Genomic DNA, 57,671 nt, shown 5'->3' with positions numbered 1-57,671 from the left:
AGTAAGGTAGGGTTATGATTTCAGGCATTTTAGCATCCCCGGGTATCGCTTTCGGCAAAGCACTGCTGCTGAAAGAAGACGAGATCGTCATCGACCGGAAAAAAATTTCTGCCGATAAGGTTGATCAGGAAGTTGAACGTTTTCTGAGCGGTCGTGCCAAGGCATCCTCGCAGCTCGAAACGATCAAAACCAAAGCTGGTGAAACCTTCGGTGAAGAAAAAGAAGCCATCTTCGAAGGCCACATCATGTTGCTGGAAGATGAGGAGCTGGAGCAGGAAATCATAGCCCTGATTAAAGATAAAAACATGACGGCTGATGCAGCTGCGCATGAAGTTATCGAAGGTCAGGCAACTGCCCTGGAAGAGCTGGACGACGAGTACCTGAAAGAGCGTGCGGCTGACGTACGCGACATCGGTAAACGCCTGCTGCGCAACATCCTCGGCCTGGCGATCATCGATCTGAGCGCTATTCAGGACGAAGTGATCCTGGTTGCAGCGGATTTGACCCCGTCGGAAACCGCACAGCTGAACCTGAACAAGGTGCTGGGCTTTATCACCGACGCTGGCGGACGCACCTCCCATACCTCCATCATGGCGCGCTCCCTTGAGCTGCCTGCCATTGTGGGTACCGGTAGCGTCACCGCCCAGGTGAAAAACGACGACTATCTGATCCTCGATGCGGTGAATAACAAAGTTTACGTTAATCCGACCAGCGATGAGATCGAAAACCTGCGTAACGTGCAGGAGCAGGTTGCTTCCGAGAAAGCCGAACTGGCGAAGCTGAAAGATCTGCCGGCGATCACCCTTGACGGCCATCAGGTCGAAGTGTGCGCCAACATTGGTACCGTGCGTGACGTAGACGGTGCCGAGCGCAACGGCGCAGAAGGCGTAGGCCTCTACCGTACCGAATTCCTGTTCATGGACCGTGACGCGCTGCCGACTGAAGAAGAGCAGTTTGCTGCCTATAAAGCGGTAGCAGAAGCCTGCGGCTCTCAGGCGGTTATCGTCCGTACTATGGACATCGGCGGCGATAAAGAGCTGCCGTACATGAACTTCCCGAAAGAAGAGAACCCGTTCCTCGGCTGGCGCGCCGTGCGTATCGCCATGGATCGTAAAGAGATCCTGCGTGACCAGGTCCGCGCTATCCTGCGTGCTTCCGCGTTCGGCAAGCTGCGCATCATGTTCCCGATGATCATCTCTGTTGAAGAAGTGCGCGTGCTGAAGAAAGCGATCGAAACCTTCAAGCAGGAGCTGCGTGACGAAGGTAAAGCCTTTGACGAGAGCATTGAAGTGGGCGTCATGGTGGAAACCCCTGCCGCTGCCACTATCGCCCGTCACCTGGCGAAAGAGGTCGATTTCTTCAGTATCGGCACCAACGACTTAACCCAGTACACCCTGGCCGTTGACCGCGGTAATGATATGATCTCCCATCTGTATCAGCCGATGTCGCCGTCTGTATTGACCTTAATTAAGCAAGTTATTGATGCTTCTCATGCTGAAGGTAAATGGACCGGCATGTGTGGAGAGCTTGCAGGCGACGAACGTGCTACACTTCTGTTGCTGGGGATGGGTCTGGATGAATTCAGTATGAGTGCCATTTCTATCCCGCGCATTAAGAAGATTATTCGTAACACGAACTTCGAAGATGCGAAGGTTTTAGCAGAGCAGGCTCTTGCTCAACCGACAACGGACGAGTTAATGACGCTGGTTAACAAGTTCATTGAAGAAAAAACAATCTGCTAATCCACGAGATGCGGCCCAAATTACTGCTTAGGAGAAGATCATGGGTTTGTTCGATAAACTGAAATCTCTGGTTTCTGACGATAAGAAAGATACCGGAACCATTGAGATTATTGCTCCGCTGTCTGGCGAGATCGTCAACATCGAAGATGTGCCGGATGTGGTGTTTGCTGAAAAAATCGTTGGTGATGGCATTGCTATCAAACCAACCGGCAACAAAATGGTTGCGCCTGTTGATGGCACCATTGGCAAGATTTTTGAAACCAACCATGCCTTCTCTATCGAATCCGATAGCGGCATCGAGCTGTTCGTTCACTTCGGTATCGATACCGTTGAACTGAAAGGCGAAGGTTTCAAACGTATCGCCGAAGAAGGCCAGCGCGTTAAGGTTGGTGATCCGGTGATCGAGTTCGATCTGCCGCTGCTGGAAGAGAAAGCCAAGTCTACCCTGACGCCGGTTGTTATCTCCAACATGGATGAGATCAAAGAGCTGAACAAGCTGTCCGGTAGCGTAACCGTGGGCGAGACTCCGGTGATCCGCATCAAGAAGTAATTGTTGCCGGAATGCAAAATGGCACCCATGCGGGTGCCATTTTTGTTTCCTATCTTGATTAAATCAGGTCTTGATTAAATCAGGCCGGTAATAGCAATTCATCGTAACCTGCCTGCTGGGTATAGCGCATTACCGCTGTTACCCGGTCGCCTGCACGACCAATCGCCTCTGCCACGCTCGTCCCCTGCACGATATGGCTCACTAGCTCAGAACAGAAGAGATCGCCCGTGCCTTTCAGATCGGTGGCTACCCGTGGGTGAGCGCTGATGGTTACCGCATCGTCGGTAACCAGCACAACGTGGATCGCATCCGGGTCACCGGCCACGGGCGCGCTGGTAATAGCCACCCATTTGAGCGTATCTGACAGCAGCCCTTTCGCCGCTGCAACTGCGCTTTCAGGATCCCGGCACGGCTGACCGCTCAATATCTCCAGTTCATAGACGTTGGGGGTGATGCCCTGGGCCAGCGGCAGCAGATGCTGACGATAGGCCTCAGGAATGTCAGGATGCACGTAGGTGCCGCTATCGATATCACCGATCACCGGGTCCACCAGGATCAGCAGATCCGGATGCGTCTCTTTTACCGTACGGAGCCACTGCGCCAGCAGCGTAATCTGGCTGGCGCTGCCCATATAGCCGGTGGTCACCGCCTTCAGCTCACGCAGGATCTCCCGCTCCTCCAGCGCTTTCAGGTAGCCGCTGAACCACTCATCGGGAATGACGCCGCCGTAGAAGGTGTCGTAGTGCGGCGTATTGCTAAACAGCACCGTCGGTACTGCCGTGACGGTCAGCTGATGCTGACGAATATTGGGCACGGCGATGCTGTTGCCCACGCTGCCGTAGACCACCTGAGACTGCACCGCCACGATATCCGTCTGCTGCGCTCGGGTCTTATCCCGAAATAAGATCATGTCCATAATAGTTAAATTCCCGCCCCCTGGGCATAGCTCTCCTCACCAAACACGCCGGTTGAAAGGTAGCGATCGCCACGGTCGCAGATTATCGCCACCACTACCGCCCCCGGATTTTCATTGGCCACGCGAATTGCACCTGCAACCGCGCCGCCGGAGCTCACGCCACAGAAGATCCCCTCCCGCACCGCCAGCGCCCGCATGGTGTTCTCAGCGTCGCGCTGGTGGATATCCAGCACCACATCGACCAGCGAGGCGTTGAAAATGCCCGGCATGTACTCCGCTGGCCAGCGACGGATCCCGGGAATGCTGCTCCCCTCTTCCGGCTGCAGGCCAACGATGGAGACAGGTTTCGCCTGTTCGCGCAGAAAACGCGATACGCCGGTAATGGTGCCGGTCGTGCCCATGCTGGAGACAAAATGGCTGATGCGGCCGCCGGTCTGCTGCCAGATCTCCGGCCCGGTGGTGGTGTAGTGGGCATAAGGGTTGTCAGGATTATTGAACTGGTCGAGAAGCTTACCCTCCCCGCGCTGGGCCATCGCCGCAGCCAGGTCCCGCGCACCCTCCATCCCCTGCTCACGGCTCACCAGAATCAGCTCCGCGCCGTAGGCGTGCATCGCTGCACGTCGCTCCTGGCTCATATTGTCCGGCATGAGTAGCTTCATGCGGTAGCCTTTGAGTGCGGCGATCATCGCCAGAGCGATACCGGTGTTGCCGCTGGTGGCCTCAATCAGGACGTCGCCGGGCTTTATCTCGCCTCGCTTCTCTGCCTGCACGATCATCGAGAGCGCGGCCCGGTCTTTCACCGAGCCGGCAGGATTATTTCCCTCCAGCTTGGCCCAGATTTCACTGCCGTTGTCGGGCGTCATACGCTGAAGTTTTACCAGGGGGGTATTGCCGATGGTGTGTTCGAGTGTGTTCACGGTTTTTACTCAATAAAAAAGCCGGGTGGCGCTATCGCTTACCCGGCCTACAAGACGCTGTGATAATTGTAGGCCCGGTAAGCGCAGCGCCACCGGGCGATAAACATACTCGTTAAACTATCAGGCAGAGTGCGCCAGAGCAAGATCCCCACGCTCGGCAAGACGCTCTGTGCCGTGGTAGAGGCGAGCATTTTGCAGGCCGATGAACAGACGCTCACCGCGCTGCGGCGCATCTTCGCCACGCAGCACCACCGACAGCGGTTCGTCATACCAGCCCTGAGGCTGCACCACCAGCTGGGTATAGTGCCCTTTCGGGCTGGCCTCAACCACCACCACCGGCAGCGGTGCGTCCAGGCTGGTACGGCGGCTGATATCCACTTCCCACGGACGCAGGAAGAGATCGACCTCGCCCTGGTGCGCCGGGGTGTAACCCAGCGGCCAGCGGTGTGCGCCGACGTGAAACTGGCTGCCGCGCACCACGCCGTGCAGACGGTTTACCTCACCCATAAACTCCAGCACGAAGCGGGTCGCGGGCTCACGCCAGACCTGCTCCGGGACGTCAACCTGCTCAATATTCCCCTGGCTCATGACCACCACGCGGTCGGCCACTTCCATCGCCTCTTCCTGATCGTGGGTCACGAAGACGCTGGTGAATTTCAGCTCTTCGTGCAGCTCACGCAGCCAGCGACGAAGCTCTTTACGCACCTGGGCATCCAGCGCGCCAAAAGGCTCATCCAGCAGCAGGATCTGCGGATCCGGGGCCAGGGCGCGTGCCAGAGCAACGCGCTGCTTCTGCCCGCCGGAGAGCTGGGCCGGATAGCGATCGGCCAGGTGCGCCAGCTGCACCATCTCCAGCAGCTTAGTCACCTTGGCTTTGATCGCCGCCGCGTTCGGCCGTTCGCGTCGCGGTAGCACCGTCAGGCCAAAGGCGATGTTGTCGAATACCGTCATATGGCGGAACAGCGCGTAGTGCTGGAACACGAAGCCGACCTTACGGTCACGGGCGTGCAGACGGCCCACGTCGGTGCCGTGAAAACGAATATGTCCGCTGGTCTGGTGCTCAAGCCCGGCAATAATACGCAGCAGCGTGGTTTTGCCCGAGCCGGACGGCCCCAGCAGCGCCACCATCTGCCCGGAAGGGATATCCAGAGAGATATCATTCAGCACCTGGGTGCGACCAAAAGACTTCTTAATATTGGCAATCTCAATGCTCATGATTTCCCTCCTGTTGCGCGCGTTTCTCTTGATTATGTAAACGCCACTGCAACCCACTCTTTAAGAACAGGGTCAAAATAGCCATTAACGTCAGCAGGGCCGCGGCGGTAAAGGATCCCACCGTGTTGTAGTCCTGCTGAAGTAACTCAATCTGTAGCGGCAGCGATAGGGTTTCGCCGCGAATAGAACCGGACACCACCGATACCGCACCGAATTCGCCAATGGCGCGGGCGTTGGTCAGCACCACGCCGTAGAGCAGCGCCCAGCGAATGTTCGGCAGCGTTACGCGACGGAACATCTGCCAGCCGGAGGCGCCCAGCAAAATCGCCGCCTCGTCCTCGTGGCTGCCCTGGCTGAGCATTACCGGCACCAGCTCGCGCACCACAAACGGACAGGTAACGAAAATGGTCACCAGCACCATGCCGGGCCAGGCGAACATAATCTGTAAATCATGCTCGTCGAGCCAGCCGCCAAGCGGGCCGTTGGAGCCATAAAACAGCAGATAGACGAGGCCTGCTACGACCGGCGAAACGGCAAACGGAATATCGAGCAGGGTCAGCAGCAGCTGACGACCGGGGAAATTAAAGCGGGTCACCAGCCAGGCGAGCAGCGTCCCGAATACCAGGTTAACCGGGACGGTGATCAGAGCAATCAGCACCGTCAGCCAGATCGCGTGGAGCATATCCGGGTTGGCGAGGTTCTCCAGCACCGGCATTAGCCCTTTACTGAAGGCCTGTACGAAAATGTAGACCGTCGGCACCACCAGAATAAATGTCGAGATCAGCATTCCGGAACCGATCAGGAACCATTTACCCCAGTTAATCCGGGAACGATCGTGTTTCAATTGGGAGACTTCCGCCATTAGTGACCTACCACCCGTCGACCAAAGCGACTTTGCAGAGTATTAATTGAGAACAGCAGCAGCAGTGAGGCAGCAAGGATCACCGAGGCAATGGCGCTCGCCGCCGGGTAGTCAAACTCCTGCAGGCGGACAAAGATCATCAGCGAGGTCACTTCAGTTTTCCAGGCAATGTTGCCGGCGATAAAGATCACCGCGCCGAACTCGCCAAGGCTGCGGGTAAACGACAGCGCCACGCCCGCCAGCAGCGCAGGGGAGAGCTCGGGCATTACGACCTTACGGAAGCTTTGCAGCCGCGTTGCACCCAGCGTCTGGGCCGCTTCCTCATATTCCGGCCCCAACTCCTCCAGCACCGGCTGCACCGTCCGCACTACAAAGGGGATGCTGGTAAAGGCCATCGCCACGGCAATGCCGAGCCAGGTATAAGTCACTTTAATATCAAACTGCGCCAGCCACTGGCCGTAGAAGCCGTTGACGGAAAAGAGCGAGGCGAGGGTCAGACCCGCTACCGCCGTCGGCAGGGCAAACGGCAGGTCCATCAGCGCATCCAGCAGGGTGCGCCCAGGAAAACGGTAGCGCGTCAGGATCCACGCCATCAGCAGGCCAAAGACGCCGTTGAAAATCGAGGCGACAAAGGCCGACAGCAGCGTGACCTTATAGGCGGCGACAACCTGCGGGTTGGTCACCACCTCCCAGTACTGCGCCCAGCTCATCTCCGAGAGTTGCATAACCAGCGCGCTGAGCGGCAGGAGCAGGATCAGGCAGACGAACAGCAGGCTGGTCCCGAGGCTAAGGGTAAAGCCGGGCAGCACGCGTTTTGAAGCCACTGCAAACATTAGCTACGCCCCGCCGCCAGCAGCTTGTCCAGCTCACCGCCGCTCGTAAAGTGGGTCTTCATCACCTCTGGCCATGAGCCAAAGCGATCTTCCACCTTAAACAGCTCGGTCTGCGGGAATTTGCCCTTCAGCTTGTTCATCACGTCAGGGTTATTCACCCGGTAGTAGTAGTCAGTAATAATGGTCTGCGCCTGCGGGCTATAGAGATAGTTCAGGTAGGCTTTCGCCGCCTTCTCCGTGCCGTTGGCCTTCACGTTTTTATCAACCCATGCCACCGGGAACTCCGCCAGGATGTTGACCTTCGGGACCACAACCTCAAGGCCCTGATCTTCGTACTGTTTACGAATGGTGTTCACTTCCGATTCAAAGGTGATCAGCACGTCACCGAGACCTCGCTCAACGAAGGTGGTGGTGGCCCCACGGCCGCCGGTATCAAACACCTCAACGTTTTTCAGGAACTGGGTCATGAACTGTTCGGTTTTTGCCTTATCGCCGCCGTCGGCTTTATCCGCCGCCCCCCATGCTGCCAGATAGGTATAGCGGGCGTTGCCGGAGGTTTTCGGATTCGGGAAGATCAGCTTGACGTCAGAGCGCACCAGGTCGCTCCAGTCGTGGATATTTTTCGGGTTGCCCTTGCGCACCAGGAACGCCATCGTGGAGTAGAACGGCGAGCTGTTGTTGGGCAGGCGGCTCTGCCAGTCCGCAGGGATCAGCTTGCCTTTGTCATGGAGGATCTGCACGTCGGTGATCTGGTTATAGGTCACCACGTCTGCCTTTAGCCCCTGCAAGATAGCCAGCGCCTGCTTGGAGGAGCCCGCGTGAGACTGCTTGATCGTCAGCTTATCGCCGCCGTTCTCTTTCGCCCACTGCTGCTCGAACGGCGGATTAAGGGCGGCAAACAGCTCGCGAGAGACGTCATAGGAGCTATTGAGCAGCTCCGTTGCCTGCGCCTGCGCTACCAGCAACACTGAAGCGGCAAGCGTCAGATATCCTTTTTTCAGTAAGTTAACGGCCATTGCGCACCCTTATATCTGTGATGACTATCAAAAACACAGTTTATTTATAAGCAGTACGAAAGGAGTAACGGTTTTATATACCGTTTGGTGATTTGCAAGCAGAAAAGAGCATAAGCGATGCTCGGGTTAACTGACTCCTGTCCGGGCATCGCTTACGGGGCTGTATCATCTGGCGCGATAGAGATAGCGGTTACTCGCGCCGCGCTTTTTGATCTCCCGGTAGACCATGCGCAGCCTGACCAGAATGGTTAAGATAAACCCAACCTGCTTTCTGTTAAGATCGGAGAACTCACACACGTCGGTCACCGAATAGAGAAGCCGCGGATTCTCGTGAAACAGAAAATAGACTTTTTTTATCAGGTCCAGATGTACCGTTTTTGAAAAATAATTTTTAATATCCATATGCACTATATTCAGTATGAATAAATTTATTATTTATAGTTAAAGCCTGAACCGATAAGTCACGCTCATCTCTCCGCAAAGAGAATTAGCGCGTTGCGAATGCCCATTATAGAGTTTTGGCGTAGTGTAATCCGACTCTTGCTCATGATGCCAACCGTAGCCGCCATTTAAATAGACAGACCAGTTTTTAGCCGGATCCCAGTTGCTGTAGATCCCCAGCTGCCCCTGACGTAATGTTTCGCCTTCATAATCGAATTCACTGTAGTTCGTCCGCACGCCCACCGAGAGATCGGGGGTAAATTTATACTCAGCGGCTAACGCCAGCATGGTTTCACCGTCGCGGACGTAATCGATATCCGCATAGGCTGGGGAATTAAAACGCCCGCGGGCATTACCGATGACGTTACGGGTAAATTGCCCCACGCCGTTTGTTTTCTTGGCCTCGGTATAGGTTAACCCACCCACTATTTTCCAGGGCGTTTGCGGAATGCGCCATTCGACAGTGGCCGAGTAGTGCCAGGCCCGCTTATCAAAATCCTGTTTTCCCCTCGCGGTGCTGGAGGTGGTTCTTTTCGCATCGCTACCATACTCCTGCTCATAAATTTGCGTCCCGAGGGTAATGTCGGGAAACGCATCCCACCAGCCCTCAAACCCCTGCTTAAAAAGCAGGTCATCGGCTACGCCATAGAAGTAGTAGGCTTTCAGGGGCTTACTCTTATAGTTGATGCCCCCGGTGATCACGTGATCGACATCGCGGCTCTCTCCGTTGCCGTCACGGATATACATCCTGTCGATATTAGGGCTATCACGCCGCATCACCTTCCCATCGAGAAATAGCGTATCAACGCTGACATTATCGATGGCCGTATTGGCATACCAGCCTGAGTGGGTGTTGAGGGACATGCGCTGTGAGTTAGAGAAGATGCCGGTATTCTTGATAGTAAACCAGCCGCCTTTGACGTTCACTTTAGCACGGAGAATATCCATTTTCAGCTTCGCGTAGCGCTGACCAATTTTGGTATAGCCTTTGGCTTCACCGTCATCATCATAGAGAATGGCACGGGAGGCGAAGTTATCACTGGCTCCTAATTTTGCGGCGGTGTAATAAGAGGCGTCAAAGCCGATTATGTCCGCGAAATACCCGGAGGTATAGTCAACGGTCAGCCCCTGCGCCCAGGCCTGCTGAACAGAGGTTGCATATCGCTCTTCCTCATTATCGTAACGGTTTTCCGTCTTTAAATACTTCCACATATTCCTGGCAGAAATATCAAAGGTGGAATCGGCAAAAAACGGATCGTCGGCAAGGCTCTTTTCCCAGTCGCTCGCATTGGCATCTGCTGCAAAAAAACAGCATGGCGAACAGGCTATTAATAATAGCTTTTTGATTGTCATCATAAATCCTTTTAAACATATTTTTGTAATAAATAATGCTTTTAGAAATTATTAAGAAATAAACGCTAATAATGCGGGCAGGGAAAATAATCTAATTTACGCAGTTAAAAAGGGAGAGCAGTCACATTTGAATGGTCGGAAAGCGTTTACCACACATCACACCCTCCTCTGCCTGCGGAAAGAGGCAGAGGAGGAGCGAGCGTCACAGCGCGAGCAGGCGGTCTAACGACGGGGCAAAATAGTAGCCGCCGGTAACCGGGCGGGTGAAGCGCAGCATAGCGTCGCGCTTGCCGTCGGTATCACCAAACATGCTCAGCAGCTGCTGTTCAATATTGTAGAGGCGGGCGCAGTAGGCGCAGAAATAGAGCCCGTGCTTGCCGCTTGCCGTACCGTAAGGCAGGCTCTGGCGGACGATTTTCAGCCCCTTGCCGTTCTCTTTCAGATCGACGCGGCTCAGGTGCGAGGTAATCGGCCGGGCGTCGCCGTCGATCTCTTCATTGGCCTCTTTGGTGCGGCCAATCATCATCTCCTGATCCGGCACGCTCATCCGGTTAAGCTGCTTGAGGTTATGCTCCCAACGCTGGACGAAGACGTAGCTGCCGCCTGCGTCGATGCCCTCCTGAATCACGGCCACCTCGGTGCGCTTGTCGCTGCCCGCTGGGTTTTCCGTGCCGTCAACAAAGCCGCTCAGGTCGCGATCCTCTACCCAACGGAAGCCGTGGGTCTCCTCTTTGACCTCCAGCGCATCGCCAAACGCCGCCAGCGCCGCCTGGGCGACAGAGAAGTTGACGTCGTGACGCAGAGAGAGAATGTGGATCATCACATCGTACTGGGTGGCCGGGGCCAGCCCTTTGCCGTAGGGAACAAATTCCTTCAGCTCTTTGGCCCCTTCCCCACCGCTCAGTTCGGGCCAGACGCGATGACCAAAGGCCACCACCGCCCCGAGATTCGCCTCAGCAAAGGCGAGCTGGAAGTTAGCCAGCTTATCGGCAAAAATTTTACTGCCTTCGCGCAGGGCGTTAACGTCGCCCTTTACGTTCGCTTCGATCCAAATCGCCGCCCGGCAGTGTTCTGGCAAAATGCCGCTTTGAACCTGAGACATCGCTACTCCTCTAAAAAAACATGCCGCGCAGCCGCGGCATTAATCGCGCTATTGTACGCGCTTTTTCAGAGAACCAGGATTGTTCCGATCAATTAACGACGCCAAATAATCTTACTCAGGGTCCATTTTTTAAGCTCGTCGTCCGGCGGCATTAAGCCCTCCGGGCCGTTCCAGCTGCCGGTAAAGACATAGCTGACGTGCTGGCTACCCTGAGCCTTACACTCCACGCCGCCGCTGTCGTCGCCGGTGGCTTTGGTGCAGTTGCCGTAGGCTTTGTCATACAGTTCGCTGAAGGGCATGCCGACCTTGGCCCCGGTGTCGCTCTCAATATTGCTGTCGAGGACGTCGATACGGCTCACTTTACCGTTCTCGCCGTTGACGATCAGGGCGACCTTATCCCCGTCCAGCGCCTCGTAAAAGCGGATCACATTGCCGCCCCGATCTGAGCGCATCCCGCTGCGCAGGCGATAGTCACCGTCCAGCGCATCGGCGATAGAGGCCTCATCCAGCGCGGTATCCGCCGTCAGCGCCCCGACGCCTTCATCGGTCACCTCTGATGAGGAACCAAACCAGTTCCAGGGGTTGGCTGCCGACCAGTTCACCGACCCGAGGGTCGAACAGCCGGTCAGGGCCAGCGGCAGGACGCAGAGAAGCATACGCAGCGATTTCATGGCTTAAATCCTTTCGTCTTGGTTGACTAAAACTCAATACTCTTCATCTTCAATCAGGCGCTTGCCGAGGTTGATGACGTCGGCATGCTCATAGCCGAGGCGCTCGTACATCCCCAGCACGAGGTCGTTCTCTTCCCGCACCTGAATGTTGATCTTCGGGCAGCCACGGGCGATCAGCTTCTTCTCCAGACGGTTAAGCAGCGCGTTGGCGATCCCCCGGCCCCGGAACTCCGGGTGTACCCCAAGGTAGTAGGCCGAGCCGCGATGGCCGTCGTAGCCGCCCATTACCGTGCCGACCACTTCCCCCCCGACCTCGGCCACCAGAAACAGGCTAACGTCATGATTCAGCTTGCGTTCGATGTCCATCTCCGGATCGTTCCATGGCCGCAGCAGGTCGCAGCGCTCCCACAGGGTGATCACCTCTTCGAAGTCGGCCTGGCGAAAAACGCGTATCTCCATGGTATGTACCTGCCTTCAGGATCAAAAGGTTGATTATGGCGTGAAGTGCCCGTGAAGCCAATATGCGGCGAAATGACAACGAAAAAATGGCATAATAGTGGACTGTCACGTATTGAAATGAAAAATAAAGCAATTCAAACCGTGCCGTGTCGTAAGCTTGTAGGCGATACGCTAAAACACCAGGGACGCAGGAATACATTTCGGGTCGTATGAGCACATTTAAACCATTAAAAGTACTTACATCGCGTCGTCAGGTTCTGAAAGCAGGTCTGGCGGCATTGACACTGACAGGCACGTCGCGGGCCATCGCCAAAGATGACTCATCGCTGAAAACCGGTAACGGGCACACTAAGCCGAAGGCCAAAAAGGCCGGGGCCAGGCGCGTGGTCATGCTCGACCCTGGCCACGGCGGGATCGACACCGGCGCCATCGGTCATAACGGCTCGAAAGAGAAGCACGTGGTGCTGGCGATCGCCAAGAACGTGCGGGCGATCCTGCGCAGTAAAGGCATCGACGCGCGGCTGACGCGTACCGGGGATACCTTTATCCCGCTTTACGACCGTGTGGAGATTGCCCACCAGCACGGAGCGGATCTCTTTATGTCGATCCATGCCGACGGCTTTACCAATCCCGATGCAGCAGGCGCGTCGGTATTTGCCCTCTCCAATCGGGGAGCGAGTAGCGCCATGGCAAAATACCTCTCCGATCGTGAGAACGCCGCCGACGACCTGGCCGGTAAAAAAGCCCGCGATAAAGATCATTATTTGCAGCAGGTGCTGTTTGACCTGGTGCAGACCGACACCATCAAGAACAGCCTGACCCTTGGCTCGCATATCCTGAAGCAGATCAAGCCGGTGCACCGCCTGCATAGCAAGCACACCGAGCAGGCGGCGTTTGTGGTGCTGAAGTCTCCCTCCGTTCCCTCGGTACTGGTCGAGACCTCCTTCATTACTAACCCTGCTGAAGAGCAGCTGCTGGGCACCAAGGCGTTTCGCCAGAAGATCGCCTCGGCCATTGCCTCCGGCGTGCTGAGCTACTTCAGCTGGTTCGACAATCACAAAGCGCACTCGAAGAAACGTTGATGAGCAAACCTGACGCAAACACCGTTAAAGCCTTTTTCCTTCAGCTGCAGGACAGGATCTGCCAGCAGCTCTCCGCCGTCGACGGCAGCGACTTCTTTGAAGATAACTGGCAGCGTGAGGCCGGCGGTGGCGGGCGCACCCGCGTTCTGCGCGACGGCGGCGTCTTCGAGCAGGCGGGAGTCAACTTCTCCCACGTGCACGGCGACGCCCTGCCCGCCTCGGCAACCGCGCACCGCCCCGAGCTGGCCGGACGCAGCTTTGAAGCCATGGGCGTTTCGCTGGTGGTGCATCCCCACAATCCCTACGTGCCAACCAGCCACGCCAACGTGCGCTTCTTTATTGCCGAGAAGCCGGGTGAGGATCCGGTCTGGTGGTTTGGCGGCGGCTTTGACCTCACGCCCTACTATGGCTTTAGCGAGGACGCCGTACACTGGCATCGCACCGCACGGGATCTCTGCCAGCCGTTCGGCGAAGAGGTCTATCCGCGCTACAAGAAGTGGTGCGACGACTACTTCTATCTGAAGCACCGTCACGAGCAGCGCGGCATCGGCGGCCTCTTCTTTGACGATCTCAATACGCCAGACTTTGACCAGTGCTTCGCCTTTGCCCAGGCGGTGGGCGATGGGTATACCCAGGCCTACCTGCCGATTGTTCAGCGACGGAAAGCGATGGCATACGGCGATCGCGAGCGCAACTTCCAGCTCTATCGCCGGGGTCGCTACGTTGAATTTAATCTGGTGTGGGATCGTGGAACGCTGTTTGGCTTACAGACCGGCGGGCGTACGGAGTCGATTCTGATGTCGATGCCGCCGAAGGTGGCGTGGGAGTATAACTACCAGCCGCAGGAGGGCAGCCCGGAAGCCGCCCTCAGCGAGTTTATCAAAGTCAAAGAGTGGATCTAACGCGCTTATAGCGGCTGCGTCTGCGCCTCTACCACCGCCAGCGCCACCATATTGACGATGCGGCGGACGGAGGCGATAGGCGTCAGCACGTGCACCGGTTTTGCCACGCCCATTAGCACCGGCCCGACGGTGACGCCCTCCGAACTGGAGACGCGAAGTAAGTTGTAACTAATCCGCGCCGCCTCGACGTTAGGCATAATCAAAATATTGGCCGAGCCTTTCAGCGGGCTGTCCGGCATTCTATCCTGACGAATGCTCTCTAGCAGCGCGGCGTCGCCGTGCATCTCCCCGTCAATCATCAGGTGCGGATCGCGCTCGCGTACTTTCGCCAGCGTCTCGCGCATCTTGCACGCTGCCGGTGAGTTCGACGAACCGAAGTTCGAGTGCGACAGCAGAGCCACTCGCGGCTCAATACCGAACCGGCGCACGGTCTGGGCCGCCATCAGAGTAATGTCTGCCAGCTGCTCCGGCGTCGGATCGTCGTTGACGTAGGTGTCAGCAATAAAGGTGTTGCCGCTCGGCAGCAGCAGCGCATTCATCGCCCCTGCCGTCTGCACTCCGTCACGGTAGCCAAACAGCTGTTGCACCACGCTAAAGTGCTCGTGATAGTCGCCGATGGTGCCGCAGATCATAGCATCCGCCTCGCCGCGCTGAACCATGATCGCCCCAATCACCGTGGTGTTGCTAATCACCGCCCGCTGGGCCTGCTCCTGGGTGATGCCGCTGCGCTTCATGATGCTGTAGTACTCGCTCCAGTACTCTTTAAAGCGCGGGTCGGATTCGTTATTGACGATCTCAAAGTCGACGCCGGGACGGATCTGCAATCCCAGCTTCTGGATACGCATCTCGATGACGCCGGGGCGGCCCACCAGAATCGGCTTCGCCAGCCCGAGGGTGACCAGCTCCTGGGTCGCGTGCAGAACCCGCGCCTCCTCCCCTTCCGACAGCACCACCCGCTTCGGATCGTTGCGCGCCTGAGAGAAGACCGGCTTCATAAACAGGTTGGTTTTGTAGACAAATTCGGTGAGCTTATCGACATAGGCAGTAAAGTCGCCGATGGGCCGCGTCGCGACGCCGGAGTCCATCGCCGCTTTCGCTACCGCCGGGGCGATCTTGACGATCAGGCGTGGATCGAAAGGTTTGGGGATCAGGTACTCAGGGCCGAAGCTCAGATCCTGATCGCCATAGGCCGAGGCCACCACTTCGCTCTGCTCGGCGTGGGCCAGTTCGGCAATGGCGTGCACCGCCGCCAGCTTCATCTCTTCGTTGATCGCAGTAGCGCCCACGTCGAGCGCGCCACGGAAGATGAATGGGAAGCAGAGCACGTTGTTGACCTGGTTAGGGTAGTCAGAGCGCCCGGTACAGATAATCGCATCCGCACGCACCGCTTTTGCCACCGGGGGGAGGATCTCCGGCTCCGGGTTCGCCAGGGCGAGGATCAGCGGCTGGCGCGCCATCTGCTTTACCATCTCCTGGGTCAGGACGTTCGGCCCAGAGCAGCCGAGGAAGATGTCCGCGTCCTGCATCACCTCTGCCAGCGTGCGCTTGCCGTTATCCTCAATGGCGTAGGCGGCCTTGGTTTCAGCCATCGGCGTCTCGCGGCCCTGGTAGATCACCCCTTTGGAGTCGCACACCACGATGTTGTGCTTCTGCATTCCCAGCGCCACCAGCAGGTTCATACAGGCGATGGCCGCAGCCCCCGCGCCGGAGACCACCATCCGCACGTCGGAGAGGTTCTTCTCTACCACCCGCAGACCGTTGAGAATGGCGGCGGTGCTGATGATCGCCGTGCCGTGCTGGTCGTCGTGGAAAACCGGAATATTCATCCGCTCGCGCAGCTTCGCCTCAATATAGAAGCACTCCGGCGCTTTGATATCCTCAAGGTTAATGCCGCCAAATGTGGGCTCAAGCGCCGCCACCACGTCGATAAACTTGTCCGGATCCAGCTCATCCACCTCGATATCAAAGACGTCGATGCCGGCAAATTTCTTAAACAGGACGCCTTTGCCCTCCATCACCGGTTTGCCTGCCAGCGCACCGATATTGCCCAGCCCCAGCACCGCCGTTCCGTTGGAGACCACCCCCACCAGGTTGCCGCGTGCGGTGTACTTAAAGGCTGCCAGCGGATCTTTTTCAATCTCCAGACAGGGGGCGGCGACGCCCGGCGAGTAGGCTAGCGCTAAATCGCGTTGCGTCGCGAGCGGCTTGGTCGGGGAGACCTGAATTTTTCCGGGGATGGGGAACTCGTGAAAATCGAGGGCACTCTGTTTTAACTGGTCGTCCATTATGATGTTCCTTTCACGTATCGTTTGTAGGTGTGAAGCGTGATAGCGCTCCTGACGCGCCCCCTAGTATCGCCGTTGAGCGCGGCATAAACTTTGAACGCTGCCAAACTCTGACCACCCCGCCGCAAAATTTGTTATCAATTTATATCAACGGTGTTATGCCCTTACGCCAGCAAACCGGTGTCCGTCTGCTATGCTTTTTTGTTATGCATGTTCTATTTTCCACGAAGGTGTGAACCAACGCACTCACGTAAGCTTTTGCTTTTCAAGGAGTATTGTGTATGAACTACTTAGACGGCATCAAACAGTTCACCACCGTCGTCGCCGACAGCGGTGATATCGAATCCATTCGCCACTACCAACCGGAAGACGCCACCACTAACCCCTCCCTGCTGCTGAAAGCCGCGGCGCTGGAGCACTTCTCGCACCTGGTCGACGATGCGCTGGAGTACGGTAAAGCGCGCGGCAAGACGCAGGAGCAGCAGGTTGCCGAAGCCAGCGACAAGCTGGCGGTGAATATTGGTGCGGAAATTCTGAAAAGCATTCCTGGCCGCGTCTCTACCGAAGTTGATGCTCGCCTCTCCTTTGATAAAGAGAAGAGCATCGCCAAGGCGCGCCGTATCGTGCAGCTCTATGAGGAGCTGGGCATCGACAAGTCACGCATTTTGATCAAGCTGGCCTCTACCTGGGAAGGGATCCGCGCCGCAGAAGAGCTGGAGAGAGAGGGCATCAAGTGTAACCTGACCCTGCTCTTCTCCTTTGCCCAGGCGCGGGCCTGCGCCGAAGCGGGCGTCTACCTGATCTCTCCGTTCGTAGGGCGTATCTACGACTGGTACCAGCAGCGCAAGCCGCAGGATCCCTACGTGGTTGAAGAGGATCCGGGCGTGAAATCGGTACGTAATATCTACGATTACTACAAGCGCAACCGCTATGAAACCATCGTGATGGGAGCAAGCTTCCGCCGTATCGAACAGATCGTCGCTCTGGCTGGCTGCGACCGCCTGACCATCTCTCCGTCTCTGCTTCAGGAGTTACAGGACAAAGAGGGCACCATTGAGCGCAAGCTGGTTCCCACCTCACAGAGCTTCCCACGTCAGGAGCCGCTGACCGAGGCTGAATTCCGCTGGGAACATAACCAGGATCCGATGGCGGTAGAAAAACTCTCTGACGGTATCCGCCAGTTCGCCGTTGATCAGCGCAAACTCGAAGATCTGCTTGCCGCTAAACTTTAATTTTTGTCATGGAGTGAAATATGTCTCGTAAAGAGCTTGCCAACGCCATCCGCGCCCTGAGCATGGACGCGGTACAAAAAGCCAACTCCGGCCATCCCGGCGCGCCAATGGGCATGGCCGATATCGCTGAAGTGCTGTGGAACGATTTCCTCAAGCATAACCCGACAGATCCGACATGGTACGACCGCGACCGTTTTATTCTCTCCAACGGTCACGCCTCTATGCTGCTCTACAGCCTGCTGCACCTCTCCGGCTACGATCTGCCGATTGAGGAGCTGAAAAACTTCCGCCAGCTGCACTCCAAAACGCCGGGCCACCCGGAGATCGGCTATACGCCGGGCGTTGAGACCACCACCGGCCCGCTGGGCCAGGGGCTGGCTAACGCGGTGGGGCTGGCGATAGCCGAACGCACCCTGGCAGCGCAGTTTAACCAGCCGGGACATGAGATCGTCGATCACTTCACGTACACCTTTATGGGTGACGGCTGCCTGATGGAGGGGATCTCCCACGAGGTTTGCTCTCTAGCGGGCACGCTGGGGCTGGGCAAGCTGATTGGTTTCTATGACCATAACGGCATCTCCATCGACGGTGAAACCGAAGGCTGGTTTACCGACGATACCGCCAAACGCTTTGAAGCCTACCACTGGCACGTCGTACATGAGATTGACGGTCACGATCCAGAGGCGATTAAAGCAGCCATTCTTGAAGCACAGAGCGTGAAGGATAAACCGTCGCTGATCATCTGCCGGACGGTGATTGGCTTTGGCTCGCCGAACAAAGCGGGTAAAGAGGATTCCCACGGCGCGGCGCTGGGGGAAGAAGAAGTTGCCCTGACCCGCCAGAAGCTGGGCTGGAAGCATCCGGCCTTTGAGATCCCGAAAGAGATCTACCAGGCGTGGGATGGCCGCGAGCGCGGTGAGAAAGCCCAGCAGTCGTGGAAAGAGAAGTTTGCCGCCTATGAGAAGGCGCACCCGGAGCTGGCAGCAGAATTTTCCCGTCGCATGAGCGGTGGCCTGCCGGAAAACTGGGAGCAGCTGACCCAGGAGTACATCACTAAACTTCAGGCTGAGCCCGCGAAAGTCGCTACCCGTAAGGCATCCCAAAACGCGCTTAACCAGTACGGCCCGGCGCTGCCAGAGTTGCTGGGCGGCTCCGCGGACCTTGCGCCAAGTAACCTGACCATCTGGTCTGGGTCAACGTCGCTGAAAGAGGACCCGGCCGGGAACTACATTCACTACGGCGTGCGTGAGTTCGGTATGACCGCCATCGCCAACGGTATCGCCCACCACGGCGGCTTCGTGCCCTATACCGCAACCTTCCTGATGTTCGTCGAGTATGCGCGTAACGCTGCGCGTATGGCAGCGCTGATGAAGGCCCGTCAGATCATGGTGTATACCCATGACTCCATTGGTCTGGGGGAAGATGGCCCGACCCACCAGGCGGTTGAGCAGCTCGCCAGCCTGCGCCTGACGCCGAACTTCAGCACCTGGCGTCCCTGTGACCAGGTCGAAGCCGCCGTCGGCTGGAAGCTGGCTATTGAGCGCCACAACGGCCCAACCGCGCTGATCCTCTCTCGCCAGAACCTTACCCAGATGGAGCGTACCCCGGAGCAGGTGAAAGCCATCTCCCGCGGCGGCTATATTCTGAAGGACAGCGATGGCCAGCCGGATCTGATCCTGATCGCCACCGGCTCGGAGATTGAGATCACCATGAAGGCAGCGGAGCAACTGAGCGCCGAGGGTCACAAGGTGCGGGTGGTCTCTCTGCCCTCGACGGACATCTTCGATGCCCAGGATGATGAGTACCGTGAATCGGTGCTGCCGTCAGACGTCAGCGCCCGCGTGGCCGTTGAGGCCGGGATTGCCGACTACTGGTACAAATATGTCGGCCTGAAAGGGGCCATTGTCGGGATGACCGGCTACGGCGAGTCCGCACCGGCCGATAAGCTGTTCCCGTTCTTTGGCTTTACCGTTGAGAACGTGGTCGCTAAAGCGAAAAAAGTGCTTAACGTGTGATCCACAGCGTGGGCCAGGCGTCTGGCCCATGCCAGTTGTCACAGCTTGGCTCTTCTGCATAGCGCACCAGACGAAAGCGCTGGCCGTCAAAACGCCAGCGCGTCTGAATCCCACAATCTGCAAGCCCGCGACCCTTGGCAAGCGTTGTCAATTCGCGGGCTTTCTGATCGAATTCAGCATTCATTAGCTCCATCTCATCGTTGCCGCTGCCGGGGGTAAAGGGCAGGCGCAGGCGCACCGCTTTGGTCGCGTAGGGTTTATGACGCGATACCAGCCAGGCGAGATCCACCGTATTGTAGGCTCCCGCTTCGCAGCTCACGATCAGCAGCGCTTTATCGTCGGTGAGGGCCGTCACGCGCACCTCTCGACGCATCGGATCCAGCGAACACTGGCTGCTGTTCATCCGCATGCTGCCGTAATCCAGCAGCGAATCCATCTCTTCACGGGTCAGCGGCGTCGGCGTCGGGTTCACTACTGCCACCCCTTTCAATGCCGGGGCAGGCGGCACGCTCAGCGAAGGATTGCCGCCCTTTTTGATCCACGCGGTTTCGCTGCCGACGCGTTTTTGCTGGGCATCAATAAACAGCAGCGCCGCCTTGAGCCCGACCAGGGAGATCGTGCCCTGCCCGTCCTTAAGGGTTATCGCCTGTGCATTCTGAATGGTCTGTAAAAAAACGTTGATGGTCGGCGCATGCTCGGTGATCAACCGCCACGGCGAAATCGCCCAGTGCTGAGCCTCCAGCCGCAGCGGTATACCGTCGAGCAGCAGGCGTGGCGCAACGGGCGGCTCTTTTGCCGATGGCGTCTGGCTCCCGCCAAGCTCGATACGCAGCTGCGCATCGGTTCGTGCTCCCGCGCTGCGCGTCAGGGTCATGACGAGTCCATGGTGCTCGCCGGTATTGCGTGCTACGCAGAAATTTTGATTATTACAGGTGACCTGCCAGTCGGAAAAATTCTGCTGGGCGGGTGCCGCCCACGCAAACGAGGCGACAAATAGATTAAGCAGTAGCAGCAGCAAAACGCGATAACGCATGAACGGTACAACCCCAGAAGTAGAAGCGTAGCAAATAAACAGGGTATCTTCGTCGTCATGGGGTAGCCGACTCAATCGGATTTATCGGATAGATTTATTCTAAATACATGTTATTAACCCGATTAATATCAAGACATTAGACCGGAGGCCTGTAAATATTGCAGTAATATCACTGCCTTAGCGTCACGTATCTCGCCGCTGGCTACTGCTTCCAGCGCCTGGGTGAAAGGCATCTCAAGGACTTCAATATCCTCATCTTCTACGCCGCCGCCCGCGTTAGCCTTCAGGTTGTCGCTATATTCGGCAATAAAGAAGTGAACAATTTCAGTTACGCCGCCGGGTGACATATACAGTTCAAATACCTTGCGCACCTCGCCGACCTCGTAACCCGTCTCCTCCATCGCCTCTTTACGCGCGCACACCTCCGGCGCGTCGTTGTCCAGCAGTCCGGCGCAGGGCTCAATCAGCCGACCATCTTCGTTGCCGTTCACCCAGGTGGCAATGCGGAACTGACGAACCAGCACCACGCTGCGTTTCTCCCGGTTATAGAGCAGAATGGTTGCCCCGTTGCCGCGATCGTACACCTCGCGGCGGTGACGGATCACCTCCCCGTTGCGGCGGGTCAGATCGTAGGTGATATTGCGTAACACGAAGTAGTTTTCAGAGAGGATCTTATCTTTGATAACGTCTATTTTCAGCGACATACAGGCCCTATACGGTAAGTGTGAGCCTCTATTTTACGCTTTAGGGCCGGCCTTGTCGCGCCAGCTAATCTTCACCACCTGCGCAAACAACGTGATAATTTACACTTTCTCCTTTTTTTCTCCACGTTTAGTCAGGCGATTGCCGTTAAAGTGACATAAAGCAATGTAGAGTTATAAAGCACAATAAAAGAGGTCTCCCTTCTGATGGCGAATTTCTTTATCGATCGCCCAATTTTCGCCTGGGTGTTAGCTATCATTTTGTGCCTCACCGGCACGTTGGCAATTCTTTCGCTGCCCGTTGAGCAGTATCCCGATCTGGCCCCGCCTAACGTGCGGATCGCGGCCAACTATCCTGGCGCCTCCGCGCAGACGCTAGAGAATACCGTTACCCAGGTTATTGAGCAGAACATGACCGGGCTCGATAACCTGATGTACATGTCCTCACAAAGCAGCGCCACCGGGCAGGCAACGGTGACCCTGAGCTTTGCAGCGGGTACCGATCCCGACGAGGCGGTGCAGCAGGTGCAAAATCAGCTTCAGTCGGCAATGCGCAAGCTGCCGCAGGCGGTACAGAACCAGGGTGTAACGGTACGCAAAACCGGTGATACCAATATCTTAACCATCGCCTTCGTCTCAACGGACGGCTCAATGGATAAGCAGGATATTGCCGATTATGTCGCGAGTAACATTCAGGATCCCCTCAGCCGGGTGAATGGCGTGGGCGACATCGACGCCTACGGCTCGCAGTATTCGATGCGCATCTGGCTCGATCCGGCCCGCCTGAACAGCGTCCAACTAACGGCGAAGGACGTAACCGATGCCATTGAGGCGCAGAACGCGCAGATCGCCGTCGGCCAGATGGGCGGTACCCCGTCGGTAGACAAGCAGGCGCTGAACGCCACCATCAATGCCCAGTCGCTGTTAGAGACCCCAGAGCAGTTTCGTAACATCACCCTGCGGGTCAACCAGGACGGATCCGAGGTGCGCCTTGGTGACGTCGCTCAGGTCGAGATGGGCGCGGAGAAGTATGACTACCTGAGCCGCTTCAACGGCAAGGCGGCTTCAGGGCTTGGGGTCAAGCTGGCCTCCGGGGCCAACGAGATGGAGACGGCGAACCTGGTGCTCAACCGGCTTGACGAGCTGGCGCACTTCTTCCCGCACGGCCTGGAGTACAAGGTGGCCTACGAGACCACCTCCTTCGTTAAGGCCTCGATTATCGACGTGGTGAAGACGCTGCTGGAGGCTATCGCCCTGGTCTTCCTGGTGATGTACCTCTTTCTACAGAACTTCCGTGCCACCCTCATTCCAACCATTGCCGTGCCGGTGGTGCTGCTCGGCACCTTCGCCGTGCTCTACGCCTTCGGCTACAGCATCAATACCCTGACCATGTTTGCTATGGTGCTCGCCATCGGCCTGCTGGTGGATGACGCTATCGTGGTGGTAGAGAACGTTGAGCGCATCATGAGCGAGGAGGGTCTCTCTCCGCGCCAGGCCACGCGCAAGTCCATGGGCCAGATCCAGGGTGCGCTGGTGGGCATCGCGATGGTGCTCTCAGCGGTGTTTGTGCCGATGGCCTTCTTCGGCGGCACCACCGGGGCAATCTACCGCCAGTTCTCGATCACCATCGTCGCGGCGATGGTGCTGTCGGTGCTGGTAGCGATGATCCTCACCCCGGCGCTGTGCGCGACCCTGCTCAAGCCGGTGCAAAAAGGGGAGCAGCACGGGCAGACGGGCTTTTTCGGCTGGTTTAACCGCATGTTTAACCGCAGCGCGGCGCGCTATGAGTCCGGCGTCGCGAAGATCCTCCATCGCAGCCTGCGCTGGATGCTGATCTATGCCCTGCTGCTCGGCGGGATGGTATTTCTCTTCCTGCGTCTACCCACCTCGTTTCTGCCGCAGGAGGATCGCGGCATGTTCACCACTTCGGTGCAGCTGCCCAGCGGCGCTACCCAGCAGCAGACGCTGAAGGTGGTGGAGAAGGTCGAGAACTATTTCGCCACCCACGAAAAAGATAACGTGACGTCGGTCTTCGCCACCATCGGCTCCGGGCCCGGCGGCAACGGCCAGAACGTGGCCCGCATGTTTGTTCGACTGAAGGATTGGGACGATCGCGATCCGACTACCGGCAGCTCATTCGCCATTATCGACCGTGCCACCAAGGCGTTTCGCGATATCAACGAGGCGCGGGTCTTCGCCAGCAGCCCACCGGCCATCAGCGGCCTCGGCAGCTCGGCCGGGTTTGATATGGAACTACAGGATCACGCTGGCGCCGGGCATGACGCCCTGATGGCCGCCCGCGACAAGCTGCTGGAGCTGGCCGGGCGCGATCCATCTCTGGCCCGCGTACGCCACAACGGTCTGGACGACAGTCCGCAGCTACAGATCGATATCGATCAGCACAAGGCGCAGGCGCTCGGCGTCTCTATCGACGACATCAACGACACGCTGCAAACGGCCTGGGGCTCCAGCTACGTTAATGACTTTATGGATCGCGGCCGCGTGAAGAAGGTCTACGTTCAGGCGGCGGCGAAGTACCGCATGCTGCCGGACGATATTAACCTGTGGTACGTGCGCAACAGCGCCGGGGGCATGGTGCCCTTCTCTGCCTTCGCCACCTCCCGCTGGGAGACCGGCTCTCCGCGCCTGGAGCGTTACAACGGCTACTCCGCCGTGGAGATCGTCGGCGAAGCCGCCACCGGGGTCAGCACCGGTACCGCTATGGACATTATGGAAAAGCTGGTTAGCCAGCTGCCCGGCAGTTTTGGCCTTGAGTGGACCGCTATGTCCTACCAGGAGCGGCTCTCCGGCGCGCAGGCTCCGGCGCTGTACGCCATCTCCCTGCTGGTGGTCTTCCTCTGCCTGGCGGCGCTGTATGAGAGCTGGTCGGTGCCCTTCTCGGTGATGCTGGTGGTGCCGCTGGGGGTGATCGGTGCCCTGCTGGCCACCTGGATGCGCGGCCTTGAGAACGACGTCTACTTCCAGGTGGGGCTGCTCACCGTGATTGGGCTATCGGCGAAAAATGCCATTCTGATCGTCGAGTTTGCTAATGAGATGAATGCCAAAGGCCAGGATCTACTTTCGGCGACGCTGCACGCCTGCCACCAGCGTCTGCGACCGATCCTGATGACCTCGCTGGCATTTATCTTTGGCGTCCTGCCGATGGCCACCAGCAGCGGCGCAGGCTCCGGCAGCCAGCATGCGGTAGGGACCGGGGTGATGGGCGGGATGATCTCGGCCACCGTGCTGGCCATCTTCTTTGTACCGCTGTTCTTTGTGCTGGTGCGTCAGCGCTTCCCGTTAAAAGAGCGTCAGGAAGATTGAACAACAAAAAAGGCGGCCTACAGTGGCCGCCTCGCTGTTGCGTGATATGGTTCACGCTTTGTTATATTAGTGCTTCTTTCTTAGTGCGTATCCGGAATTATTTACGAAGCATGCCTTCGATAAAATCTTTCCAGTTCCCCAGTTCATGTTCAATCATAACAACCTCATCTAATTATTATGGGTATTCTACAAAAAATCGCCATTGCTGTGAAGAGACGCTAAATCAATTGCTATGATTGGCCACCTCCGCGGTATTTGTTTGGCTTGAATAGACTATGACGCAACGACATGTAAGAAAATGTGACATATAGCAACATTCCTAAAAACGGGCAGCGAAACGTTTCGCGAGCGTGACGCACTTCGCAAGTTTACGCTTTTGCTAGCTCAAGGTTGCAGAATAATTGCAGGGCGAGAGTCCAGGCATATATTGCGCAACACACAATTTAATTAGCAGACAAATATATTGAGGCCTGTCCGCCGACTATTTTCTCTAATAGATTGTCATTATTCAAATTAGATGAGTACTAAACCGAAACTAAAACAAATTGCTTCACCCTCGCGGTGGATCGGGTAATACTCTCTCTTTACCTGCTTACAAAGTGAAATTTTATGAATAACATTTCATCAGACGCGCTACCGGTGATGTACGGCATCAAAAACTGCGACACAGTTAAAAAGGCGCGCCGCTGGCTTGACGCACAGCAGATAGCCTACCGCTTCCACGACTACCGGGCCGACGGGCTGGATGCGGCCCTGCTCGATACCTTTATTGCTGAGCTGGGATGGGAAGCGCTGCTGAATACCCGAGGCACCACCTGGCGCAAGCTGGACGACGCGCGGCGGGAAAGCATTCAAACTGCGCCTTCGGCGGCGGAGCTGATGCTTGAAATGCCTGCAATTATCAAACGCCCATTGCTCTGCGCGCCCGGTAAGCCTATGCTGCTTGGTTTCACAGAAACCAGCTACGTGCGCTATTTTAACGAGGTGTAGTCTATGTCATGCCCGGTTATTGAGCTGACCCAACAGCTTATTCGCCGCCCTTCTCTTAGTCCCGACGACGCAGGATGCCAGGCGTTAATGATTGAACGCCTGCGTGCTATCGGCTTTACCGTTGAAAGGATGGATTTTGGCGACACGCAAAACTTCTGGGCATGGCGCGGCCAGGGCGAGACGCTGGCGTTTGCGGGTCATACCGACGTAGTGCCCGCTGGCGACGCTGACCGCTGGATCAATCCGCCTTTTGAACCCACCATTCGCGACGGGATGCTGTTTGGCCGCGGCGCGGCCGACATGAAAGGTTCTCTTGCGGCGATGGTGGTGGCTGCCGAGCGCTTTGTGGCTCGGAATCCGAACCACAAAGGTCGTCTGGCCTTTCTGATCACCTCCGACGAAGAGGCCAGCGCCACGCACGGTACGGTCAAGGTCGTAGAGGCGCTGATGGCGCGCAACGAACGCCTCGACTACTGCCTGGTGGGCGAACCCTCCAGTACCGAAGTGGTGGGCGACGTGGTGAAGAACGGACGTCGTGGGTCGATGACCTGCAACCTGACCATTCACGGCGTGCAGGGTCACGTGGCCTATCCGCACCTGGCGGATAACCCGGTCCACCGCGCTGCGCCGATGCTTAACGAGCTGGTGGCTATCGAGTGGGATCGCGGTAACGAATTTTTCCCGCCGACCAGCATGCAGATCGCCAATATCCAGGCCGGTACTGGGAGTAACAACGTGATCCCTGGCGACCTGAAGGTGCAGTTTAACTTCCGCTTCAGCACCGAGCTCACCGACGAGATGATCAAAGCGCGCGTCGCTGCGCTGCTGGATAAATATCAGCTGCGCTACACCCTGGACTGGTGGATCTCCGGCCAGCCGTTCCTCACCTCACGCGGCAAGCTGGTGGATGCGGTGGTGAAGTCGATTGCGCACTATAATGAAATTGAACCGCAGCTGTTAACCACGGGCGGGACCTCGGACGGGCGGTTTATTGCGCGGATGGGGGCTCAGGTGGTGGAACTGGGGCCGGTGAATGCGACCATTCATAAAATCAACGAATGCGTAAACGCCGCCGATCTGCAGCTGCTGGCCCGTATGTATCAACGCATTATGGAACGGCTCGTTGCATAATAGGCGTTTCTGAATGAGGATATGAGCATGGAATGGCTGGCTAAATACTGGTGGATTCTGTTACTGGTTTTCCTGGTGGGCGTGCTGCTGAACGTCATTAAAGACCTCAAGCGCGTCGACCATAAGAAATTTCTCGCCAACAAGCCCGATCTGCCCCCGCATCGCGACTTTAACGATAAGTGGGATGACGAAGACGACTGGCCGAAGAAAAAGTAGTCGGCTTTGATTACGCCGGGCGGCGCCACCGCTTGCCCGGCCTACAAATCTACATAAACTCTACAATATCGTCGTCGTTGAACCTGCCGCCGCTCTGCGCCTCATCAAAATAGTGCTTCGGCACGGTATAGCTCAGACGGTCCAGCGCCAGCTGCATACCCTCATGGCTGATGCCGTGTCCCACATCATCAATGATATCCAGCGTCACATCGCCCCCGGCCTGTAACAGCGCCTCCTGGGCGGCAACGGCATGCGTTAGCTCAATCACGCGATCCTCCCCGCCGTGGATCAGGTGGATCGTTACCGCCGCGCTGATGGTCGCTGGCAGGGTGGCAAAGCGACCGCTAAAGGCAATCACCCGCGACGCCAGCGTGGGCTGGGCTTTCACCCCCTCCAGGGCCATGATCGCCCCCTGCGAGAAGCCGATCAGCGCCGTGGCCTGTGGCCCCAGTCCACTTTCTTTTTGCCAGTAACGTACCGCTTCAATAAAGGCGGGCATGATGGCGTCCACGCGTTCCTGACGATTCTCCTCGGTGACGCCCTGCACGGAGAACCACTGCCGCGCGGGAGCCGGACCGCAGGGTTCAGCCCCACCAACGCTGACGATCAGCGCATCCGGAAAGCGAGCGGTGAAACCGGTGCCGACCTGCCCCATGGCGACCGGATTATCGCCGACGCCGTGAAACAGCAGCAGCAGCTGGCTGGCTGGTTTATCCGGACGTTGTACTACATGGTAGTTGTGTTCCATGGCGGTCTCCTTATAGCGTTGAGGTAAGTTTACGCCGCACGGCGGCGATGACCATGCCATTTAACTGAATGAGTTAGTTAAAAAAATTGCAGCTGTGCTATCTGCTGCTGGCTCTGCGCTGCCCGGTCCGCATCCAGAGACACCAGCGCCGCTGCCGTCTCGTGTCGTTGGGCAGCCAGCAGCGCCTTGCGTCCGGCCAGCCGGAGACGCTGGCAGGCCTGGGCCTCATTCAAACTCTGCTCCAGCTGGCTGCGCAGCGCCGCCAGCGGCAGGTTGCTGTGCATCAGCAGACGGCTGAGCGCCCCCATCGCCGCCGAAAGCGGGCGATGGGCAAAAGCAAAGCCAGCCAGCTCGTGCCAGTCATCACTATTAAGGGTAGTCGGCTCCCCCGGCGGCAGAGGTAACTTTTCGTCACGCCAGGGAGTTAGCCAGGGCAGATCCCTCGCCAGCCTGCGCTGCTCCGTCGCCACCAGCGACTCTGCCGCAGGGGTGAGCGGCAGGAGAGCCATCGCCGTGTAGCAGCCGCTGCTGGCTTCACGATGGCTGCCGAGACGCACCAGCTGAAAACCGCAGCGCTGCCAGAAGCGCCACAGCTCGCGGGTGTAGCCGAAGCTCACCGACAGATAGTCGTAGCCTGCGCTGTGGGCGTGCGCTTCGGCGATCAGCCGCTGACCAATGCCCTCCCGCTGGCGTGAAGGGTGAACAGCAATACGGCTGATACGACACCCGAACAGTGTCGCCGCCAACGGGCTGGCACCGTGCGCCGCCAGCGACTGAGCGACAAGATTGCCGCGCGGCCGTCGAAAGCCCGCCCACACCGCCTGGCTAAGCGCGGAAGACAATCCCCCCTCCTCCACCAGCCACAGTGCGGCGATGGGCTGCTCTCCGACCAGCGCCTGCCAGAAGCGCTGGCCCGGCGCATCCATCATCCGCCGCAGGTCGAGAGGCGATGTCCGGTAGTGGGCGCTGGTCAGCAGACGATAGAGCGCAGCGGGCTGCGCTGGCGAGGTTAGCCAGGCATCCTGCGTCAAAGGAGAAATACGGTATTCAGCGCCCGGAGCCGAACCGGGAAGAGCATCATCAAACAGCAGCAGGTCACTGATGAAGGCCTCAAGCGGGCAGCCGCTGGCCCAGCGTAGCGGCGTGCTGAGGCTACGGTGTTGCAAGCGATCCAGCCCGGCGCAGAGCTTCAGCAAAAAGCCCTGCCCTGTTCCCTCGTAGCCCTGCACGGTCGTCGTAAGCAGAACCCGGCTGAATCCGGCGATCAGCTGGCGCAGCTGCGGGCCTGGTATTGCCGCCGCCTCATCCACGATCAGCCAGTCAGGAAGAGGCGTATCTCCGTCAGCCAGCCGCTGGCGCAGCGCATCCGGTGGCACAAAGTTCACCTCGTCTCCGGCAAACTGTGCCAGCACGTCGGTAGCGGCGCGGGTGGGCGCGGTCACGATAGCATTGCCGTGTAAATGACGCAGATGCATGCCCGCCAGCGCCGATTTGCCGCGCCCGCGTGGGGCGGTCACTACCATAACGCCGGGCGACATAGCCTGTAGTTCAGCGAGAATTGCGGCCTGCTCCCGCTCCGGTGCACCGTTGGCCGGATGCCACGCCTGACGCGGGGCAAACTCAGGCAGCGTAAGCGGCTGCCCCTGCTGCCAGAGGATCACCTCACTGTGGGTCTGTAGCGTACGGCAGAAGTGATTGATAAACCGCGGGGTAGCGATGGGCAGAGTGGTATCACTCCAGCGACAGGCGTCGGCGTCGGGCGTCTCTGCCCAGCGGGAAAGTGCGGGCGTCAGCAGGATCAGCCAGCCTCCCGCCCGCAGCGTACCGCCGAGCGCCGCAAAGGCGGCAACGTCAAAGCCGCGGCGAGCATCAAAGACGGCATGGCTGAACTCGCGGCCCAGCAGCGTAGTGAGCGCCCGAGGATGGCAGTAGTCTGCCGCCAGCGCGGCATCCTGCTCGTCACCCACCCATAGCGCCGACTGATGCGCTATCAGGTCAGCGGCCTGCTGCTGGCACCACGTCTCTTCCCCGCTAATCACCAGCAGGCGACGGATGCCCTCGCGCGCCATCTGCGCGCTCAGGGCAATTAAACGCTCCATGTCACCGTTCCCGAAAATAGAGCCTTACAGCGTTTTGCCAAAGGTATTGCACTGGGCGACATCACCCGTGTCGAAGCCGCGCTTAAACCAGGTGTAACGCTGCTCGGAGGTGCCGTGGGTAAAGCTATCCGGCACGACCCGGCCCTGACTCTGCTGCTGAAGACGGTCGTCACCAATCGCTTCGGCGGCGTTCAGCCCCTCCTGCAGATCGCCCTCCTCCATCACGCCCTGCTGCTGCATGCTGCGGCCCCAGACCCCAGCAAAGCAGTCCGCCTGCAACTCCATCTTCACCGACAGGCGGTTAACTTCTGCCTGGGAGGCGTTTTGCTGCAGCTGGCGCACCTTTGGCTCAATACCCAGCAGCTTCTGCACGTGGTGACCCACTTCGTGGGCAATGACATAGCCCTGAGCGAAGTCGCCCGCCGCGCCGAGCTTGCTCTTCATCTCATCGTAGAAAGAGAGATCGATATAGACTTTGCTGTCCGCCGGGCAGTAGAACGGCCCCATGACCGACTGACCAGTACCGCAGCCGGTCTGGGTATAGTTGCGGTACATCACCAGAGTCGGTTGCTGATAGGTGCGGCCCATTTTCTCAAACAGCTGGGTCCACGTCTCTTCGGTGGTGGCAAAAATGACACGGGTAAACTTCGCCGCTTCATTCTCCTGAGGTGTGGCCACCTGCTGGGTACCCGGCTGGGACATCGGCTGCCCGGTGAGCAGCCCGGTTAAATCCACGCCGTAGTAGCCGCCGATCACCACAATCACCAGCAAGATAATCCCACCCTTGCCCCGGGGCAGACGCAGCCCACGGCCACCCAGCGGGCTACCTGATTCGCTACGCCTGTCTTCAACGTTATTACTTTCGCGACGCCCTTGCCAACGCATAATCACCTCAGAGATATTTTTAATAAATATGATTGATCGTAGGCGGTTAAGGGCAGGATTACCATAAGAAAGGTGCTGTAACAGGCCGGAGGAGTGGGGAACGCCTCCGGCTAAGAGCCAAAGAGTGAAACTAGTCCAGTTTCACGCCGAGACGGTGGGCCACGGCTTCATAGGCTTCGATCACGCCGCCAAGGCTCTGACGGAAGCGGTCTTTATCCATTTTATCCATGGTCTCTTTGTCCCACAGGCGGCTGCCGTCCGGGGAGAACTCGTCGCCCAGCACCACTTCGCCGTTGAACAAACCAAACTCCAGCTTGAAGTCCACCAGGATCAGACCGGCATCGTCAAACAGTTTGGTCAGCACATCGTTGGCCTTGTAGGTCAGCTCTTTCATGCGCGCCAGGTTTTTCTGATTCACCCAGCCGAAGGTTTCGCAGTAGGAGTCGTTAACCATTGGATCGTGCATTTCATCGTTTTTCAGGAACAGATCGAACAGAGGCGGATTGAGGATCATCCCCTCCTCAACGCCCAGACGCTTCACCAGCGAGCCCGCTGCACGGTTACGGATAACGCACTCCACCGGCACCATCTCCAGCTTCTTAACCAGGCACTCGGTATCGGAGAGCAGCTGCTCCATCTGTGTCGGGATGCCCGCCTCTTCCAGCTTGCTCATAATGAAGTGGTTGAACTTGTTGTTCACCATGCCCTTACGATCGAACTGTTCAATGCGTGCGCCATCCCCTGCTGACGTATCATTGCGGAATTCGAGCACCAACAGGTCGGGGTTTTCCGTGCTGTATACGGTCTTCGCTTTGCCACGATACAACTCAGCTTGCTTTTGCATCTTTGTTACTCCAGGTTCCAGGTGTGATGATTTGAAGTCTAACTGCGGCCATTATCCGCTACGCACACGTTTGCGTCTACCCTGATAAAAAAGGCCGGAGCAATCCGGCCTGATTTTTTTACTTAAATGCAGCTTCGAAAACGGCCACCAGCGCGTCGTTTTGCGCCTGGGTCAGGGTGTGCCCTTTCGGATCGATAAACTGCAGGCTGCTGCGGTTATCGAGATCGCCTACCTGTAGCTTGTAGTCACCGGAGGTCAGGCCCGGATCGCGCGCGCCAAGTGCCAGCCAGTCGCTGTCTGAGAGCGGCTTGTAGGTGACCGCCATGCTGCCGGTTGAGCGCGTGGAGTCGGTTACCTTCATGCCCACTTTCTCAAGGGTCGCAGGCAGGCGCTGCCAGACTACGTTAAACGGCCCACGGACTACGAGCATCGGCAGACCGGTATCGTCGGCACCGCTCTGTACGTCGAGGGTGGCGGCAGAGCGGTTCTGCGCGGCGTTCTGTGACGCAGTGGCGGTTTTATCCAGCCCGGCGGAGATCGCGTTCAGCATTTCGGTGCTGTAGCGCTGCAGCGAGGCGGTATCGGCCACCGGCTTGCCAGCCTGCTCCAGGTTCATCAGCTTGACGACAACCGCCTGCTGATAGCCCTGCGGCTTAACCGAGATTTGATAACGGCCACGGTACTGCTGATCTTCGTCGAGGCGGTTCCAGTCAACCCAACCGGTGGTCAGGGTCTGCGCGGCATCGTCACGTTTATCAATCGCGTAGTTGTTGCCCTGAACCGTGCTTACCACCTGTGGCCACAGCGTGCTACGGTTGCCGTTCTCCACCAGCAGCGTTGCGGTATCACCGGTAAACTGGGTGCGGGCACCCGTTACCAGCGCCAGCGGCTGGGCCGGTGGGCGGATATCCAGCGCTTTACCAACGGCACCGCTGCCGTTAGCCACTGGAATGTTGTAGTCACCGTTCTGCACTGGCAGGATCATGCCAGCAGGCGCATGAAGTTCACCAAGCGGCGCGGCATCCAGATAGGATTCATCACCGCTAACCTGGCGCTTGTAGCGCGAGTCCGAATTACAGGCAGCGAGCAGCATAACAAGCGAAACACTCGCTACCTTCACCAGGCGCGACTTCTGTACTGAGTAAGCCATCAAATCTCCCTAAACTTTACAGCAAACCGGCGTGCTTAAGCGCAGCGGTAACAGCCTCACGACCGTGGTCGGTAATCGGCGTCATCGGCAGACGCAGCGTGTCGGTCGCCACAAGCCCCAACTCCTTACATGCCCATTTCACTGGGATAGGATTGGGTTCGACAAATAGTTTGTTGTGTAACGGCATCAGACGCTGGTTAATCACCCGCGCTTCGCTAAACTGCCCTTCGGCAGCCAGACGGCACATCTCTGCCATGTCGCGTGCGGCCACGTTAGAGGTCACGGAGATCACACCGTGACCGCCAAGCTGCATAAAGTCCAGCCCGGTGGCATCATCACCGCTCAGAAGACCAAAGTCATCTGAAACCAGCTCTTTGATCTGATGAACACGACTTAAGTTCCCGGTAGCCTCTTTGATTGCGACAATATTGTTCACTTTCGCCAGGCGACCCACGGTTTCAGGCAGCATATCGCAACCGGTACGCGAAGGTACATTATACAGAATTTGCGGCAGATCAGTGTGTTCCGCGATGGCTTTAAAATGCTGGAACAGCCCTTCCTGCGTCGGACGGTTGTAGTAAGGCGTTACCGTCAGGCAGCCTACCACACCGCTGCCGTTGAAGCGCTCGGTAAGGCCGATCGCCTCGGCGGTAGCATTTGCACCGGTGCCTGCAATAATCGGGATGCGCCCGTCGGCCAGTTCAAGCGTCAGCATCACGACGTCACCATGTTCCTCATGGCTCAGCGTGGCGGACTCACCGGTGGTGCCTACCGATACAATCGCCGAGGTTCCGCTGGCGACATGATAATCAATCAGTTTCTTCAGGCTTGACCGGCAGACATTACCTTTCTCATCCATCGGTGTAACAAGCGCGACAATACTTCCCGTGAACATGGGCCATCCTCTGTGCAAACAAGATTCTCAATGGTACGTTTGGTGCTGTAATAAAAGCAAGCGACGCGAGGCGTTCCGGCGGTTGTATGCCGGTTTTTTTTATGCTTTCCTTAGGATTACCGAAACCGTTAGCGAAGCATCTATAGGAAGAACAGGTTTGACCCCTTCATCACAACATTATCTGGTTATCACCGCGCTAGGTGTCGACAGGCCTGGTATCGTCAACACGATCACCCGTCACGTGAGCAGCTGCGGCTGTAATATTGAAGATAGCCGGCTGGCGATGCTCGGGGAAGAGTTCACCTTTATCATGCTGCTTTCCGGGTCATGGAACGCCATTACCCTGATTGAATCCACGCTGCCGCTGAAGGGCGCAGAGCTGGATCTGCTGATCGTGATGAAACGCACCACCGCGCGGCCCGGCGCGGCGCTGCCCGCCACGGTGTGGGTGCAGGTTGAGGTAGCGGACTCCCCGCACCTGATCGAGCGCTTCACCGCCCTGTTTGATGCCCACCAGATGAATATTGCCGAGCTGGTCTCTCGCACCCAGCCTGCCCAAGCCGGTGCAGCCGCCCAGCTCTTTATTCAGATCACGGCCCATAGCCCGGCGCTGGAAGATGCGGCAAAAATTGAACAAGCTTTCAAAGTACTATGTACAGAATTAAATGCGCAGGGCAGTATAAATGTCGTCAACTATTCCCAGAACGATGAACAGGATGGAGTGAAGTGATGAATCCACTGAAAGCCGGTGATACCGCACCGAAATTTAGCTTGCCGGATCAAGACGGAGAACAAGTTAATTTGGCCGACTTCCAGGGACAGCGTGTATTGGTCTATTTCTACCCGAAAGCCATGACCCCAGGCTGTACCGTTCAGGCCTGTGGCCTACGCGATAACATGGACGATTTAAAGAAAAAAGGTGTGGAAGTGCTGGGCATCAGCACCGACAAGCCGGAAAAGCTCTCCCGCTTTGCTGAAAAAGAGCTGCTGAACTTTACCCTGCTGTCCGATGAAGACCATCAGGTCTGCGAGCAGTTTGGCATCTGGGGTGAGAAGTCGTTTATGGGGAAAACCTACGACGGCATTCACCGCATCAGCTTTTTGATTGGCGCGGACGGGGTCGTTGAGCACGTGTTCAACGATTTCAAAACCAGCAACCACCACGATATCGTGCTGAACTGGCTGCAGGAGAACGCGTAAAGTATTAAGGCCCGGCGGCGCTACGCCTGCCGGGCCTACACGCTACTCTTCCACCGCCGGGACATCCGGCCAGGCATGCACCACCGCCTTGATTAGCGTGGCGAGCGGGATCGCAAAGAACACGCCCCAGAAGCCCCACAGTCCGCCGAAGATCACCACCGACAGAATAATCACCAGCGGATGCAGGTTCACCGCCTCCGAGAAGAGCACCGGCACCAGCAGGTTGCCGTCCAGCCCCTGAATGATCAGGTAAACCGCAAAGCAACTCCAGAACTCGGTTCCCAGCCCAAACTGGAACAGCGCCACGCCGATCACCGGCAGCGTGACCACAAAGGCGCCAATGTAAGGGATAAGCACCGAGAAGCCCACCAGCACCGCCAGCAGCAGCGAGTAGTTAAGACCGAAGAGAATAAAACCAATCCACGTCGCCACGCCGACGACGATCATCTCTAGCACCTTGCCGCGAATATAGTTGGTGATCTGCTGGTTCATCTCCACCCACACCTGCCCTGCCAGGCCACGGTTGCGCGGCAGAATGCGGCGTACGGCATTGAGCATCTGCTCTTTATCCTTCACCAGGAAGAAGACCATCAGCGGCACCAGCACCAGATAGACCGCCAGCGTCAGCAGCCCTACCAGCGAGGCGACGGAGTATTTGACCACCGAATCCCCCAGGCTGAGCATGCGGGTGCGCATGTTCTCTGCCATGGCATCGATAATGCCCGCGTCCATCAGCGCCGGATAGCGTCGCGGCAGCGTGGCCGCAAAATCAGAGAGCTTGTTGAGCATGCCGGGCATATCGCGGATCAGATTGATGCCCTGCTGCCAGGCGATAGGCATCACCACGAAGGCCATCAGCAGCAGAATGCCGACGAACAGCACCAGCACGATGCTGGAGGCGACGGTACGTGAGCAGCCGACGTTTTCCAGCCGGGCGGTAGGCCACTCCAGCAGGTAGGCCAGCACGATGGCCACCAGCAGCGGGGCTAATAACCCGCTAAAAAAGAACAGGATGCTAAACCCTGCCAGCAGAATGACCAGCAGCGCAATCGCCTCCGGATCGCTAAAGCGACGGCGATACCACTGCATTAACATTTCGAGCATAACTTACCTTACCTATAGGTCCCTGGTGGGTTTTCCGGAGGAATTGTATCGAAGTGAAACAAAAAAGACTTCGCTTTTCGACGCTGCCACAGGAAACTAACGCATCAATTGATTAAGATGTTCATCATGCTCGCCATACAGGATTGAGGTTATGTTCAGGACGTTGAGAAAAACGCTGGTTGCTACCCTGATTGCTACCCTGACGCTGGGCCAGGCCGCGCCGGTCTTTGCGGATTCAGCGGATACCCTGCCGGATATGGGTACCTCGGCGGGCAGCACGCTGTCGATTGCCCAGGAGCTGCAGATGGGCGACTACTACGTTCGTCAACTGCGCGGCAGTGCGCCGCTGATTAACGATCCCCTGTTGGTGCAGTACATTAATGGCTTAGGGATGCGCCTTGTTGCCCATGCCAATTCGGTACGCACCCCGTTCCACTTCTACTTAATCAATAACGACGAAATCAACGCCTTCGCCTTCTTTGGCGGCAACGTGGTGCTGCACTCGGCCCTCTTCCGCTATGCCGATAACGAGAGCCAGCTGGCCTCGGTAATGGCGCACGAAATCTCCCACGTTACCCAGCGCCACCTGGCGCGAGCGATGGAAGATCAGAAAAACAGCGCGCCGCTGACCTGGGCGGGCGCATTAGGATCTATTCTGCTGGCGATGGCCAGCCCGCAGGCGGGGATGGCGGCGCTAACCGGTACTCTGGCCGGCACCCGTCAGGGAATGATCACTTTTACCCAGCAGAACGAGCAGGAGGCAGACCGCATCGGCATTCAGGTGCTACAGCGCTCGGGGTTCGATCCGCAGGCAATGCCGACCTTCCTTGAAAAGCTGCTGGATCAGGCCCGCTACTCTTCACGACCGCCGGAGATCCTGCTGACTCACCCCCTGCCGGAGAGCCGTCTCTCGGATACCCGCAACCGTGCCAACCAGATGCGGCCCGTGGTGGTCCAGTCTTCAGAAGATTTTTACCTGGCGAAGGCGCGTACGCTGGGGATGTATAACAGCGGGCGTAACCAGCTTACCAACGATCTGCTGGATGCCTGGGCTAAGGGCAACGTGCGCGAACAGCGTGCCGCCCAGTATGGCCGGGCACTCCAGGCGATGGAGGGCGCTAACTACCCCACCGCCAGCCAGGCGTTGCAGCCCCTGCTGAGCGCAGAGCCGGGCAACAGCTGGTATCTCGATTTAGCCACTGATATCGATCTCGGCCAGAGAAAGTTTGATCAGGCCATCAACCGGCTGAAAAATGCCCCGCGGCTGAAAACCGACCCGGTGTTGCAGCTCAACCTGGCCAACGCCTATTTGCAAAGCGGCCAGGCAAGCGAGGCGGAGAAGATCCTCAACCGCTACACCTTTACCTATAAAGATGACACCAACGGCTGGGAGCTGCTGGCGCAGACCGAGGGCACGCTCGGCAATCGCGATCAGGAGCTGGCCGCCCGTGCCGAAGGCCTGGCGCTGCACGGTCAGCTGGATCAGGCGATCTCGCTGCTGGGCAGCGCCAGCGCGCAGGTGAAGCTGGGCAGCATGCAGCAGGCGCGCTACGACGCCCGCATTGACCAGCTGCGGCAGATGCAGGAACGCTTTAAGCCTTATACCAAGATGTAATCAGGAGAATGTATGTCCGACGCGGTCACGATCTACCATAACCCCCGCTGCTCAAAGAGCCGCGAGACCCTGAGCCTGCTGCAATCCCACAGCGTTGAGCCGCAGGTGGTGCTCTACCTGGAGACACCGCCGGATGCGGCCACGCTGCGTAACCTGCTAAAGATGCTTAATTTAAGCAGCGCCCGGGATCTGATGCGGCAGAAGGAAGATCTCTACCGCACGCTTAACCTGGCGGACAACGGTCTGACGGAAGAGGCGTTAATTCAGGCGATGGTCGAGAACCCGAAGCTTATCGAGCGCCCTATCGTGGTGAAGCACGGCCAGGCGCGCATTGGCCGACCGCCGGAGCAGGTGCTGGAGATCCTGTAGTAAACAGCGTAGGCCGGATAAGCGTAGCGCCATCCGGCATTTTCACAGCTTCAGGATCTCTTTCACAAACGGGATCGTCAGCTTGCGCTGGGCGGTAATAGAGGCGCGATCAAGCTGATCCAGCGTCTCAAACAGCGTGCGCATCTCGCGATCCAACCTCTTCAGCAGAAAACGGCACACGTCCTCCGGCAGCTCGAAGCCACGCTGGCGGGCGCGCAGTTGCAATGCCAGCAGTTTATCCTCATCCGACAGCGGCTGAAGCCGGTAGATCTGCCCCCAGTCGAGGCGCGAGGCCAGATCCGCCAGGTGCAGATTGAGCTGGCGCGGCGGGCGATCGCCGGTGATCAGCAGGCGCGTGCGGCCTGATTCCAGAATGCGGTTGTAGAGATTGAAGATGGCCATCTCCCAGGGATCGTCCCCGGCGATGCACTCAATATTGTCGATACAGACCAGCGAAAGCTGCTCCATGCCGTCCAGCACTTCCGGCACAAACCAGGTACGCTTATCGAGTGGAACATAGCCCACGGCGTCGCCGCGTGCGGAGAGCTCGGCGCAGGCGGCATGCAGCAGATGGCTGCGACCTGCACCTTCCCGCGACCAGAAGTAGATGTATCCGCTATGATCCTGACGCAGCACGTTTTGCACAGCCGCCAACAGAGAGGGGTTATCACCCGGCCAGAAACTGGCAAAGGTTTCATCGTCGGGAAGATAGAGTGGCAGAGAGAGCTGCGCCGGTGCGTTCAGAGATACCTCAACAGGGCTTACGGAAAACGCAGCGAGTTTACCACAAAACGATGCGCGGTTTGAACCGGGCACGACGCCCGGTTCAATTTCCAGACTGGTTCAATTTCCAGACAGGTTCAATTTCCAGATTAGCGCGGAGTGACGTCGTTCTCCTGGGCGTCAATCACCTCTTCTTCCGGACGCAGGACGCTAATAAGTTTGAAGATCAGCGCCAGGCCGATGCCAACGATGGTCGCCAGCGCCATGCCCTTCAGCTCTGCTGCGCCGATGTGCACCTTCGCGCCGCTGACGCCGATGATCAGGATCACCGAGGTCAGGATCAGGTTCTGCGCTTTGCTGTAGTCCACCTTGGATTCAATCAGCACGCGAATACCAGATGCGCCGATTACCCCATACAGCAGCAGCGACACGCCGCCCATCACTGGAACCGGAATGATCTGGATAGCCGCCGCCAGCTTGCCGACACAGGAGAGCAGAATGGCAATGATCGCCGCCCCGCCGATAACCCAGGTGCTGTAGACGCGGGTAATCGCCATCACGCCGATGTTCTCGCCGTAGGTGGTATTCGGCGTGGAGCCGAAGAAGCCGGAGATGATAGTGGAGAAGCCGTTGGCAAACATTGAGCGGTGCAGGCCCGGATCACGGATCAGGTCGCGCTTAACGATGTTGGCCGTGACGACCAGGTGACCAACGTGCTCGGCGATGACCACCAGCGCGGCAGGCAGAATGGTGAAGATAGCGAACCACTCAAAGCGCGGGGTGTAGAAGGTCGGCAGAGCAAACCAGTGCGCCTGGGCAATCGGGGTGGTATCCACCACGCCCATCGCAAACGACAGCGCATAGCCCGCCAGCACGCCGATCAGGATCGGGATAATCGCCAGGAAGCCGCGGAACAGCACCGAGCCAAACACGGTCACGCCCAGGGTAACCAGCGAGATGATCACCGTTTTGCTGTCCGCAGACTGCCCATCTGCTGGCAGCAGGCCAGCCATGTTAGCCGCCACGCCTGCCAGCTCAAGGCCGATTACGGCTACGATTGCGCCCATCGCCGCCGGAGGGAACATCACGTCCAGCCAGCCGGTGCCCGCTTTCTTGACGATAAACGACACCAGGCAGAACAGCACGCCGCACATAATAAAACCGCCGAGCGCCACCTCGTACCCGAGCGGCAGCAGAAGCAGCACCGGGGAGATAAACGCAAAGCTGGAACCCAGATAGGCAGGAATTTTACCCTTACAGATAAAGAGATAGAGCAGCGTACCGACGCCGTTAAACAGCAGCACGGTAGCCGGGTTAATGTGAAACAGGATTGGCACCAGCACGGTTGCGCCGAACATGGCGAACAGGTGCTGCAAACTAAGCGGAATTGTCTGTAAAAGCGGCGGTCTTTCACTCACCCCGATAGCACGGCGCGTCATAGTGTTTTCCTCTGAGTTGTGTTTTGTATAAGGCGAACTGCGTCTTTTATTCAAAAAAAAGCCGACTATCAAAGTCGGCTCTTTTTCATTTATTCAATTACTTGGTACCAAAAATCTTGTCGCCGGCATCGCCGAGACCAGGAATAATGTACCCGTGCTCGTTAAGCCCCTGATCGACCGATGCGGTATAGAGTTCGATATCCGGATGCGCCTTCTCCAGTGCGGCCACGCCTTCCGGCGCGGCAACCAGCACCAGCACCTTGATGCTGCTGCAGCCCGCTTTTTTCAGCAGGTCGATGGTGGCGATCATTGAGCCGCCGGTCGCCAGCATCGGGTCAACCACCAGCGCCATACGCTCGTCGATGTTCGATACCAGTTTCTGGAAGTAAGGTACCGGCTCCAGGGTCTCTTCGTCGCGGTAGATACCGACCACGCTGATGCGCGCGCTCGGGACGTGCTCCAGCACGCCTTCCATCATGCCAAGACCGGCACGCAGGATCGGCACCACGGTAATTTTTTTACCTTTGATCTGCTCGATTTCCACCGGGCCGTTCCAGCCTTCGATGGTCACCTTCTCGGTTTCCAGATCGGCGGTCGCTTCATAGGTCAGCAGGCTGCCTACTTCAGAGGCGAGTTCACGAAAGCGTTTGGTGCTGATGTCATGCTCACGCATCAGTCCCAGCTTGTGTTTGACGAGTGGGTGTTTTACTTCCACGATCTTCATACTCTTCTCCTTCCCCAGACAGTTGGCAGCCACAAAAAAAATCGCCGGATTATACCGCTTTTTCTCCGTTGCGCTATAGGTAGAGGGTTGATCCCGATCAATCAGATTGAAAATCAGTATATCGCAACGATCTCTGAGAGCCATGAATAATGGACTCGCAAACGTTTGCCTTGACTGTTAGAATTGCGCCGAATTTTATTTCTATCGCCATGTGGGGATCCAAGCAGTGACCGATAAAACCTCTCTCAGCTACAAAGATGCCGGTGTTGATATTGACGCAGGTAATGCACTGGTTGACCGAATCAAAGGCGTAGTGAAGAAAACCCGCCGCCCGGAAGTGATGGGTGGACTGGGTGGCTTCGGTGCGCTGTGCGCGCTGCCGCAAAAATATCGTGAGCCGGTGCTGGTTTCCGGTACTGACGGCGTGGGCACCAAGCTGCGCCTGGCGATGGATCTCAAGCGTCATGACACGATCGGCATCGATCTGGTGGCCATGTGCGTTAACGACCTGGTGGTTCAGGGCGCTGAGCCGCTCTTCTTCCTCGACTACTACGCCACCGGCAAGCTGGACGTCGACACCGCGGCCAGCGTGATCAACGGCATTGCGGAAGGCTGCCTGCAGTCCGGCTGTGCGCTGGTCGGCGGCGAAACCGCTGAGATGCCAGGCATGTACCATGGCGAAGACTATGACGTCGCGGGCTTCTGCGTGGGCGTGGTTGAGAAATCGGAAATCATCGACGGCTCTAAAGTCACCGACGGCGACGTGCTGATTGCCCTTGGCTCCAGCGGCCCGCACTCTAACGGCTACTCGCTGGTGCGCAAAATCGTTGAGGTGAGCGGCTGCGATCCAGAAACGACCCAGCTCGATGGTAAATCGCTGGCGGATCACCTCCTGGCCCCGACCCGCATCTACGTGAAAAACATTCTTGAGCTGATTGCCAGCGTGGACGTTCACGCTATCGCCCACCTCACCGGAGGCGGCTTCTGGGAGAACATTCCGCGCGTGCTGCCGGACAACACCCAGGCGGTGATTGACGAATCCAGCTGGCAGTGGCCTTCCGTATTCAACTGGCTGCAGCAGGCGGGCAACGTCAGCCAGCACGAGATGTACCGCACCTTTAACTGCGGCGTCGGCATGGTCATCGCCCTCTCTGCTCAGGATGCCGATAAGGCGATTGAGCTGATGAACGCGAAAGGTGAAAAGGCCTGGAAAATCGGTATGATTAAAGCTTCTGATTCCAGCGAGCGCGTGGTCATCGAATGAAAAACATAGTGGTGCTAATTTCCGGTAATGGAAGCAACTTGCAGGCAATTATCGACGCCTGCGCGCAGAAGAGAATTAACGCCACTGTTCGTGCGGTATTCAGTAACAAGGCCGACGCGTTCGGCCTACAACGTGCGCGTGAGGCCGATATCGCGGCCCACGCCATCACGGCCGATCAGTTTGCCAGCCGTGAAGCGTTTGACCGTGAGCTGATGATGGAGATCGATGCCTACGCACCGGATCTGGTGGTGCTGGCAGGCTATATGCGCATTCTCAGCCCCGAGTTTGTCGCCCACTATCAGGGCCGCCTGCTGAACATCCACCCCTCCCTGCTGCCGAAATATCCCGGCCTGCATACCCACCGTCAGGCGCTGGCGAACGGTGACGAAGAGCACGGCACCTCCGTGCATTTTGTCACCGACGAACTGGACGGCGGACCGGTGATCCTGCAAGCCAAAGTGCCGGTATTTCCTGGCGACGGTGAAGAGGATGTGACCGATCGCGTCCAGACCCAGGAGCACGCGATCTACCCTCTGGTGGTGAGCTGGTTTATCGATGGCCGTCTGGCGATGCGCGAGGGTGCTGCATGGCTCGACGGCGTTCAGCTCCCCCCGCAGGGACACGCCGCCGAGTAGATCCTCTCTTGCCGGGCAGCCTGTGCCGTCCGGCAATAACCTCCGCATTATCAGATTACTGTCATACTTATCTGTCACAATTGGACAAGCTGTGGTAATTCTCACCATAATAAAGGCTGAGATGGATTTGCCACGTCCCGAGATTGAACCGGAGTGTGAGTTGTAATGGGTCAGGAAAAGCTATACATCGAAAAAGAATTAAGCTGGTTAGCGTTCAATGAACGCGTGCTGCAGGAAGCCGCCGACAAGAGCAACCCTCTTATTGAGCGAATGCGTTTCCTCGGCATCTACTCCAATAACCTTGATGAGTTCTACAAGGTGCGCTTTGCTGAGCTTAAGCGCCGGATTATCATCAGCGAAGAGCAAGGCTCCAACGCCCACTCCCGACATCTGCTCGGTAAGATCCAGACCCGCGTACTGAAAGCGGATCAGGAGTTCAACGGTCTGTATAACGACCTGCTGCTGGAGATGGCCCGTAATCAGATCTTCTTGATTAACGAACGCCAGCTCTCCGAGAACCAGCAAACCTGGCTGCGCCACTACTTCAAACACTATCTGCGCCAGCACATCACGCCGATCCTGATCAACCGCGAAACCGACCTGGTGCAGTTCCTGAAGGATGACTACACCTATCTGGCAGTAGAGATTATTCGCGGGGAGAGCATTCGCTACGCGCTGCTGGAGATCCCGTCGGATAAGGTGCCGCGCTTTGTTAACCTGCCGCCAGAGACGCCGCGCCGCCGCAAGCCGATGATCCTGCTGGATAACATCCTGCGCTACTGCCTGGACGATATCTTCTACGGCTTCTTTGACTACGATGCGCTGAACGCCTACTCGATGAAGATGACCCGTGACGCCGAGTACGACCTGGTGCACGAGATGGAGTCGAGCCTGATGGAGCTGATGTCCTCCAGCCTCAAGCAGCGCCTTACTGCCGAGCCGGTACGTTTTGTCTACCAGCGCGATATGCCGGACGCCATGGTAGAGATGCTGCGCGACAAGCTCACCATCTCCCGCTATGACTCCACTGTACCAGGCGGCCGTTACCACAACTTTAAAGACTTCATCAGCTTCCCGAACGTCGGCAAAGCCAACCTGGTGAACAAGCCGCTGCCGCGCCTGCGCCATGTCTGGTTCGATAACTTCCGCAACGGCTTCGACGCCATTCGCGAGCGGGACGTGCTGCTCTACTATCCGTACCACACCTTTGAGCACGTGCTTGAGCTGCTGCGTCAGGCCTCGTTCGACCCTAACGTGCTGGCCATCAAGATCAACATCTACCGCGTAGCGAAAGATTCACGCATCATTGATGCGATGATCCACGCCGCGCACAACGGCAAGAAAGTGACCGTGGTGGTGGAACTGCAGGCGCGCTTCGATGAAGAGGCCAACATCCACTGGGCTAAGCGTCTGACCGAGGCCGGGGCGCACGTGATCTTCTCCGCGCCGGGACTGAAAATTCACGCCAAGCTGTTCCTCATCTCGCGTAAAGAGGGTGAAGAGGTGGTGCGCTACGCTCACATCGGCACCGGTAACTTTAACGAGAAGACCGCCCGGCTCTACACCGACTACTCGCTGCTTACCGCCGATGCGCGCATCACTAACGAAGTACGCCGGGTGTTTAACTTTATCGAGAACCCTTACCGGCCGGTACACTTTGAGTACCTGCTGGTGTCGCCGCAAAACTCGCGCCGCCTGCTGTACGATATGATCGACCGCGAGATCGCCAATGCGCAAAACGGTCAGCCGTCAGGGATCACCCTCAAGCTCAACAACCTGGTGGATAAAGGCCTCGTGGACCGACTGTATGCTGCATCCGGCTCCGGCGTGCCGGTTAATCTGCTGGTGCGCGGTATGTGCTCGCTGATCCCCGAGCTGGAAGGGCTGAGCGATAATATCCGGGTGATCAGCATCGTGGACCGCTATCTCGAACACGATCGCATCTATATTTTCGAAAATGGCGGCGATAAGCAGGTTTACCTCTCGTCTGCCGACTGGATGACGCGTAATATTGACTATCGCATTGAGGTTGCGGCCCCGCTGCTCGATCCGCGCCTTAAGCAACGCGTGCTGGACATCATTGAGCTTCTGTTCAGCGATACCGTGAAGGCGCGGTATATCGACAAGGAATTGAGTAATCGCTATGTGCAACGGGGCAACCGCCGCAAGGTTCGCGCGCAGCTAGCGATTTACGACTATATCAAATCACTCGAACAACCAGACTAATCTATGCCGATAAATGACAATACCCCACGGCCGCAGGAGTTTGCTGCGGTCGATCTCGGTTCGAACAGTTTCCACATGGTCATTGCCCGTGTGGTGGATGGCGCCATGCAGATCATTGGCCGCCTGAAGCAGCGCGTGCATCTGGCCGACGGCCTGGATGAGAACAGCGTTCTGAGCGAAGAGGCGATTGAGCGCGGCCTGAGCTGCCTGTCGCTGTTTGCCGAACGCCTGCAGGGCTTCGACCCGGCTAACGTCTGCATTGTTGGCACCCACACTTTGCGCCAGGCCGCCAACGCCGCTGATTTCCTCAAGCGTGCGGAGCAGGTCATCCCCTACCCGATTGAGATCATCTCTGGCAACGAAGAAGCCCGACTGATCTTTATGGGCGTTGAGCATACGCAGCCGGAAAAAGGCCGCAAGCTAGTGATCGATATTGGCGGTGGCTCTACGGAACTGGTGATCGGCGAAGATTTTCAACCTATCCTGGTTGAGAGCCGCCGTATGGGCTGCGTCAGCTTCGCGCAAACCTATTTCCGCGGCCGCATCATTAACCGGGAGAACTTCCATCGCGCGCGCATGGCGGCGGTGCAGAAGCTGGAGAGCCTAACCTGGCAGTACCGTATTCAGGGCTGGAACGTGGCCCTGGGCGCATCGGGCAGCATTAAAGCCGCTCATGAAGTGCTGCTGGCGATGGGCGAGAAAGATGGGTTCATCACCCCTGAACGGCTGGATAAGCTAGTGACCGAGGTGCTGAAGCATGACAGCTTTGACGCGCTGAATCTGCCGGGGCTCTCCGACGAGCGCAAGGCGGTCTTCGTGCCTGGCCTGGCGATTTTGTGCGGCGTGTTTGACGCACTGGCCATTCGCGAGCTGCGTCTCTCCGACGGCGCGCTGCGTGAAGGGGTGCTGTATGAGATGGAGGGCCGTTTCCGCCATCAGGATATCCGCAGCCGCACCGCACAGAGCCTTGCCAACCAGTATAACATTGACCGGGAGCAAGCCCGTCGCGTGCTGGAGACCACAACCCACATGTACGAGCAGTGGGAAGCGCAGAATCCAAAGCTGGCGAATCCGCAGCTGGCGGCCCTGCTGAAGTGGGCCGCGATGCTGCACGAGGTTGGGCTGAACATCAACCACAGCGGGATGCATCGCCACTCGGCCTATATCCTGCAGAACAGCGATCTGCCTGGCTTTAACCAAGAGCAGCAGCTGATGATGGCGACCCTGGTGCGCTTCCACCGCAAAGGTATCAAGCTCGACGATCTGCCGCGCTTTACCCTGTTCAAGAAGAAGCACTTTTTACCGCTGATCCAGCTCCTGCGCCTCGGCGTACTGCTGAACAACCAGCGCCAGGCGACCACTACCCCGCCGACCCTCCGTCTCACCACCGACGATAACCACTGGACGCTTAGCTTCCCTCGTGACTGGTTCTCTCAGAACGCGCTGGTGCTGCTGGATCTGGAGAAAGAGCAGGATTACTGGGGCGCGGTCACCGGCTGGCTGCTGAAGATCGAAGAGGAGCACTCCTCCGGCGTCGCGGCCTGATCCGCACCGCCCTAGCCCCTCCTATGCTCAGGCACGCTGTGACAGTGCCTGAGCGTCTCCCGCCAGCGTCTCAAGCGGTATGGGTTTACCAATCAAGAACCCTTGCAGATAGTCGATCCCCAGCGAAAGGGCAGCGCTGCGCACCTCCTCACTTTCGACGTACTCCGCCACCACCCGCATCTTTTTCATCCGTGCCAGATGGCAGATAGAGGCCACAATCTGGTAGTCGAGGCTGTTTGACGTCAGATTGCGAATAAAGCTGCCGTCAATCTTCAACATATCGGCGTTGATGTTTTTCAACCGCGCATAGCTGGCATAGCCGGTCCCAAAGTCATCTATGGCCACCCGGCAGCCCAATTGCTGAAGCTGGCCGAGGGTCTGGTTTGCCTGGTTAATATTGGTCAACGAGTTACTCTCCGTGACCTCAAAAATAAGCTGCCAGGCCTCAACGTTGTAGCACTCAAGCAGCCTGGCGACCTCACGGGCAAAGTTGCTCCGGCAGACGGAGGCTGGCGACAGGTTAACTGAGAAGCGCGCCCCCGGCTCCGTTTCACGATAGTGCGCCATAAAGCGCAGCGTGTGTTCAATCACCCACAGGTCGATGCGTGACGAAAGGCCAAACTCATGGGCTACCGGCAGGAACGCATCCGGGCCGATAAGCTCGTCGTCATCGCCGAGCATCCGCAGCAATATCTCATGGTAGTCGTCGCCGCGTATGCCGGCGATCGGCTGGGCCATCAGGCGGAACCGATCCTCCTCCAGCGCCCGTTGCAGGCGGTTCATCATCTCCACCTTACCTTTCAGGCTGCGCTGTAGATTGACCGACCCGCGGTGCTGAAGGCTTTCTGGACTCTGGGTTTCCAGGGAGAGATCCGCCGTGGTGCTCAGCTCGCCCAGCAGCAGATAGAGATGCGACACCGGCGAACGCACGTAGCAATAGCTTATGCCTACCTTTGGCTGCAACGGCATGTCATCCCAGGCGAAGCGGAACTGCTTGATCCGCTTATCCAGTTCGGCGATGCGCTGCACGTAGGATTCGGTATTGAGCCGGATAACGATGTCATATCCCGACAGATGGTATACGCACTCATTGCTTTGTAGCCACTGCGTTAGCCACTCGGACAGCATCTGCTTGTACTGGATGCGCAGCATAATACCGTAGTGCCTTCCCAGCAGCTCCAGATCGGGGATGCGTAAAAAGCAGAGCACCGACCACGGGGTATCCGCCAGCGCACGATTGAGCGCCCGCAGGTTTGGCATATTGAGAACCGGATCGAGCCACGCCAGCCGGCTAACCCGCTCGTGCATCCGCCGCTGGCGCGTTGCCAACATCGACATCCAGGCGATGATAAACGAGAACACCAGGTAGCTGGAGGAGAGGATCGTCAGCTGGATTTCGTAGCGCGGCGAGACCGGCGTATAGCGGTAGAAGTAGTGAATGCTTACCATCATAAACGGCGTCCAGACGATAGACATCAGACGATAGCCATAGCGCATCGACCCCCACAGCATCACCGGGAGCAGCAGCGACAGCGTGTAGTTAGTGGTGAAGATGCCGGTATTTTCATCCCACGGGGAGAGCATCAGCAGCATCAGTAGCGCAATAACGGCAAACCACACGATCACCTCCAGCCGGGTCACCTTGGGATCAAAATCCCGACGCAGGCGAGAGAGGTAACCTTTTATGTGGCGTGGATGGTGGAGCACCCTGATCAGCAGATAGCAGAACGGCGTTCCGGTCAGCCCGCTGACCAGCAGCGCCTGATAGTTAATCAGCGTGCGCAGGCTAAACGGGGTCACGCCGGTCAGGGCCTGATAATTGTCATACAGGCCTAGCCAGGTGATGGTATGGAAGATCAGCAGGAACAGCGTGGCCGGGCAGACGGCCTGCCAGAACATACGCTGCGCGGTGAGTTGCGCATTGCCGTAGGAGACGTTATGCCGCCGGGTAACGAAGATCCGATAGCCACCCCAGCTTACGATGATGGGCACAATAAAATGGACGATTTTAAGCAACGTCTCTGGGGCGCTGGTGTGCGGATAGTAGTGCCAGGCCAGGGAGAGAATAATACCGGGCAATGCCGCCCAGCCGTAGAAGAGCATCAGGCTCAATAAGAGCGAGAGCGGCAGATAATAGAGTATCATGCTGCCATCCGAGACCCAGGTAAAGGTATCGACCATGTGGGCAAGGGGCAGCAGCAGGAAAGGCAAGACGAGCGGCAGCGCCCACCATTTAGCTTTATAGAGAGTATAAATTTTCGCGTAGCTCATCGATGTTCAGTGTAAAACCCAGCGTACTGAAATCGATTCAGGCGGGGTTCCAGGCTAACCATGAAGATTATAGAGTCGGTCAGACTGTGCCATTTGTGAAGAGTTTAGTGCTGCAAAAGCAGCTGCAATTGACCAGGATCAAGCAACCGCGCGCCTTTTAAAACATCGCCTTCTCTTCTTCGCGCAATTTTTCTTAATAATTCATGCGCTTTATCATTATTTCATTATTATGGTTTTAGTAAATGCTTTCTTTGACGAAATTTTACATAACGACCGATTGATCTACGCTTCGCTCTGTGCATTAATACAGCAATCGCCCGCTTGTCGGGTTAACCCTTAGGAACCTCTTGTGAGCCAGTCACACAGTATGCGAAAACGACAGCGATTTGACAGTCGCATGACCCGTATCGTATTGCTTATCAGCTTTTTCTTCTTCTTTGGACGCTTCGTCTACTCCTCTATCGGCGCCTGGTACCATCATCAGGATAAAGCCCAATCACAGCAATCCTCTCTCTCCGTTGAGACGCCGGTAAATAAAACGCTAAATTAACTCGCTTTTCTTTTGTAGCAGTTGAATGATCGCCCCTATGCCTCGGCTCAGGATCTTATCCTGACGGATGACTATTGCCAGCTGACGCTGCAAAAGCGGATCCAGTGAACGCACGTTGAGCCCCTTACGATCGTTTGGATGCGCCACCGACATTTGCGGGACTATGCTATATCCCAGCCCGGCGCTAACCATGCGCTTGATGGCTTCGATACTGCCAAGCTGCATCACAGATATCGTCGGCAGTCCCGCTGCGGCAAACCAGCCATCAATAAGCGTGCGCGTACTGCTTCCGTCCTCAAAGGCGATGAGCGGCAGCGCATGTAGCGCCTCGGGCGTTAACGATGCCGCCGGGTGCGAGTGCGCCAGCGCTTCGATAAAAACAAACTCTTCGTTCAGAAACGGCGTGATATCCAGTGTGCGTCCGCTGGCGGGAAGCGTAACCAGCCCCAGATCGAGACGATTTTCCTCCACCGCCTGGACAATGCCAGGCGTATTTCCGGTCGTGACGCCTACCTGCAGCAGGGGATAATCCAGCCGCAGCCGCTGCAATAGCGGTGGCAAAAGATGGATGCACGCCGTCGCCCCCGTGCCGAGCCTGATCGTGCCACTGACTTCATGGCTAAACGCGCTAACCGAACGTATCGCTTCGTCCACGGCCTGACCAATCCGCTCGCCGTGAGCCAGCAACGCTACGCCAGCGGCGGTCGCCTTAACGCCTCGCCCGGTGCGCTCGATCAACCGTGCCTGAAGAAACTGTTCAAGCTGGCGAATTTGCAGGCTTACCGCCGGCTGGGAGAGGCCAAGCACGTTTGCCGCGGCAGAGAAACTGCCCCGCTGTACCACCAGCCGAAAGGTCGCCAGATTTCCTAGATTTAGCGTCGTCATGCAAAGTTTCTCTTATAGCGGTGATAAACGTTGAGCCCTGCCTGAACCATACCGCGCACGGTATGCTCAGGACAACTGCCTAACGGAATGAAAAATAATGACTTCGCGCGCCATACCTCGCCTCCTGCCTCTCTTCGCTGGCTGCAATCAGCTGATTAACTGGGGTATCTCGTTCTATATGCCCGGCACGTTTGCCCATGCCATTGCCCGCGATACCCACTGGACGCAGCCGCAGATCTATCTTGGCCTGACCCTGGCGATGCTGGTCATGGCGCTGGTATCGCCCTTTGTCGCCAGGCTACAGGCCAGACTGGGCGGGAAGAATGTTGTAACTATCGGCACGCTGCTGACAGCGCTGAGCTGCGCCGCCATGGCCTGCACGCACTCGCTTACGGGCTGGTATAGCGCCTGGCTTATAATGGGCATCGGTATGCGCCTGTCGCTTTATGACGCGCTGTTCGCCGCGCTCATTACGCTTTATGGGCAGCACGCCCGACGCACGATTTCCCAGGTGACGCTGGCGGGAGGCCTCGCATCCGCTGTTTTCTGGCCGCTCGGTGAGTCGCTATTGACCATAATGAGCTGGCGCGGGGCGCTGCTGGTCTATGCACTGTTCGGCCTGCTCAGCGCCACGCTGATCCGCCCCCTGCCCAACCAACCGCTGACCATTACCGCTGCCCCCATGCCGTCAGCGGACAACGTCCAAGACCGCCGCACCGGCTGGCTGTTTGCTGCTTTTATTGCCCTTATCACCTTTGTCTCTAACGGTACATCGACGCACCTGCCGGAGTTTATTGCCAGCGCTGGGCTACCGGTTGCTGCGGGGATGCTGTGGGGAATCGGGCAAACGGGAGCGCGGTTTATGGAGGTCGTCGCTGGTGCACGTCTTACACCACTCAGGTTAACGCTGGTTACCGCCCTGGCAATGCCGCTCTGCTTCCTGCTCGGCCTCAGTGGATCGCTGTTTGCCAGTTCGGCCGCGGGGTTTGTGCTGGGGTACGGCGCAATCAATGGCCTAATGACGATTGTCAAAGCGACGCTACCGCTTCAGCTGTTTGCCGCAGAGGATTATGCTCGACGGACGGGCGTCCTGTTGATTCCGGCGCAGCTGATGGCTGCCGCATCGCCCTTTGCCTATGCATGGCTCGATCGGGCGCTGGGGATCTACGGCGCGCTGGCTTTCTCACTGGCGCTCACGGTGGTCATCGCCGCCCTGGCAATTGCTATTGTCACGTATCAAACGCTGCGCGCTTCGGGCATTATCAGTAGGTCACTGAAACAATAATGATTAAAATAACAGGAGATAAAATGGAGCTGCACTCTGAACGACTCATTCTGCGCAAGGTAAAGCGTTCCGATCTCAACGATCTGTTTCGTATCTATGGCGATCCTGCGACCAATAGATTTAACCCGGCCGGGCCGCATCCGGATATCATCCATTCCCGCACGGTGTTGGACGGCTGGCTTGAGCATTGGCAGACCCAAGGGTTCGGCAACTGGGCCGTCTCGCGAGCTGACAGACCTGACGAGATCGTCGGTTTTGGCGGAATACGTATCGTGCAATACGATACGTTAACGATTAACAATCTGGGCTATCGCCTGGCGGTAGCAGCATGGGGCCAGGGTTATGCCACCGAGTTCGCCAGTACAGCGCTGCACTACGGCTTCGATGCGTTAAAGCTTGATGAGGTTTCGGCGATGGTGCGGAAAAATCATACCGCGTCACAAAAGGTGTTATCCAAGTGCGGATTGGAGTTTGTTAGAGAGGTCCACGACGTAAAAGACGCGCCGCCGAGCCTGCTCTATACGTTGAAGCGCAGCCGTTACAGAAGCAAAGATCGGTAAGGCGATAGGGAAACCCTCTGTAAGAGCAGAGGGCTTGATCCGTTGAGGTGGGCTATTCTAAGCTTAGATTGCTCGCTAATCTGCTTTTAAGCTACTCACATCACGAATAGATGTTAACAACCTATCGCCTGTGTTCACCTCTGGCCTTCCCTAATATATAACTTGCAACGTAAGCAATGGCAAATGACCCGATAAAACCAGCAACCTTCATGGCAATATTATCAAAAACAAATAGTGAATAAAGAGCCACAAAACTCATCGCTACTGTTATGGTTCCTTGTAATGCATGAGCAAGAAACCAACCGATGAACTTAACCATTTTTAGAATTCCAGATAAATTCTGCCCGATTTATTATATCCTATAAACGAACATTAGTTCCATGGGTGTTTAATCAGCAGCCAGACGATAACGTACCTTACAAGTAAAATAGTGTTTTAACACCCTCTAAGAATAAATAAATCAAGTAAACTTATTCACGGCAATAATACAAGAGAAGGTTATAAAAGGATTTATACAGTGAAAAAAATCAGCATCTTAGCGCTCGTCATAGTGGCTTTAGCTTTAGGGTTTTTCTTTGTTAAAAGACCTGTCACTGCTGAAGTGATGGCAGTAGACGCAACGCCTAACACGGTATTGATTGCGGTGAAGGGACTCCCCTACTCTGCTAAAAGCAAACTGAGCTGGTGGCTTGAAAATAAAAATCTGTTGATATCACAGTATAAACTTGATTTCACCGAGCCTCATGAGCAACCCAGCGTCTACATCTATGACTTTGGCGATGGTTTTAAAAAAGAAGAGATGAAAGACAGACTATGCTTTGACAGCGTATTGCCTCCCAATAACTGCATTGATAAAAACATCGCTATGGTTATTTCTCAACTCAGGAACGGAGAGATAAAGCTTGCCGTTGATGATGACGTTTTCATTGAGGATAAAAGCGGTAGGATAGTAAAACAAAGCCCGCATTAAAGCGGGCTTGAAATACTCATCGACTCACCTAATAAACACTATTAAATTGTGTTTATTTCCGCTCAATTATCAATAGAAGTAAAATTAATCAAAATAACAATTAGTTTTGCTCTTGCGATCGAGGGAAACTTGTTTTTCCCATTCGAGATTGACCATATGTGCAGGGTTGGCCATCCTCGCCGCGTCTTCATAAATATGGACGTTTTCTGCCGTTTGCTCCGTCGGTATGTAAACTTCTAAAGATCACGCCTGGACATAAGTACCATCGGCACTAACTTCAACCACGACGCCAATGACGTTAGTAGCCTTAACACTCAATGCAGCTGCGCTGGCCTTATTGTTCACCTTAGTCCAGTCAATTAGACATAAAAGTCATCAGGGTATAACGATTCAAGTTCTTTCTGTTTTGAGTCGAAATTAGGGTCTACCTGATGTGGCAGCTTTACTTTTAAGCCTCTTCTTATTTGTGATGCAATGTAAAACGCATCACCTAAGCGATCCTCAAATATAGGGTCAGTTACTTCAAATTCTTTTGTCGCATACATGCCGAATGTGAGTTTCCAGAGCTTTGCCTTGTCAGTCTCCTGTCCTGTGATGATGTTGTGTAGGAAAATAAGTTGTTGAACGATGGAGTTATACATGGGTTCAAGCGTATCACCTCCGATTACATTGTATTTAATATGGTGGTGACGTTTCTTCGCGAGGCGAAGTGCTCTGTCAACGTAATCTAACGCAGTGTCATTTTTCATTTTTTGGGAATCCATGCATCTTTGTTCGTACCGAACCATTGTATACCGCCACCCTCGGTCTGGAAAGGTTCTTTAGGCACAGACCAGGTATCCAGAGCGGGGTTTGCAGTACTACGCAGCATCTGCACTGGCTGCTGTGATTGATATACTGTCGTTACTTTTGGAACTTTGATTTCTGTACCGTGTAAATTACCTTCAGGATTGATACCAAGTTTGGTTGGTGGTGTACTTTCGTTCAGTGAATACCAGTTCCCCTGCCAGTTCCCTGGAGCCTGATTTTGGTAGGCCAGTTTTCCTCTGTTGATGGATTCAACAGATACTCTCTCATTAAGATTTATGCCTTCCATATATTCTGGAATTTTATTCTCTGGTATTCCCTGCTCTCTCATGAAGTTATTTACTGTTTCGGTATTGCCCCTAATGTTGATATCACGATTTATATCGCCAGTTCGTCCAAATTTTTCATTTAAGTAGGCGCGTCTTTCTGAGATTACAGGGATTTCCTTGCCTGCATTTTTCAATGCAATTCCGCCTCTGGCACCCGCCAGACCACCTGCAAATGATCCGCCGAGTGCGAACCATTTCTGCTCATCACTTCCTTCTCCGTATAACCGGCCGCCGATGAACGCCCCGGCATAGCCGCCGCCCATCCCACCGGCAAACCCCAGCAGAGCGACAACCGGCCCGGCCAGCACAGCCGTTGCGGCCAGTCCAACTCCTAGTAACACCTTATTCACCCAGTCAGGGATCTCCGGGGAGATGGGATCGGTTTGTACTTTCTCACCACCAATCCGCACGTTTGATGAACCTTCGCTGATGGCAGCGCTACAGGAGAGTAGATCGCCGATACGTGCCGCCGGAAACCCGTTGATATAAACGCGGGAAGATCCTTCTGCCACCCGCTGTGGCGCGGGGCCATGTTCGTCACACTCACCGACTGAGATGTGCGCGATAATGGCTGGCCTGCCGTTGATAAAGACGTTGGGCGATCCCGTTATCAGTCTGCCGGTTTCATGTTTTGGCGCCCATGACATACTGCCCAGCACCTCCCCCAAGCCACCTCCTCCAGCGGCACCGGCAATGGTCGCGGCCAGTACGGCAGTTCCCACTCCCCCCGTGACCAGCGTAAATGCTGCTCCTGCAATGGCTCCCCCAATCAGACCGACAACCAGCCAGCCTTTTGAGGCGGTGTGCTCAATTCCGTCACCGACACGGGCCGCTGAAAAAGGATCTGTGCTGCTCATTCGATATTGATCCGCTGGCTGATGTAAGCCTCAACGGCTTCCATGGTTTCCATGCCTCTGATGCCCCGGACGTTCCTTGCTAACAGCAGGCTGGATATCACGGCCCCTTTTCTGCTGCCAATGATATCCCATAACGCATACTGTCCCGTCCCGTTACCGCAGATGACAGGTGCCAGTGTCAGCGGTGCGCCGTCTGCGTCAAAAAACAGATAATCGCTATTTCTGGCACGTTTCAGATCGATACTGGCGTACAGGTCAGATATGCCCTGAAACAGCGCTAGTTCCCGACTGTCACGGTCAAAGGTAAAGAACAGGGACTGACTTTCTGCGGGGATCTGACTGCGGGGTGCCTTTGTCACGGGCGGCTCGCCGGGGAATGTGATGCTGTCAGTAATGGCGTCATAAATTCGTCCGTGGTAGTCGTCGAACGCATCAGGCGAGGTGCCGATAAAACAAATCAGCTTTTTTCCCTGCCCGTTGTCGCCGGTCAGCACTACTCGCTGTTTCTGAAAAATGACCCGCTGGCCCGATTTGAAACGGTAGAACAGTTCCAGCGCCGGCTTTCCCGCCAGTTCCGTCAGACGAGTATGAAAAAGCGACAAGGCTTCCAGCGTAATATCGAGTTCTTTTGACAGCCTTTCAGACACCGACTGGAGCGTATCGTCAGCGCCAGCGGTTGCACGGGAAATGACAAAGGTAAACTCATTTGCCCCGGAATGACTGAGGGTGAAAAGATTCATGGTGCGATCGCGGAACGCATCGGGCACCGTGATATTACAGTCCTGGAGTGTGTAGTCAGACATCTGAAAGACTCCTGAATCCATAGGTTCGGTTCAGGATATCAGTGTTTTACATGAAGGTGTAGTGGTCAACAAAACCTGGCCACGGCTTTAGATTTTTTACGGTATCTCTTTTCCGATTCGTTCGGTGGTAATCCACCGTTATATTCACGAGGCCTGAGTACACTATAATATCACCTCTGTTTAGGTGACCAAATTCAGTAAACCACTACAGACAAAGCTCTAGGAAAAGCATAATCTGCTTTAAAAAGTTAAGCTTTAAGATAGCTACGGATTGATACCCTACTTCATTTCCCTTGGTTATCTTGCAATTCCTGCAGATTACTCCACAAGTCCTCATCTGTCCCAAAGATGTCAGCCAGAACGCGGGCTTCATCATCGCTAAGACGACGCATACCGCAGATGAAATCTTCAACATCCTGCCGGGAAATCCCCATAGCTTCCCCTAAAGCATCATGAGACATGTTCAGCGGTTTTAAAAATTCCTCTGCCAGTATTTCTCCCACTGTCACAGGGCCGGCGGTATCTGCTTTTGTGTAGTAAGCAAAAATCTCTGAACGCCCCTGCTCATACGTCAGCTCACCTGAAATAATACGTGCCTTAATGGACTCATACAGTGACGTACCACTGGGGTCCATTCCTTCAAGTCTCAGGGAAGCCTCAGCTTTCCGAAAGCCCTCAATGCGTAACCGTGAATCGGGAGTCCTAGACATAGTTTTTCCTTTGAGTTGCAGAAGTAAAGTTCGCTCAGTGAGCGTCACCTCGCGCTCCCCCGTAAACTAACGCGCTTGATTCAAGATTTATTATTACCGGATAAGCTATCACCGACAAAATCATCATGTTTGCGGTTATCCTAACGAGTAGCTGTTTGTTTACGTATCTGAGTCGCCAACTCCCCTCCAATAGTCTGTTGGACACGAGAAGAATTGCTACTTCGTTTCATTGTCTGGTATTCAGCAGCTCCGTTAGCCATGCTGCTTCCCATATAGTTTGCCATGCGGCCAGCACGCGAGAACGACGCAGCAAAACCTTCCCTTCCCCACTGGAATTATCTTTACCGGATGGTTGCTCTCCCGATATGTCTACAGAACCGGTATCTTCACCACCGCCAAATCCGCCGCCTGAACCATCACCGGCAGATCTGGATTCTTCGGCCATTGCCGTTTGTGCAGATTCGAACGCGGCTTTTAATGCTGAGGCCCCACCACTGAATTGAGCTGTAGCGCTCATTGCCATCGTTCCAGCGCCACTAATCGCATTAGCAGCACCCGTAATCATACGCGTCCTAAACCCACCCCCCCTTGTAAAGACGCCCCTCCAACAATACCAGATAACAGCAAAGGCAACTTATTCGTCAATACTAATAGGATAATTAACGCCAGGAGCAAAACAATAAGACTATTAAGATCAGGGACATCACTACCAAAACGATTATCGCGACTGTTATCATAATGGTGGAAATCATTGGCGACCAAATTGATGCGCCTGAACTGACTTTGGTTAATATCAAAAACGCCATATCAACTATGCTTGAGGGTGAAATACCAGTACCTATTCCTAAAGCGTTTGCTGCAAGTTGTCTCATTAAGTTAATTATGGACTTCGATATGACTGGGCCATTGATTAAAAGATAATAAAAAAAACCAAAAAAGTTATTTAACTGTCTGTTTTTAATTGAGTTATAAAAAATACCATAACTCAACCGAAATTTATCACATGGTACTTTTTCACACCTGAATTCTAAACCAGAGAATACCATCAAAAATTCCATTGAAAAAACCGTGCTTCCCGTTGCAAACAGCTGCCAAAATGCCAGACACAAAAGCAAAAAAGCCCGCAATTATGCGGGCTTAGAAGTACTTTACTGCTTTTACGTGCAGGCTGTTGCCAGACGAGAAATCATT

54 protein-coding genes and 1 pseudogene are annotated in these 57,671 nt (G+C 56.4%); 22 read left to right on the top strand and 33 right to left on the bottom strand.

The features are described 5' to 3' along the window. Positions 1–14: 14 nt before the first annotated feature. Positions 15–1,742 carry a phosphoenolpyruvate-protein phosphotransferase PtsI gene (gene ptsI / locus EV102420_RS04320; RefSeq protein WP_042389420.1) on the top strand — a complete coding sequence of 576 codons (1,728 nt, stop codon included), beginning with the start codon at positions 15–17 and terminating at the stop codon, positions 1,740–1,742. 40 nt (positions 1,743–1,782) lie between these two features. Beyond that, positions 1,783–2,292 carry a PTS glucose transporter subunit IIA gene (crr, locus tag EV102420_RS04315; RefSeq protein ID WP_042389417.1) on the top strand — a complete coding sequence of 170 codons (510 nt, stop codon included), beginning with the start codon at positions 1,783–1,785 and terminating at the stop codon, positions 2,290–2,292. A 79-nt stretch (positions 2,293–2,371) separates the two neighbouring features. Here the strand turns inward: crr and pdxK are convergent, their stop codons facing one another. From pdxK to EV102420_RS04260, 11 genes are all read right to left on the bottom strand, one after another. Continuing rightward, entirely contained in the window at positions 2,372–3,208 is an 837-nt protein-coding gene (gene pdxK / locus EV102420_RS04310) for a pyridoxine/pyridoxal/pyridoxamine kinase (protein ID WP_042389414.1), read from the bottom strand. 5 nt (positions 3,209–3,213) lie between these two features. Next, a complete protein-coding gene (gene cysM / locus EV102420_RS04305) occupies positions 3,214–4,125 on the bottom strand; it encodes a cysteine synthase CysM (RefSeq protein ID WP_042389410.1) in 912 nt (303 codons plus the stop codon). Between the two features lie 120 nt (positions 4,126–4,245). After that, positions 4,246–5,340 carry a sulfate/thiosulfate ABC transporter ATP-binding protein CysA gene (gene cysA, locus EV102420_RS04300; RefSeq protein ID WP_042389407.1) on the bottom strand — a complete coding sequence of 365 codons (1,095 nt, stop codon included), beginning with the start codon at positions 5,338–5,340 and terminating at the stop codon, positions 4,246–4,248. Next, a complete protein-coding gene (gene cysW, locus EV102420_RS04295; protein WP_042389402.1) occupies positions 5,330–6,202 on the bottom strand; it encodes a sulfate/thiosulfate ABC transporter permease CysW in 873 nt (290 codons plus the stop codon). The genes cysA and cysW overlap by 11 nt, the downstream gene beginning before the upstream one ends. Then, positions 6,202–7,035 carry a sulfate/thiosulfate ABC transporter permease CysT gene (gene cysT, locus EV102420_RS04290; protein WP_042389399.1) on the bottom strand — a complete coding sequence of 278 codons (834 nt, stop codon included), beginning with the start codon at positions 7,033–7,035 and terminating at the stop codon, positions 6,202–6,204. The genes cysW and cysT overlap by 1 nt, the downstream gene beginning before the upstream one ends. After that, positions 7,035–8,051: a sulfate ABC transporter substrate-binding protein gene (locus tag EV102420_RS04285; protein WP_042389397.1), complete on the bottom strand. Its 1,017-nt coding sequence runs from the start codon at positions 8,049–8,051 to the stop codon at positions 7,035–7,037. The genes cysT and EV102420_RS04285 overlap by 1 nt, the downstream gene beginning before the upstream one ends. A 165-nt stretch (positions 8,052–8,216) precedes the next feature. Beyond that, positions 8,217–8,357 (bottom strand): hypothetical protein, encoded by a 141-nt coding sequence (locus EV102420_RS22480; protein WP_165570651.1) that lies wholly within the window; start codon positions 8,355–8,357, stop codon positions 8,217–8,219. A gap of 135 nt (positions 8,358–8,492) precedes the next feature. Continuing rightward, positions 8,493–9,845 (bottom strand): OprD family outer membrane porin, encoded by a 1,353-nt coding sequence (locus tag EV102420_RS04275; RefSeq protein ID WP_042389393.1) that lies wholly within the window; start codon positions 9,843–9,845, stop codon positions 8,493–8,495. A 202-nt stretch (positions 9,846–10,047) separates the two neighbouring features. Continuing rightward, positions 10,048–10,947, bottom strand: coding sequence for a Dyp-type peroxidase (locus EV102420_RS04270; RefSeq protein ID WP_042389391.1), 900 nt, complete (start codon positions 10,945–10,947; stop codon positions 10,048–10,050). Between the two features lie 92 nt (positions 10,948–11,039). Further along, entirely contained in the window at positions 11,040–11,618 is a 579-nt protein-coding gene (locus tag EV102420_RS04265; protein WP_042389389.1) for an RpoE-regulated lipoprotein, read from the bottom strand. 33 nt (positions 11,619–11,651) lie between these two features. Continuing rightward, positions 11,652–12,077 (bottom strand): GNAT family acetyltransferase, encoded by a 426-nt coding sequence (locus tag EV102420_RS04260; RefSeq protein WP_042389387.1) that lies wholly within the window; start codon positions 12,075–12,077, stop codon positions 11,652–11,654. A 209-nt stretch (positions 12,078–12,286) separates the two neighbouring features. Here EV102420_RS04260 and amiA point away from each other — a divergent pair, with 209 nt between their 5' ends. Continuing rightward, the gene (amiA, locus tag EV102420_RS04255) at positions 12,287–13,159 is read left to right on the top strand and encodes an N-acetylmuramoyl-L-alanine amidase AmiA (protein WP_042389385.1); all 873 of its coding nucleotides are present in this window, start codon (positions 12,287–12,289) and stop codon (positions 13,157–13,159) included. Then, positions 13,159–14,061 (top strand): oxygen-dependent coproporphyrinogen oxidase, encoded by a 903-nt coding sequence (gene hemF / locus EV102420_RS04250; RefSeq protein WP_042389383.1) that lies wholly within the window; start codon positions 13,159–13,161, stop codon positions 14,059–14,061. Before amiA ends, hemF begins: the two co-directional genes overlap by 1 nt. A 5-nt stretch (positions 14,062–14,066) precedes the next feature. Here hemF and maeB read toward each other — a convergent pair whose 3' ends face one another. Beyond that, entirely contained in the window at positions 14,067–16,346 is a 2,280-nt protein-coding gene (gene maeB, locus EV102420_RS04245) for an NADP-dependent oxaloacetate-decarboxylating malate dehydrogenase (RefSeq protein WP_042389381.1), read from the bottom strand. A gap of 281 nt (positions 16,347–16,627) precedes the next feature. Between maeB and tal the strand changes: the two genes are divergently transcribed. Together tal and tkt are read left to right on the top strand one after the other, a co-directional pair. After that, positions 16,628–17,578, top strand: a complete 951-nt coding sequence (tal, locus tag EV102420_RS04240; RefSeq protein WP_042389377.1) for a transaldolase — start codon at positions 16,628–16,630, stop codon at positions 17,576–17,578. A gap of 20 nt (positions 17,579–17,598) precedes the next feature. Then, positions 17,599–19,593: a transketolase gene (gene tkt / locus EV102420_RS04235; RefSeq protein WP_042389374.1), complete on the top strand. Its 1,995-nt coding sequence runs from the start codon at positions 17,599–17,601 to the stop codon at positions 19,591–19,593. On the opposite strand, the gene EV102420_RS04230 is transcribed toward tkt, so the two are convergent. Together EV102420_RS04230 and nudK are read right to left on the bottom strand one after the other, a co-directional pair. Beyond that, entirely contained in the window at positions 19,583–20,626 is a 1,044-nt protein-coding gene (locus tag EV102420_RS04230) for a DUF1176 domain-containing protein (protein ID WP_042389371.1), read from the bottom strand. The two genes, tkt and EV102420_RS04230, sit on opposite strands and share 11 nt — an antisense overlap. A gap of 128 nt (positions 20,627–20,754) precedes the next feature. Beyond that, positions 20,755–21,330: a GDP-mannose pyrophosphatase NudK gene (gene nudK, locus EV102420_RS04225; RefSeq protein ID WP_042389368.1), complete on the bottom strand. Its 576-nt coding sequence runs from the start codon at positions 21,328–21,330 to the stop codon at positions 20,755–20,757. A gap of 204 nt (positions 21,331–21,534) precedes the next feature. Here nudK and acrD point away from each other — a divergent pair, with 204 nt between their 5' ends. Further along, positions 21,535–24,651: a multidrug efflux RND transporter permease AcrD gene (gene acrD / locus EV102420_RS04220; protein ID WP_042389365.1), complete on the top strand. Its 3,117-nt coding sequence runs from the start codon at positions 21,535–21,537 to the stop codon at positions 24,649–24,651. Between the two features lie 97 nt (positions 24,652–24,748). Here acrD and ypfM read toward each other — a convergent pair whose 3' ends face one another. Further along, positions 24,749–24,808 (bottom strand): protein YpfM, encoded by a 60-nt coding sequence (gene ypfM, locus EV102420_RS21995; protein WP_100181659.1) that lies wholly within the window; start codon positions 24,806–24,808, stop codon positions 24,749–24,751. A 485-nt stretch (positions 24,809–25,293) separates the two neighbouring features. Between ypfM and EV102420_RS04215 the strand changes: the two genes are divergently transcribed. The 3 genes from EV102420_RS04215 to EV102420_RS04205 are packed head-to-tail and all read left to right on the top strand — an operon-like array spanning position 25,294 to position 26,988. After that, the gene (locus EV102420_RS04215; RefSeq protein ID WP_042389930.1) at positions 25,294–25,641 is read left to right on the top strand and encodes an ArsC family reductase; all 348 of its coding nucleotides are present in this window, start codon (positions 25,294–25,296) and stop codon (positions 25,639–25,641) included. Positions 25,642–25,644: 3 nt separating this feature from the next. Continuing rightward, a complete protein-coding gene (gene dapE, locus EV102420_RS04210) occupies positions 25,645–26,772 on the top strand; it encodes a succinyl-diaminopimelate desuccinylase (protein ID WP_042389363.1) in 1,128 nt (375 codons plus the stop codon). Positions 26,773–26,799: 27 nt separating this feature from the next. Further along, entirely contained in the window at positions 26,800–26,988 is a 189-nt protein-coding gene (locus EV102420_RS04205) for a YpfN family protein (RefSeq protein ID WP_042389360.1), read from the top strand. A 49-nt stretch (positions 26,989–27,037) separates the two neighbouring features. Here EV102420_RS04205 and ypfH read toward each other — a convergent pair whose 3' ends face one another. The 6 genes from ypfH to dapA form a co-directional block, all read right to left on the bottom strand. Beyond that, positions 27,038–27,736, bottom strand: a complete 699-nt coding sequence (gene ypfH / locus EV102420_RS04200; RefSeq protein WP_042389358.1) for an esterase — start codon at positions 27,734–27,736, stop codon at positions 27,038–27,040. Between the two features lie 77 nt (positions 27,737–27,813). Next, entirely contained in the window at positions 27,814–29,835 is a 2,022-nt protein-coding gene (locus EV102420_RS04195; RefSeq protein ID WP_042389356.1) for a tRNA(Met) cytidine acetyltransferase TmcA, read from the bottom strand. 24 nt (positions 29,836–29,859) lie between these two features. After that, positions 29,860–30,720 (bottom strand): KPN_02809 family neutral zinc metallopeptidase, encoded by an 861-nt coding sequence (gene ypfJ, locus EV102420_RS04190; protein WP_042389354.1) that lies wholly within the window; start codon positions 30,718–30,720, stop codon positions 29,860–29,862. 130 nt (positions 30,721–30,850) lie between these two features. Continuing rightward, a complete protein-coding gene (gene purC / locus EV102420_RS04185) occupies positions 30,851–31,564 on the bottom strand; it encodes a phosphoribosylaminoimidazolesuccinocarboxamide synthase (protein ID WP_042389351.1) in 714 nt (237 codons plus the stop codon). A gap of 118 nt (positions 31,565–31,682) precedes the next feature. Beyond that, complete coding sequence (gene bamC / locus EV102420_RS04180) at positions 31,683–32,714, bottom strand: outer membrane protein assembly factor BamC (protein WP_042389348.1); 1,032 nt, start codon at positions 32,712–32,714, stop codon at positions 31,683–31,685. 16 nt (positions 32,715–32,730) lie between these two features. After that, positions 32,731–33,609: a 4-hydroxy-tetrahydrodipicolinate synthase gene (dapA, locus tag EV102420_RS04175; RefSeq protein ID WP_042389345.1), complete on the bottom strand. Its 879-nt coding sequence runs from the start codon at positions 33,607–33,609 to the stop codon at positions 32,731–32,733. 157 nt (positions 33,610–33,766) lie between these two features. Between dapA and EV102420_RS04170 the strand changes: the two genes are divergently transcribed. Both EV102420_RS04170 and bcp read left to right on the top strand, forming a co-directional pair. Further along, a complete protein-coding gene (locus EV102420_RS04170; protein ID WP_042389343.1) occupies positions 33,767–34,339 on the top strand; it encodes a glycine cleavage system transcriptional repressor in 573 nt (190 codons plus the stop codon). Beyond that, positions 34,339–34,809 (top strand): thioredoxin-dependent thiol peroxidase, encoded by a 471-nt coding sequence (bcp, locus tag EV102420_RS04165; RefSeq protein WP_042389340.1) that lies wholly within the window; start codon positions 34,339–34,341, stop codon positions 34,807–34,809. The genes EV102420_RS04170 and bcp overlap by 1 nt, the downstream gene beginning before the upstream one ends. Before the next feature lie 42 nt (positions 34,810–34,851). On the opposite strand, the gene EV102420_RS04160 is transcribed toward bcp, so the two are convergent. Further along, a complete protein-coding gene (locus EV102420_RS04160) occupies positions 34,852–35,913 on the bottom strand; it encodes an AI-2E family transporter (protein WP_042389338.1) in 1,062 nt (353 codons plus the stop codon). Between the two features lie 151 nt (positions 35,914–36,064). Between EV102420_RS04160 and bepA the strand changes: the two genes are divergently transcribed. Both bepA and arsC read left to right on the top strand, forming a co-directional pair. Next, positions 36,065–37,528 (top strand): beta-barrel assembly-enhancing protease, encoded by a 1,464-nt coding sequence (bepA, locus tag EV102420_RS04155; RefSeq protein WP_042389335.1) that lies wholly within the window; start codon positions 36,065–36,067, stop codon positions 37,526–37,528. Between the two features lie 12 nt (positions 37,529–37,540). Then, the gene (gene arsC, locus EV102420_RS04150; protein WP_042389333.1) at positions 37,541–37,897 is read left to right on the top strand and encodes an arsenate reductase (glutaredoxin); all 357 of its coding nucleotides are present in this window, start codon (positions 37,541–37,543) and stop codon (positions 37,895–37,897) included. A gap of 42 nt (positions 37,898–37,939) precedes the next feature. Here arsC and EV102420_RS04145 read toward each other — a convergent pair whose 3' ends face one another. From EV102420_RS04145 to upp, 3 genes are all read right to left on the bottom strand, one after another. Further along, a complete protein-coding gene (locus tag EV102420_RS04145) occupies positions 37,940–38,641 on the bottom strand; it encodes a DnaA inactivator Hda (RefSeq protein WP_103818889.1) in 702 nt (233 codons plus the stop codon). Between the two features lie 128 nt (positions 38,642–38,769). Then, on the bottom strand, positions 38,770–40,059 hold the full coding sequence (gene uraA, locus EV102420_RS04140; RefSeq protein WP_042389326.1) for a uracil permease: 1,290 nt from the start codon (positions 40,057–40,059) through the stop codon (positions 38,770–38,772). A 97-nt stretch (positions 40,060–40,156) separates the two neighbouring features. After that, entirely contained in the window at positions 40,157–40,783 is a 627-nt protein-coding gene (gene upp, locus EV102420_RS04135; protein WP_042389323.1) for a uracil phosphoribosyltransferase, read from the bottom strand. 226 nt (positions 40,784–41,009) lie between these two features. Between upp and purM the strand changes: the two genes are divergently transcribed. The 4 genes from purM (at position 41,010) to ppx (ending at position 46,453) form a co-directional block, all read left to right on the top strand. After that, a complete protein-coding gene (purM, locus tag EV102420_RS04130) occupies positions 41,010–42,047 on the top strand; it encodes a phosphoribosylformylglycinamidine cyclo-ligase (protein ID WP_042389321.1) in 1,038 nt (345 codons plus the stop codon). Beyond that, positions 42,044–42,682, top strand: a complete 639-nt coding sequence (purN, locus tag EV102420_RS04125; protein WP_042389318.1) for a phosphoribosylglycinamide formyltransferase — start codon at positions 42,044–42,046, stop codon at positions 42,680–42,682. Before purM ends, purN begins: the two co-directional genes overlap by 4 nt. Before the next feature lie 165 nt (positions 42,683–42,847). Beyond that, positions 42,848–44,908 carry a polyphosphate kinase 1 gene (gene ppk1, locus EV102420_RS04120; protein WP_042389314.1) on the top strand — a complete coding sequence of 687 codons (2,061 nt, stop codon included), beginning with the start codon at positions 42,848–42,850 and terminating at the stop codon, positions 44,906–44,908. 3 nt (positions 44,909–44,911) lie between these two features. Continuing rightward, the gene (ppx, locus tag EV102420_RS04115) at positions 44,912–46,453 is read left to right on the top strand and encodes an exopolyphosphatase (protein ID WP_042389311.1); all 1,542 of its coding nucleotides are present in this window, start codon (positions 44,912–44,914) and stop codon (positions 46,451–46,453) included. Positions 46,454–46,480: 27 nt separating this feature from the next. On the opposite strand, the gene EV102420_RS04110 is transcribed toward ppx, so the two are convergent. Further along, the gene (locus EV102420_RS04110; RefSeq protein WP_042389308.1) at positions 46,481–48,724 is read right to left on the bottom strand and encodes a sensor domain-containing phosphodiesterase; all 2,244 of its coding nucleotides are present in this window, start codon (positions 48,722–48,724) and stop codon (positions 46,481–46,483) included. Positions 48,725–49,073: 349 nt separating this feature from the next. On the opposite strand from EV102420_RS04110, the gene EV102420_RS04105 reads away from it, so the two are divergent. Continuing rightward, entirely contained in the window at positions 49,074–49,274 is a 201-nt protein-coding gene (locus EV102420_RS04105; protein WP_072015186.1) for a YfgG family protein, read from the top strand. Here EV102420_RS04105 and EV102420_RS04100 read toward each other — a convergent pair. Beyond that, positions 49,266–50,159, bottom strand: coding sequence for a LysR family transcriptional regulator (locus EV102420_RS04100; RefSeq protein ID WP_042389302.1), 894 nt, complete (start codon positions 50,157–50,159; stop codon positions 49,266–49,268). The genes EV102420_RS04105 and EV102420_RS04100 overlap by 9 nt on opposite strands. A gap of 97 nt (positions 50,160–50,256) precedes the next feature. On the opposite strand from EV102420_RS04100, the gene EV102420_RS04095 reads away from it, so the two are divergent. Next, positions 50,257–51,444, top strand: a complete 1,188-nt coding sequence (locus EV102420_RS04095) for an MFS transporter (protein WP_042389299.1) — start codon at positions 50,257–50,259, stop codon at positions 51,442–51,444. A gap of 23 nt (positions 51,445–51,467) precedes the next feature. After that, positions 51,468–52,004, top strand: coding sequence for a GNAT family N-acetyltransferase (locus EV102420_RS04090; protein WP_042389296.1), 537 nt, complete (start codon positions 51,468–51,470; stop codon positions 52,002–52,004). 121 nt (positions 52,005–52,125) lie between these two features. Here EV102420_RS04090 and EV102420_RS04085 read toward each other — a convergent pair whose 3' ends face one another. Continuing rightward, positions 52,126–52,323, bottom strand: a complete 198-nt coding sequence (locus tag EV102420_RS04085; RefSeq protein WP_042389294.1) for a hypothetical protein — start codon at positions 52,321–52,323, stop codon at positions 52,126–52,128. A gap of 198 nt (positions 52,324–52,521) precedes the next feature. On the opposite strand from EV102420_RS04085, the gene EV102420_RS04080 reads away from it, so the two are divergent. Continuing rightward, the gene (locus EV102420_RS04080; protein WP_042389291.1) at positions 52,522–52,974 is read left to right on the top strand and encodes a DUF943 family protein; all 453 of its coding nucleotides are present in this window, start codon (positions 52,522–52,524) and stop codon (positions 52,972–52,974) included. Positions 52,975–53,333: 359 nt separating this feature from the next. On the opposite strand, the gene EV102420_RS04075 is transcribed toward EV102420_RS04080, so the two are convergent. The 5 genes and pseudogenes from EV102420_RS04075 to EV102420_RS21815 all read right to left on the bottom strand — a co-directional run. Then, positions 53,334–53,723, bottom strand: coding sequence for an immunity protein Tsi6 family protein (locus tag EV102420_RS04075; RefSeq protein ID WP_042389288.1), 390 nt, complete (start codon positions 53,721–53,723; stop codon positions 53,334–53,336). Then, complete coding sequence (locus EV102420_RS04070) at positions 53,720–54,967, bottom strand: polymorphic toxin type 46 domain-containing protein (RefSeq protein WP_042389285.1); 1,248 nt, start codon at positions 54,965–54,967, stop codon at positions 53,720–53,722. The genes EV102420_RS04075 and EV102420_RS04070 overlap by 4 nt, the downstream gene beginning before the upstream one ends. Beyond that, the gene (locus EV102420_RS20830; RefSeq protein WP_072015185.1) at positions 54,964–55,770 is read right to left on the bottom strand and encodes a DcrB-related protein; all 807 of its coding nucleotides are present in this window, start codon (positions 55,768–55,770) and stop codon (positions 54,964–54,966) included. Before EV102420_RS20830 ends, EV102420_RS04070 begins: the two co-directional genes overlap by 4 nt. A 284-nt stretch (positions 55,771–56,054) precedes the next feature. Continuing rightward, positions 56,055–56,528, bottom strand: coding sequence for a HigA family addiction module antitoxin (locus tag EV102420_RS04060; protein ID WP_255211650.1), 474 nt, complete (start codon positions 56,526–56,528; stop codon positions 56,055–56,057). A 92-nt stretch (positions 56,529–56,620) separates the two neighbouring features. Continuing rightward, positions 56,621–57,412, bottom strand: a pseudogene (locus EV102420_RS21815) (P-type conjugative transfer protein TrbL); the annotation flags it as partial. Positions 57,413–57,671 lie beyond the last annotated feature (259 nt).

The sequence above is a fragment of the Pseudescherichia vulneris NBRC 102420 genome (assembly GCF_000759795.1).
GTDB lineage: Bacteria > Pseudomonadota > Gammaproteobacteria > Enterobacterales > Enterobacteriaceae > Pseudescherichia > Pseudescherichia vulneris.
This window is presented reverse-complemented; position numbering and strand designations above follow the sequence as displayed.

Excerpts from the sequence above, each read along its gene's own strand:
- ptsI (WP_042389420.1), top strand. The coding sequence starts at position 15 with ATGATTTCAGGCATTTTAGCATCCCCGGGTATCGCTTTCGGCAAAGCA.
- crr (WP_042389417.1), top strand. The coding sequence starts at position 1,783 with ATGGGTTTGTTCGATAAACTGAAATCTCTGGTTTCTGACGATAAGAAA.
- pdxK (WP_042389414.1), bottom strand. The coding sequence starts at position 3,208 with ATGGACATGATCTTATTTCGGGATAAGACCCGAGCGCAGCAGACGGAT.
- cysA (WP_042389407.1), bottom strand. The coding sequence starts at position 5,340 with ATGAGCATTGAGATTGCCAATATTAAGAAGTCTTTTGGTCGCACCCAG.
- cysW (WP_042389402.1), bottom strand. The coding sequence starts at position 6,202 with ATGGCGGAAGTCTCCCAATTGAAACACGATCGTTCCCGGATTAACTGG.
- cysT (WP_042389399.1), bottom strand. The coding sequence starts at position 7,035 with ATGTTTGCAGTGGCTTCAAAACGCGTGCTGCCCGGCTTTACCCTTAGC.
- EV102420_RS04285 (WP_042389397.1), bottom strand. The coding sequence starts at position 8,051 with ATGGCCGTTAACTTACTGAAAAAAGGATATCTGACGCTTGCCGCTTCA.
- EV102420_RS04275 (WP_042389393.1), bottom strand. The coding sequence starts at position 9,845 with ATGACAATCAAAAAGCTATTATTAATAGCCTGTTCGCCATGCTGTTTT.
- EV102420_RS04270 (WP_042389391.1), bottom strand. The coding sequence starts at position 10,947 with ATGTCTCAGGTTCAAAGCGGCATTTTGCCAGAACACTGCCGGGCGGCG.
- EV102420_RS04265 (WP_042389389.1), bottom strand. The coding sequence starts at position 11,618 with ATGAAATCGCTGCGTATGCTTCTCTGCGTCCTGCCGCTGGCCCTGACC.
- EV102420_RS04260 (WP_042389387.1), bottom strand. The coding sequence starts at position 12,077 with ATGGAGATACGCGTTTTTCGCCAGGCCGACTTCGAAGAGGTGATCACC.
- amiA (WP_042389385.1), top strand. The coding sequence starts at position 12,287 with ATGAGCACATTTAAACCATTAAAAGTACTTACATCGCGTCGTCAGGTT.
- hemF (WP_042389383.1), top strand. The coding sequence starts at position 13,159 with ATGAGCAAACCTGACGCAAACACCGTTAAAGCCTTTTTCCTTCAGCTG.
- maeB (WP_042389381.1), bottom strand. The coding sequence starts at position 16,346 with ATGGACGACCAGTTAAAACAGAGTGCCCTCGATTTTCACGAGTTCCCC.
- tal (WP_042389377.1), top strand. The coding sequence starts at position 16,628 with ATGAACTACTTAGACGGCATCAAACAGTTCACCACCGTCGTCGCCGAC.
- tkt (WP_042389374.1), top strand. The coding sequence starts at position 17,599 with ATGTCTCGTAAAGAGCTTGCCAACGCCATCCGCGCCCTGAGCATGGAC.
- EV102420_RS04230 (WP_042389371.1), bottom strand. The coding sequence starts at position 20,626 with ATGCGTTATCGCGTTTTGCTGCTGCTACTGCTTAATCTATTTGTCGCC.
- nudK (WP_042389368.1), bottom strand. The coding sequence starts at position 21,330 with ATGTCGCTGAAAATAGACGTTATCAAAGATAAGATCCTCTCTGAAAAC.
- acrD (WP_042389365.1), top strand. The coding sequence starts at position 21,535 with ATGGCGAATTTCTTTATCGATCGCCCAATTTTCGCCTGGGTGTTAGCT.
- EV102420_RS04215 (WP_042389930.1), top strand. The coding sequence starts at position 25,294 with ATGTACGGCATCAAAAACTGCGACACAGTTAAAAAGGCGCGCCGCTGG.
- dapE (WP_042389363.1), top strand. The coding sequence starts at position 25,645 with ATGTCATGCCCGGTTATTGAGCTGACCCAACAGCTTATTCGCCGCCCT.
- EV102420_RS04205 (WP_042389360.1), top strand. The coding sequence starts at position 26,800 with ATGGAATGGCTGGCTAAATACTGGTGGATTCTGTTACTGGTTTTCCTG.
- ypfH (WP_042389358.1), bottom strand. The coding sequence starts at position 27,736 with ATGGAACACAACTACCATGTAGTACAACGTCCGGATAAACCAGCCAGC.
- EV102420_RS04195 (WP_042389356.1), bottom strand. The coding sequence starts at position 29,835 with ATGGAGCGTTTAATTGCCCTGAGCGCGCAGATGGCGCGCGAGGGCATC.
- ypfJ (WP_042389354.1), bottom strand. The coding sequence starts at position 30,720 with ATGCGTTGGCAAGGGCGTCGCGAAAGTAATAACGTTGAAGACAGGCGT.
- purC (WP_042389351.1), bottom strand. The coding sequence starts at position 31,564 with ATGCAAAAGCAAGCTGAGTTGTATCGTGGCAAAGCGAAGACCGTATAC.
- bamC (WP_042389348.1), bottom strand. The coding sequence starts at position 32,714 with ATGGCTTACTCAGTACAGAAGTCGCGCCTGGTGAAGGTAGCGAGTGTT.
- dapA (WP_042389345.1), bottom strand. The coding sequence starts at position 33,609 with ATGTTCACGGGAAGTATTGTCGCGCTTGTTACACCGATGGATGAGAAA.
- bcp (WP_042389340.1), top strand. The coding sequence starts at position 34,339 with ATGAATCCACTGAAAGCCGGTGATACCGCACCGAAATTTAGCTTGCCG.
- EV102420_RS04160 (WP_042389338.1), bottom strand. The coding sequence starts at position 35,913 with ATGCTCGAAATGTTAATGCAGTGGTATCGCCGTCGCTTTAGCGATCCG.
- bepA (WP_042389335.1), top strand. The coding sequence starts at position 36,065 with ATGTTCAGGACGTTGAGAAAAACGCTGGTTGCTACCCTGATTGCTACC.
- arsC (WP_042389333.1), top strand. The coding sequence starts at position 37,541 with ATGTCCGACGCGGTCACGATCTACCATAACCCCCGCTGCTCAAAGAGC.
- uraA (WP_042389326.1), bottom strand. The coding sequence starts at position 40,059 with ATGACGCGCCGTGCTATCGGGGTGAGTGAAAGACCGCCGCTTTTACAG.
- upp (WP_042389323.1), bottom strand. The coding sequence starts at position 40,783 with ATGAAGATCGTGGAAGTAAAACACCCACTCGTCAAACACAAGCTGGGA.
- purN (WP_042389318.1), top strand. The coding sequence starts at position 42,044 with ATGAAAAACATAGTGGTGCTAATTTCCGGTAATGGAAGCAACTTGCAG.
- ppk1 (WP_042389314.1), top strand. The coding sequence starts at position 42,848 with ATGGGTCAGGAAAAGCTATACATCGAAAAAGAATTAAGCTGGTTAGCG.
- ppx (WP_042389311.1), top strand. The coding sequence starts at position 44,912 with ATGCCGATAAATGACAATACCCCACGGCCGCAGGAGTTTGCTGCGGTC.
- EV102420_RS04110 (WP_042389308.1), bottom strand. The coding sequence starts at position 48,724 with ATGAGCTACGCGAAAATTTATACTCTCTATAAAGCTAAATGGTGGGCG.
- EV102420_RS04100 (WP_042389302.1), bottom strand. The coding sequence starts at position 50,159 with ATGACGACGCTAAATCTAGGAAATCTGGCGACCTTTCGGCTGGTGGTA.
- EV102420_RS04095 (WP_042389299.1), top strand. The coding sequence starts at position 50,257 with ATGACTTCGCGCGCCATACCTCGCCTCCTGCCTCTCTTCGCTGGCTGC.
- EV102420_RS04090 (WP_042389296.1), top strand. The coding sequence starts at position 51,468 with ATGGAGCTGCACTCTGAACGACTCATTCTGCGCAAGGTAAAGCGTTCC.
- EV102420_RS04085 (WP_042389294.1), bottom strand. The coding sequence starts at position 52,323 with ATGGTTAAGTTCATCGGTTGGTTTCTTGCTCATGCATTACAAGGAACC.
- EV102420_RS04075 (WP_042389288.1), bottom strand. The coding sequence starts at position 53,723 with ATGAAAAATGACACTGCGTTAGATTACGTTGACAGAGCACTTCGCCTC.
- EV102420_RS04070 (WP_042389285.1), bottom strand. The coding sequence starts at position 54,967 with ATGAGCAGCACAGATCCTTTTTCAGCGGCCCGTGTCGGTGACGGAATT.
- EV102420_RS20830 (WP_072015185.1), bottom strand. The coding sequence starts at position 55,770 with ATGTCTGACTACACACTCCAGGACTGTAATATCACGGTGCCCGATGCG.